Here is a 57,671-nt window from a genome sequence, read left to right as displayed (position 1 = left end):
ACATCTGGCTACCGAAGTCGAGCACGTTCGCCTCGCGCATCGCAGCGCCCAACGCGGCCACCAGCGGCATCAACGCCCGCCGCTCATCGATGACGGATTGGATGGACCGGAGCTTCTGAGGCGGCTCAGGGCGTTGCCTGCCGGTCGGGGGCAGGGTGTCGATGAGCTCGTAGAGCGAGTCGCCCGCGGTGGCGAGCTGGTCGAGGTCCACCAGGTGCTCGGCAAGCTCGCTGTAGAGCTTCAGTACCGATTCGGTCACCCCGCCAGGGGTTTTGGTGGTCTCGAGGTCATCGGTCCACCCCGCCACCACCGAGAACGCCAGTTGCCACAGTTCGGTTTCGCTGAGCAAGGTGGCCGAGGGTTCGACAGGCAGGAGCAATCCGTAGTCGGCGATCAGCCGGCCGGCGTAGGCGTGGTAAGTACTCACCTGCGGATCTGCCGACCGAAGCCGGCCACGCAACGTGCCGTCGGGGTCCCAGTGCTGCATCGCCGGCGATCCCGCGAGCATGGACAAGCGTCGGCGGATGCGCGCGGCGAGTTCTTGGGCGGCCTTTCGGGTGAAGGTCAGGCCCAGCACCGCGTCCGGCTCGACCAGACGGTTGGCCACCAGCCACACCACCCGGGAAGCCATGGTCTCGGTTTTGCCTGCACCCGCACCCGCGACCACCAGCACGGGCTCCATCGGCGCCTCGATCACCTCGACCTGCTCATCGGTGGGCGAGGGCAGACCGAGTGCCGCCGACAGGACCCGGGCGGAGATCCTCGTCATCGTTCCGGTGTCAGCCATCGGTCACGGTCCTACCGTCGAGTTGGGCCGGGCAGCTCGCGGTGAGTGGACAGTGCCCGCATCCGTCGTTCACGGTGGCCACGAACTGCGGCCCGATACTGCGGTGGGCGGCAGCCCGCACCACGGCGAGCCACTGCTCCACCTGGTCTTCCGACAGGGGCGGCTGATCACGTTGCGCCGCACCGGTTTTGTTGTTCGAGTTGTTGACGTAGACGAGCGATCCACCACCTGGCTCGACCGGGCCGACAGCCTGCACACCACCGAGCCGCAAGGCGAGCTGATAGGTGGCCAGCTGCGCGTGCTCCTGGGCGGCCTGCACCGACAGTGTGGTCTTTCCGGTCTTCACATCCACCACCACCGGGCGTCCGGCGCTGTCCTGTTCGAGCCGGTCGATGCGCCCGCGTAACCGCACCTCGGGCATGTCGACGGTGTCTCCGTCGGCGTCCTGGACCGTGGCGGGTTCGATACGCGCATCCACGTCCACCTCGACACCCACCTCGGTGAGCGTCTCACGGGAAACCTTGAGCCAGCGTTGGAAGTTGGTGAGCATCTCCTCGGTGCGTTCGAGTTCGCGGCGCGAGAACCATGGTGCCCCGACATCCACCTGGTCCCAGACCCGCCGCAGTGCAGCGGTGACATCGTCGGGTGGGATCTCTCCGGCGACGGCCTGCACAAGTGTGTGGACAAGCGTTCCGGCGACGGCCGGCCGCGAATCGCCGTCGCGGCCGCCGTACCGCTCCAGCATCCAGCGCAGCGAGCAGGTGCCCAGCGCCTCCACACTGGACGGCGAAAGGGTCAGCGGCCCAGCCGACTCCGACCACAGAGGGATCTCCGAGCTGGGAGCAGCAAGGCCGTACCACTGGTCGGGATGCGCACCCGGAACACCGGCGTCGGCGAGCTCGGCGAGCATGTCTGCGGCGGCTTTCGCCCGCTCCGTAGGCGTATCGGTGTCTGCGCACACCTCGGCGCGCAACTCGGCGACCAGCGACGACAGCGACAGCACCCGTCGCAGACCGGGCTCCACCGGGAGCTCCAGTTCGATCTCATCGTCGTCCACGGCGCCCTTCTCGACGATCGCGGCCAATTCGCCGATGAACCGTGAGGGCGCGGCATCTCCGCTCCCGTCGTCGACAGCACTGACCATCAGTCGATCGCGAGCCCGCGTGCATGCCACCAGCAGCAGTCGACGCTCCTCTGCAAGAGCCATCGCGGTGCGGGAGATGGTGTCCAGCGCATCGGCATCCACGCCATCGAGAAGATCGACCAACTGTCCGGTACCGAGAATGCTCCCCCGGCTGCGCAGGCTCGGCCACAAACCGTCCTGAACACCCGCGACCGCCACCACATCCCATTCGCGACCGGTGGCCGCATGGGCGGACAACACCGTGACGGCGTCCGATGACGCCTGCGCCATGCGGGATTCGGTGGGGATCTGCAACGCCCCGAGGTAATCCAGGAACCCACCGAGTGTCGCGGCAGGCAGGCTGTCGGTGAAGCTCGCCGCCGCGTCGAACAGCGCCACCATCGCATCGAGGTCCCGATCGGCCTGCGCACCGCCGGGTCCGTGGTCGCGGCGCATCACCTGATTCGACCATCGCGGGCCGAGTCCGGTGGCCTGCCACGCCTCCCAGAGGATCTCCTCGATACCGCGGCGGTTCTCGTACGCCACGCGAGCTGCGCCGATGACCGCGAGAACCCTTGCCAGCGGCTGCTTCTCGGCGTCGGTCAGCCCGTCGAGGTAGTGGGCGACATCGATGGGGTCATGCTCGACTCGCACCCGGTGGCCGGTGACCAGTTCGGCGATGACAGACGCGGAGTCGCGGTCTCCGCCGGATTCGGTCTCGATACGACGCAGTCCACGCCGCAGCCGCCGCAGCGCAGCCGGGTCGGCTCCTCCGATGGGTCCTGCGAGCAGTTCGAGCGCTTCGTCCGGCTCCAGCGATTCCGACACCGCACGCAGGGCCAGCAGCATCGCTGCCACCGAGCGTTGACGCGCGAGTGGGATCTCGCTGGCCGGTGTCATCACCGGCACACCGGCCGAGCGCAGCGCGCGCCGCAGTGGCGCCATCGCGCGGGGCACCGATCGGACGATTACCGCCATCTCCGACCACGGGACATCGTCGTAGAGGTGCGCCCGGCGCATCATGTCGGCGATGGCCGTGGCCTCTTTGGCGGCCGATCCGTAGATTTTGACCACGGGCACCGGCCCACCCCGGTCGGCGACCTCGGCTCGGCGCCGACGGGGACCCGGGAGCCGCGCGGCGATCGCCGCACCCAGGTCGCTGATGGGCTTGCTCGACCGGAAGTTGTTGTCGAGCAGGATGTCTCGATCCGGGTCGTCGAGTTCGTCGAGAAACCGCGAACTGGCCCCGCGGAAGCCGTAGATCGCCTGGTCACCGTCGCCGGCAACCACCGTCTGGTGTGTTCCCGCCCCGATCAGCTCGACGAGGGTGGCGGCCTGCGGATCGAGGTGCTGGGCGTCGTCCACCAGCAGATACCGCACCCGTGCTCGCTCGCGCCGCAGCAGATCGGGGTCGGTCGCGAATGCTGTGAGAGCAGAGCCCACCAGCTCTGCGGCGTCGACTGCGGGCGCGGTCGCCTGCGGTGCCTCCAGCCCGACCGCCCCCCGCAGCAGACCGCTCTGCTCGTACTGACGGTAGGCCTTGCCGACCGCCTCCCACTCCGGACGCTTGTGCCTGCGGCCCAGCGCCATCAGGTCCTCGGGCCCCACACCGCGTTCGGCGGCCCGCATCATCATGTCCCGCAATGCCTGTGCAAACCCGTTGGTGCCCAGAGCCGGCCGCAATCTCGGCGGCCAATAGGCGGCACCGTCCTCGATGTCGCCGGCCAGCAGTTCCCGCAACACCGCATCCTGCTCCGCGCCGGTGATCAGGCGTGGCGGCGGATTGTCGTGTGCGGCCGCCTGCAGGCGAAGCACCGCAAACGCATAGGAGTGCACGGTGCGGACGATCGGCTCGCGGGTGGCTCGCGGAGCGCGGCCCGCTCCCCCGGCGCGCTGAGCCAGCAGTCGCGCGGTGATCTGCTCGCGCAACTCGGTGGCTGCCCGTCGCCCGGCGGCCAGGACCAGCAGCGACTCCGGATCGATCGCCGGGTCGGCGAGACGGGCCACCGCGATGTCGACGATCAGTGACGTCTTTCCCGTGCCCGGGCCTCCGTGAACCCGCAGTGGGTGGAAACCCGGTGACGCGGCGCCGCCTGGACGGTCGATCAACGACTGCACCCGCTCTGGCCAGGTACGCGGTTGCGCCGGAGGGATGGGCGCCGACACCAGTCGCGTCGTCATGGCTGGCACACGGTCTCCTTCCTCTGGTTCCTCCACGATGGTGTCACGGGTGACCGACATCTCGACCGCGCCACCATCGCCCAGCCGCGCCCGGGTCGGTACTGCGTGCCCGACCACGGTCGGGCACGATTGGTCCCATGGCTGGTTTGAACGTGGAACTGTACGGCCCCGCAGACGGCGACCCCGTCCTCGCACTTCATGGCGTCACCGGCCACGGCAAGCGGTGGGCGGACCTCGCCGCAGCGCTGCCCGACGCCAGGATCATCGCCCCGGACCTGCTCGGACACGGATTCTCGACCTGGGAGCCGCCGTGGTCCATCGACGCACACTCCGCTGCCCTGGCCGACGTGGTCGAGGCCCACGCGTCGTCCCCTGTGGTCCTGGTGGGCCATTCCTTCGGCGGAGCACTTGCCCTGCATCTGTCACGACTTGTCCCCGATCACATCCGGTCGCTGGTGCTGCTCGACCCGGCCATCGGCCTCGAGCCCGCCCGGCTCATGGACATCGCCACCAGCTACATCGCTCATCACGACTACCCGGACGAGGCAGCCGCCCGTGCGGAGAAGCTGGGCGAGTCGTGGGCCGAACTACCTCCGGAACTGCTCGATCGAGAGGTCGCCGACCACCTGACCACAGCGGGTGACCGGATGCGCTGGCGCGTCCACCCGGGAACCGTGGTCACCACATGGAGCGAATTGGCCCGTCCCTTTGTGCTACCCCCACCGCACATGCCGGTCGATCTTGTTCAGGCCTTGCGCGTGCAACCGCCGTACGTCACCGCCGATCTACTCGAAGCGCTTGCCGCACAACAGGGAGAGCTCTTCTCGCTGTACGAGGAGGACTGCGACCACATGGTTCCCTTCGCCCGCCCCGAACTGACCGCGCGCCTGGTCGCGGAGGCCCTGGCGCGTCCACGATCCGAGAGCTGATGGCGAAGATCACCGACGACCAGGTCGAACGCGTACGTGCGATCGTGGCGTCGGTACCGGCCGGCAAGGTGACCACCTACGGTGACGTGGCAGCGGCTGCGGGCCTGTCGAGCCCCCGCATCGTCGGATGGATCATGCGAACCGACTCGGCTGATCTACCGTGGCACCGGGTGATCAGCGCCGCCGGGACACCGGCTCCGCACCTGCGTGACCGCCAGCTCGAAAACCTTCGCGCCGAGGGTGTTCCGGTGTTCGACGGCCGAGTCGACATGAAGGTCGCCCGAGCCGACCTCGCCTGACCGCCCCACCCACCACAAAATTCGCGCCACCTACCGAGGTTCGCGCCGGTTGTAGCCGGCGCAGATGTCGGGAGGTGGCGCGAATTTTGTGGTGAGTGGGGCCGGGGTGGGTGGCTCAGCGTCCGGCGGCGACCACGGGGCGCACCGACCTCATCCGGCGCACGACCAGGTCGACGACACGGGGGTCGGCACCCAGGGGCTGAGCCACACCATCAGCGCCGGCGTCGTGGAGCCGATCGTGGAACAGCCCATGCGCCAACAGATATGAGGCAATGAACACGCGGCGCCCGGTGCGAGCCCTGGTGTCGGCGACGACGTCCGCGATGCGCGGCTGGGCAGTGGCCACATACCCGACCGGAACCGGCTCACCGATCATCGTGCCCAGCAGGTTGGCGGCACGCCGGACCTGGCCCAGCGCGAACAGATCGGACGATCCCGCCGCGGCGAGCACAACGGAATCACCTCGACGCCAGCCACTTTCGGACAGACGCAACGCCAAGACCCGCGCCAGTTCGGGATCGGGACCCAGCGACCGCGATACCGAGACACCCTGATGCCCGCTGGCCTCGATGTGCTCGGGAAGATCTTTGCGGACGTGATAGCCCGACGCCAGGAACGCCGGGACGACCACAGCGGGCCCGTCGATCCCGCGCAGCACCTCTGACGGCGATGGCCCGAGTACGTCGACGAACGCTACGCGCGTACTACCGATCTGGGCCGAAACCTTGTCCGCGAGGTCCGCGATCATCGATACGCCGTGTTCAGAGCGGGTCCCATGTGCGACCAGGATGGGTTGCGCGTCGATTCCCTTGATTCTCATGCGTTTTCCCCTTCCTCGTACTCGACGTCGACAGAGAGGCGGTAGCCACGTTTGACAACGGTCTGGATCATCCTGGGGTCACCGAGGCCCGCTCGCAGGCGTGCCATGGCGGTCTCCACCGCGTGGGTGTCGCCGCCGCCGCCGGGGAGTTCGGTGAGCAGCGCATGCCGTGACACCACCCTGCCGGGGCGGCGCGCCAGTGCTTTGAGCAAGGTCAGACCTGCCGGCGACAGCGGCCGGAGCTCGCCGTCGACCATCACCGAACGACTGCGGATCGACATGTCGTGACCGGCGACACGCAGAGTCGGCACCCGACGGGGCAACTCTTCGGCGATGTGCCTGGCGAGAGCACCGAGGCGAAAGCGATTCGGCCGCGAGGTGGGCACCCGCAACGCCGCGAGCGGGCCGGCGGTGACCGACCCCACACACATGACGTGAACGTCGGTTCGCAGAGCGTCCAGAAGCGCATCGAGCCGCCCCGTGTCCTGGGCTCGACCGAGCATCGATGCAACGGCCGGAGCGCTGGTGAACGACACCGCGTCCATCTCACCACCCACGATGGCCGAGATCATCTGGTCCATCGCGGTGGTGTCCTGCGGCGGTAGCCACCGGTAGACCGGGATCGGCAGTACCTCTGCGCCCGCCTCGCGCAACACCTCGCAGAAGTCGGGCAGTGGCTCCCACTCGGTGGTGGCGCCGTGCAGCTGTACGCCCACCCGGGTGCCTTCGACGCCTTCGTCGAGCAGGTGCTCGAGAACTTCACTCGATGATTCGTTGGGTGGCGACCATTCCTCGCGCAGCCCGGCGGCGCGGATCGCGCCTTTTGCTTTCGGCCCGCGCGCCAGCAGCCGGGTGGGTTCGAGGGCGGCGATCAAGCGCTCCGCAACACCCCAGTCCTCGGCCGCCTCCATCCACCCGCGGAACCCGATACCGGTTGTGGCGACGACGATCTCCGGCGCGTTGGCGATGATCTGGTCGGTGACCGACCGCAACTCTGCGTCGTCGGCCAGCGGGATGATCTCGATCGCCGGGGCGTGCTCCACCTGCGCGCCGCGTCGTTCCAGCAACGCGGCGAACTCGTTGGCACGCCTGGCCGCCGTGATGCCGATCGTGAATCCGGTCAATGGACCGGATTCGCAGTCGGCGATTCGATCACCCGCTTTCACTAGACCTCCATGTCTCACGCGATCGGTGTTTGCACTCGATGGGGCCTGACCTGGACGAGACCGGCCTTGATTCGTACGTCGTACACCGGCAGGACAACGGATTCGTCGCTGAGGCAACGTCCGTCGACCAGCGAGAAGACCTGCTTGAGCAACGGTGAGGCCACGGTGGGCTCACCGGCGCGGTCCCCGACCAGGCCGCGAGACATCACCGCCGCACGTCCGAAGGGGTCGATGTTCCCCACGGCATGGAGGGTGTCGTCGGTGAGGCGGAACAAGGCCACCTGTTCGTCCCCGGGCAGGAGCACGGCCACTCCCCTCCCTGGTACGAGCTGGTCGAACGGGCACGCCGCAGTCCATGTGGCTGCGACTTCATCAACCCGAGTGTCATCAACGAGACTCATGGTCAGCTTCCTCCGTTCGCCGGCGGGCGTACGCCGGGCTGCGGTGTTCCCAAGAGTACCGGTACCTTGCGCCCGCTACCTTCCGAGAACTCGATGGTGGGGTCCGGTTGGGCAGGTGCGTTGACGAACGAGACGAACCGGGAGAGCTTCTCCTCGTCTTCGAGGACTCCGGACCATTCGTCCTTGTACCCGGCGACATGCGACTCCATCGCCGTTTCGAGTTCGGCTGCGATTCCCAGGCTGTCATCACACACGACGGCCTTGAGGTGATCGAGACCACCGTCGAGCGAATCGATCCACGGCGCCGTGCGCTGCAGCCGGTCTGCGGTGCGGATGTAGAACATCAGGAACCGGTCGATATAGGCGACAAGCGTCCTGTCATCGATGCCGGAAGCCAAAAGCTGTGCGTGCGCGGGGCTTTGACCACCATTTCCGCCCACATACAGGTTCCACCCGTGTTCGGTGGCGATGACACCCACGTCTTTACCGCGGGCCTCGGCACACTCTCGGGCACAACCGGACACCCCGAACTTGATCTTGTGGGGCGAACGCAGACCGCGGTAACGCTTTTCGAGGTCGACGGCCATGCCCACCGAATCCTGGACCCCGTAGCGGCACCAGCTCGTACCGACACAACTCTTCACCGTGCGCAGGCTCTTGCCGTAGGCCTGCCCGGACTCCATGCCCGCGTCGACGAGCTTGCGCCAGATCAGCGGCAACTGCTCCACCCTGGCCCCGAACATGTCGATCCGCTGGCCGCCGGTCACCTTGATGTAGAGCCCGAACTCCTTGGCCACCTCGCCGATCACGATCAGCTGCTCCGCGGTGACCTCACCGCCGGGCATCCGTGGCACCACCGAATACGTGCCGTTCTTCTGCATGTTGGCCAAGAAGTGGTCGTTGGTGTCCTGCAGGGCGGCCTGCTCTCCCGACAGGATGTGGTCACTCGAGGTGGAGGCGAGGATCGAGGCCACTGTCGGCTTGCAGATCTCGCATCCCCCGCCCTTGCCGTACCGTGCCACGAGGTCGGTGAAGGTCCGAATACCGGTCGCCCGGACGATCTCGAAGAGTTCAGTGCGCGACTGGTGGAAGTGATCGCACAACGACTTCGACACCGCCACACCGGAATCGGCCAGCAAGCGGTTGATCGACGGGATACAGCCACCGCACGTGGTGCCCGCCTTGGTGCATGTCTTCACCGCGGTGACGTCCTGGGCACCATGAGCGATCGCGCTGCAGATGTCGCCCTTGCTGACCCCGTTGCACGAGCAGATCTCGGCGGAATCCGGGAGGGCCGACAGACCCACACCTTCGCCGGCAGCCGGTGCGATCAGCGCTGCGGGATCGCCGGGCAACGGGCCACCGACCATCGGTTTGAGTAGCGCGTACTGACCAGCATCGCCGACGAGCACCCCACCGAGAAGGGTCTTGGCATCGTCGGAGACAACAACTTTGGCGTACGTACCGGCAACGGGATCGTTGAAGACCACCTCGAGCGCACCTTCGGAGGCACCCATCGCGTCGCCGAAACTCGCGACATCCACGCCGAGCGCCTTGAGCTTGGTGGACAGGTCCGCGCCCGGGAACTCGGATTTGCCACCCAGGAGCCGGTCCGCCACGACCTCGGCGGTGCTGTACCCCGGGGCAACCAGCCCGTAGCAAACACCGTTGACCGCGGCGACCTCGCCGATGGCGTAGATGTCGGGATCGACCGTGCGGCATCCGTCGTCCACCAGGACGCCGCCGCGCTCACCGACGTCGAGCCCCGCATCGCGTGCGAGCTGGTCGCGGGGCCGGATGCCGGCCGAGAACACGAGCAGGGCAGCGTTGTCGATGCTGCTGCCGTCGGAAAGGGTGACGTGGAGAGTGTTGTCGCCGGCCGGTTCGATGGCCGTGGTCCCGACACCGGTGTGCACACTCACCCCGAGTTCGGTGACGAGGCCCGCGAGCAGCGCGCCGCCACCCTCGTCCACCTGCAGCGGCATGAGCCGCGGCGCGAACTCCACCACATGTGGTTTCAGTCCGAGCAGCTTGAGTGCGTTGGCCGCCTCGAGCCCGAGCAGGCCGCCCCCGACAACCACTGCGTTGGCCCCTGCCGGCGCCGCCTCTGCGGTGGCACGGATCTTGTCGAGGTCGTCGAGTGTGCGGTAGACGAAACAGTTCGGCGAATCGGCTCCCTGTACCGGCGGCACAAACGGATACGAACCGGTCGCGATCACCAGCGCGTCGAACACGATGCTCGAGTCGTCGTCGAGGACGGCCGTACGCGCAACCCGGTTGATCGAGGTGACCGACCGGCCCACCAGCAAGGTCACCAGCGGGTCGCCCGGGTAGGTATTGCCCTCGAGCGCCAGCGCGTCGGGATCCCAACTGTTGACATAAGACGAGAGTCCTACGCGGTCGTAGGCAGGGCTGGGTTCGTCACAGACGACGACCACACGCCATTGGTCGGTGACGTCACGTTCGCGGAGTTCCTGCACGAACCGATGGCCGACCATCCCATGGCCTACCACCACAACTGTTTTGCTGGGCACTGGTACCCCTCCTAGTACTTCTTCTGTTGGTCTCTCAGGCATCGGCTGTTGCCAGCCATTCACAAAGTCCCTCGACAACGGATTCACAACTGCCGCAACCTGTTGTGGCCCTGGTGGCATCGGCCATCGCCATGGGGCTGCGCGCACCTTTGCGCCACGCATCGGTCAGGTTCTTCTTGGACACCGAGTTGCACCGGCAGATGATCGCGTCGCCCGGCATCTGGGCCGGACTCGCCGATTCGGTTGCGCCACCGATGAGGTGACCGAGCAGCAGGCGCATTCGATCGCTGGGCACCGGCGCGCCGGAGTCGAACAACTGCGTGATGGTGCCCACCACCTCGGGATTGCCGAGCAGTACCGCGCCGACCAGACGATCCTTGCGCACAACCACTTTCGCGTAACGCCCGCGATGAGGATCGGACAGGGTCAGCACCTCGGCCTCGAGGTCGCCCGGGTCGGTGTCCACCTCCCCCATCGACGCGAGATCCACGTCGTGTGCCTTCAGACGCAGGATCTGCTGCGTCCCCTCATAGGCGGCCTGCCGATCACCGAGCAGGTTCTGTGCCACCGTCTCGGCCATCTCCCAGCCCGGTTGCACCAAGCCGTAGACGATGTCGCGGTGCTGGGCGCATTCGCCGATCGCGTAGATCGACGGATCGTTTGTGCGCAGATGATCATCGACCTTGATACCGCGTTCGACCGCGAGGTCCGCAGCGGTGGCGAGCTCGACGTTGGGAGCGATGCCGGCGGTCACGATCACGAGATCGGCGCCCAGGGTGGAGCCGTCGGTGAGCACCACTTCCCGGCCTGTTCCCGGCTCATCCCGGACGGCGGTGACCCGGCTGCCGAGCACCACGTCCATCCCGATCTCACGCAGCACACGGGTCAGCACTGCGCCGCCGGCAGCGTCCATCTGCTTCTCCATCGGGAAGCTCCGTGGATGGACAACCGTCACCTGGGCCCCGCGCAGCAGCGCGCCGCGCGCGGCCTCGAGTCCGAGAAGGCCGCCACCGACAACAACCACTCGTGTTCCCTCGCGGAGCGACGACACGATCGATTCGCAGTCGGCCAGGTTACGGAACGCGATCACACCTTCGATCGGGCGACCCGATTCCGCGAGCGCACCGTCGATCGGCGGGATGAAAGCACGGCTGCCGGTCGCGAAGACCAGACTGTCGTAGCCGTGCACCGTGCCGTCGTCGCAGTGCACGGTCTTGGTGTCGCGGTCCACACGCTCGACCCGAACACCCGTGTGCGTCTGCAGGTTCCGTTCGGAATACCAGTTGTCGGCGCGAAGCCTGGTGTCGGCGGGTGTGATCCGGCCGGCCACCACGTTCGACATCAGGATGCGGTTGTACGCCGATCCGGGCTCGTCGCCGATGACCACGCTGGTGACGTGCTCGCCCGCGGGATCCCGCCGGTGCAGTTCTTCCTGCAATCGGGCGCCGGCCATTCCGTTTCCGATGATCACCACACGCCTGGTCATGGCACCTCTCCAACGATTGGTCGAGCTCCGCTGCGCTGCGTCTCCACGACTAACCGAGCCGGCAACTCCAACGGCTCCAACCGCACCGCACACGCCTTGAACTCGGGCATGCGGCTGGTGGGGTCCAACTCGGGATTGGTGAGCAGGTTGGCTCGCTGGTCACCCGCGTAGTGAAAGGGCAGGAACACCGTGTCCGGTCGCAGTGACTCGACGCAGCGTGCCGCGGCGGTCATCGTCCCCCGCCGCGAGGTCACACGCACCTGCTGACCGTCAGCGACCCCGAGTCGTTCTGCGGTGTCGGTGTTCACCTCGACGAACATCGGACCGGCCGCGTCGGCGAGATCTTTGACGTACCGGGTCTGCGCACCGGACTGGTAGTGCGTCAGCACCCGGCCCGTGGTGCACACCAGCGGGTATTGCGCGTTCACCGGTTCCGTCGGTCCGCGGTAGTCGACCGCGATGAACTTCGCGCGGCCGTCGTCGGTGGCGAACCGGTCGAGGAAGATCCTGGGGGTGCCGGGATGGCCGATCTCCGGACACGGCCAGTGGAGCGCCTCGTCATCGTCGAGTCGTTCGTAGGTGATCCCGGTGTAGTCGGCCGCGCCACCCGCCGATGCGGCGCGCAGTTCGTCGAACACCTCGCGAGGGTCGGTCTTGAAGCGGTGTGCCGGCTGACCGAGGCGGACCGCGAGTTCGGAAAGGACCTCGAGCTCGCTGCGGGGGCCGTCGGGAACGGGAACCGCCTGGCGACGGCGCAGGACCCGGCCCTCCAGGGAGGTCATTGTGCCCTCTTCTTCTGCCCACTGCAGAACCGGCAGTACCACGTCGGCCAATTGCGCTGTCTCCGACAGCAGGAAGTCGTTGACCACCAGCATCTCCAGCGATTCGAGTCGCTCGACCACGTGCCCAGCCCGCGGCGCCGAGACGGCCAGGTTCGCGCCGTGCACCATCAGCATCTTGGGTCCGCCGGGCTGTCCGAGTGATTCGAGCAATTCGTAGGCACTCTTGCCCGGGCCGGGCAGATCGTCCGGGTCGATGCCCCACACCTCGGCCACATGCGCACGGGCGGCGGGATCGGTGATCTTGCGGTAACCCGGCAGTTGATCGGCCTTCTGGCCGTGTTCGCGGCCACCCTGCCCGTTCCCCTGACCCGTGATGCAGCCGTATCCGCTGCCCTCACGACCGCACAGGCCCAGGACCAGGGACAGACCGATGACGGCACTGACCGTGTCTGTACCGCTCGAATGTTGTTCGGCGCCACGCGCTGTCAGCACATACGCACCTTTGCCCGCCGCGCGGGCGCCGGCGAGCATCGCAACCGTGCGACGCAACGCACTCACCGGAACCCCGGTGACACGCTCGGTACGTTCGGGCCACCACTGCGCAGCCGCGCGCCAGAAGTCGTCGAAGCCGTTGGTCCGGTCGGCGACGTAGTCGAGATCGGCATAGCCCTCGGTGACGGCAATGTGTGCGAGCCCCAGTGCCAGAGGCAGATCCGTGCCCGGCGACAGTTGCAGATGTACACCGCCGTCGGCGACCGCCCGTTCCACCGTGGCGGTCCGGCGTGGGTCTGCGACCACCAGCCCGCCGGCTCGCGCGGCCGTCATCAGATGACCGACCATCGGCGGCATGGTCTCGGCGATGTTACCGCCGAGGATGACGATGCACTCTGCCGAACCGAGGTCGGCGAGAGGGAAAGGCAAACCCCGGTCCAGTCCGAACGACTTGATGCCCGCAGCCGCGGCCGAACTCATGCAGAAGCGGCCGTTGTAGTCGATGTTCGACGTACCCAGTGCCACCCGGGCGAACTTGCCCAGCTGGTAAGCCTTTTCGTTGGTCAGTCCACCGCCACCGAAGATTCCGACCGCGTCAGCGCCGTACTCGCTGCGGGCCCGGGCAAATCCGGACGCGACGACGTCCAGCGCGTCCTCCCACGTGGTGGGCGTCAGGACTCCGTTGCGCCGCACCAACGGAGCGGTCAGGCGGTTGGGGTTGCGCAGCACATCGGCAGCGGTCCAACCCTTCTGGCACAGACCGCCCCGATTGGTGGGGAACTGCCGAGGCGTGACCACGGCATCGGCGGCTCCGTTGCCGCTGATGTTCATCGCACACTGCAGACCGCAATACGGGCAGTGTGTGGCGGTCCCGACCGACCCCGCGGCGAACTCGCCGGCGGAGCGGTTGCCCGGCTCGCCGAGGGGCAGATCGATGGACACGGTTTGCGCAGTCATGATCAGGCGGTGACCGGTGTGGTGGTGGACGAGTCCTCGAGCGCGCGGGTCTTGTCGGTCGATTCGATCGACCGGCGGACGTAGAACCAGTAGGTGATGCCGGCGGCCACCACATAGAAGGCCAGGAAGATCCAGAATGCCTGCGTGGCAGACTGATTCGACTTGTAGCTGTCTCGCAGCACCAGGTTGATGGCCACACCGCCGAGTCCACCGAACGCTCCGGCGATACCGATCAGGGCTCCGGACATCGACCGCGACCAGTTGGCCTTGCCGAGCGGATTGAGCGCAGGGTTGACCTTTGCCTTGTGTTCCCAGATCGCGGGGATGATCTTGTACACCGAACCGTTGGCGATACCCGAGATGACGAAGAGCAACACGAAGCCGATGACAAAAGCTGTGAGGGTGCCACCGGTGATCTTCTTGTCGTTGGCATCGGACAGGGCACTGGCAGCCACGAGGATGGACGACGCGGCCACCATCGAGATGAAGCAGTACATCGTGATTTTGCCGCCACCGATCTTGTCGGCTAGCTTGCCACCGTAAGGCCGGCTGATCGACCCGAGAAGTGGTCCGATCCAGGCGATCTGGGCTGCGGCGAGGGCCGGCTTGGTGGCGCCGTTGGCGGTGAACGAGATGTTGAGCACCTGGCTGAAGGCGAATCCGAATCCGATGAACGAACCGAATGTGCCGACGTAGAGCAGCGAGATGATCCACGTGTCCTTGTACTTCAGCGTCTCGAGCATCGCCTTGCCGCTCGAGGTCTGGTGGTCGAGGTTGTCCATGTAGAGCGCTGCACCCACACCGGCAACCGCGAGCAGCACCAGGTAGATGGCGCAGAGGATCTCGGGCTTGTCCGAGGCCACCCAGATCACGAACAGGCCGACCAGCTGGATCGCGGGGACACCGATGTTGCCGCCACCGGCGTTGAGGCCGAGGGCCCAGCCCTTGAGCCGCTGCGGGTAGAAGGCGTTGATGTTGGTCATCGAGGAGGCGAAGTTGCCGCCACCGAAGCCGGTGAGTGCGGCGACGAAGAGGAACCATCCGAACCCGAAGTCACCGGGGTTCAACACCAGCATCAACGTCAGGCCCGTGGGGATCATCAGGACAACCGCGGAGAAGATCGCCCAGTTACGGCCGCCGAATATGGCGGTTGCCTGGGTGTAGGGAATCCGCAGGCACGAACCGACGAATGTCGCGGTGGCGCCGATGACGAACTTCTGGTCGAGGCTGATGCCGTATTCCGGTCCGAGGAGCAGCGCGAGTGCCGAGAACATGGACCAGATCGAGAATCCGACGTGTTCGCAGATCACGGACCAGATCAGATTGCGCTTGGCGATGGCAGCGTTGCCGTTGTCCCAAGCCTCTACATCCTCTGGATCCCAGTCGGTGATGTAGTGCTTTCGTTTGGTGCCAGTAACGGTCACTAGGCCCTCCTCAGGGGTCCGGCGCGAATTGGCGGGTGCCTGAGGAGAACCGTAGGAAACGGGTGTTGCCGCAATTTTGCATTCAATGACCGAACAATCACAGTGTTCTCACTCCGGTACGTCACCGAACGTGAGAAGGCGGGAACACAAAAACCCGCCAGCTGCCGGGCCGAACTGAGTATTCCCAGCTCAGAGGGTGCTGTCAGACGAGGAAGCGGACCATGTCGGCTACGCGCTGCAGGCCGGGAAGGGCTCCAGCGGTGGATCGCGGATGTAACGCGTGCACGGCAAGACGGAACATCACGGCCCGCAACATCATCTGCGGCCACTCGGGCAGGTCTTCCCAGCGGTCCACAAGACCATCGTCTGCGCCGCCCCAGGCGAGTGCATCGACCACCACGACGGCGGCCGCCCACGCTGCGGGTCGCCAATACGGCGTGATATCCGTGATCCCGGGGGCCGCTGCGCCGGCGAACAGAACCGTGCCGAACAGGTCACCGTGGACCAGCTGGGACGGCGACGACACCTTGGTGCGCAGCTTTGCAAGCGTGTGCAGGATCTCCAGACTGGTGACCCCGTCGGGTGACGTGGGGTCGCCCATGCCCGCGGCCTTTGCCGAACGCAACGGCACATCGTCCCAGGCCGCGCGATCGGCGGCGGTGAACACATCGACGTCGTTGTAGGGCGGCGCGGGAGGCTGCATCAGGAATCTCGGGCGTTCGAGTTCGGCCGTCGCCTCGTGCAGCCGGTCGGCCAGCGAGACGACTTCGTCGTAGCGCGGTTCCGGAGTTCCGGCGATGTACGTGTCCGCTCGCCAGCCCGACACCACGTACCGGCCGTCGGACGATCGCACAGGGCGCGCGATGCGGACGCCTTCGACGTACAGGGTTTCTCTGACCTTGGCCGACCAGGCAGCCCGGGCGTGGTCGGGTACCAGCGACAACACCGTCTCACCGATCCGCCAGCCACCTTCCCAGCCCTCACCGAGAGCCACCACGGGATGTTGCGTCAGCCCGAAGGTCTGCAGCACATGCTCCGGAGGCTCGACGGAGGTCAAGTCAGAGGTCACCCGTCAAACGTTACCGGCGTGACCGCGAGATTCAGAGCAGGCGGCGCAGGTGTCGCCGCACCAGCGCCCGTACCTGCCGCAGGTGGCAGATACGTCAGTAGACCGGCAACGCCGGATCGACCTGCTTGGCCCACGCGGTGATCCCGCCCTGCAGATGGGTGGCGTCGGAGAAACCGGCCTTCTTGACCGCGGCCAGCGCCTCTGCGGACCGGATTCCGGTCTTGCAATAGAGCACCGCCGGCCGGTCCTGTGGCAGCTGGGCCAACCCCTCGCCCGACTCGATGTCACCCTTGGGGATCAGGGTGGCGCCGTCGATCCGGACGATGTCCCACTCCACCGGCTCACGCACGTCGATCAGGGCGATCTTCTCGCCGGAGTCCAGCCGCTGCTTGAGTTCGACGGCGGTCAGGGTCGAGTCGGCCGCAGCCGAGACACCGTCATCAGACACGACACCGCAGAATGCGTCGTAGTCGATCAGTTCGGTGATCTTCGGCGCCTCCGGATCCTTTCGGAGCTTGATGGTGCGGTACCGCATGTCCAGCGCGTCGTACACCATCAGCCTGCCGAGCAGCGTCTCGCCGATACCGGTGATGAGCTTGATCGCCTCGGTTCCCATGATCGACCCGATCGATGCGCACAGGATTCCGAGCACGCCGCCCTCGGCGCACGAAGGCACCATCCCGGGCGGCGGGGCCTCGGGGTAGAGATCGCGGTAGTTGAGACCGAGGCCGTCCGGCGCATCTTCCCAGAACACCGAGGCCTGGCCCTCGAACCGGTAGATCGACCCCCACACATAGGGTTTGCCGGCGAGGACAGCCGCATCGTTGACCAGGTAGCGCGTCGCGAAGTTGTCGGTACCGTCCACGATCAGGTCATAGGCGCTGAACAGTTCGATCGCGTTGTCGTTGTCCAGTCGCACCTTGTGGGTGTTCACCGTGACGAGCGGATTGATCTCGAGGATGGAGTCGCGCGCGGAATCGGCTTTCGGCCGGCCGACATCGGACTGCCCGTGGATCACCTGACGCTGGAGATTCGATTCGTCCACCTCGTCGAACTCGACGATGCCGATCGTTCCGACCCCGGCGGCCGCGAGGTAGAGCAACGCCGGGGAACCGAGTCCGCCCGCGCCGATCACCAGCACCTTCGCGTTCTTCAGACGTTTCTGCCCGTCGACACCGAGGTCGGGGATGATCAGGTGCCTGCTGTATCTGGCGACCTCGTCGCGGGTCAGCTCGGCAGCGGGTTCGACCAGTGGCGGCAACGTTGACATCTCGGGCTCCTCACGAAGTGCGCGTGACGGTGATGGTCGTCGGTCCGGCCACCCCACGTAGGTGCAACGAGCATTTGCCCGGGAAGATTCCGGCAGCCCCGGCCTGTGCGGTGGCCGAGCTCAGCGTTCCGGGAAAGGCCAGGGGTTGGGGTTGCAGACGTAGTCGCGGTTGGCCTTCATGTCCGGATCGAGCGCCATGATCTCGCTGTTAGCGGTGCCGAATGTCTGTTGCATCATGATCGGCGCCAGAGAGCCGTTCATCTTGCAGGGCTCATGCGCCTCGAACCCGATCGCATGCCCGATCTCGTGATTGATCAGATATTGCCGATAGCCGAGATCGTCACCCTGATACGACGTCGCGCCGCGGACCCATCGCGCCTCGTTGAGCGTGACCCGGGATTCCGGCGGGTAGTAGCACGAGGTCTCGAGCTTGATCTCGTATCCGCACAGCTGCCGCGTGGTGTCGGGGGACGTGAGCGTCACCCGGAAATCGGGCTCGCCGTTGTCGATCCGACGGAATGACACGGTGCCGTCGCCGATCCAGCTCTTCGGGTTGGCGAGTGTCGTGTCGATCAACTTGGCGAACGTGGGGTCGCCGCCGAAGTCGCCCGACGCCAGGCCGTTCTCGACCTCGACGGTGTACGTGTACTCCTGCCCCCCGGTGCCCACGCGAGTCGTGGTCCCGGGCACCACGTGATAACCGGCCGCGCCCTTCTCCGTGAAAGGACCGCCGGCGGGCAGGACACCGGCAGGCAGTTGCTCCAATGGCACAGACTTCGGGGGTGCCCCGATGGCGGTGGTCTGATCCCGCACGTTGGTGTTGCGAACGGCATCGGGATCGGAGTCGACAACGCGGTCGGAGCCGCCGTCCTGGTGGGATTGGACGGTGAGCACGATCATCACGATCGTCAGCACGACGAGGACGGGGATGGCGTACGCCCGCCAACCGTAGGTGGTGACGAATCGACCAACCGCCGACTGCTTCTTACGGTCTTTCGCGCGGTCCGCACGCGGCCTGCCCGGTTCGTCGATGGGATCCCAACGGGCACGTAACGGCTGGTCAGGGGCGGGCCGACCGGAGACGGGACGATGTACGTCGGTTTCCTGGTTCGCGAGGTAGGCGTCGGCCTCTGCCGCACGCCTCGCGGCGCGGCGCGCCCGATCGACGGTCCTGCTGGTCTGATCGGGGTCGGTACTTCGCCGCTTCCGGTCGGAGCCGGCGGTCCGACGGGTCCGTTCAGGATCGGCGGTGTCGCGCGGTGTACGCCGCGTTTCCGTCGGTCCCGAGCCGCCAGCACCAGTCACCGTTAAACCTTCTCACAGGCATCCACGATTCATCTGTAGGCAACCACCGGTGGCGCACATCGCGGGCGGATATACCCTGGCGACCATGACTGAATCGGCTGCCGCAGGCACCGGAACGAACTCGACCACCGCCGGTGGCGGACGTCGAAGCGTCCGGATGCCGCGCAGCGCGCGGCGACTACAACTGCTGGACGCCGCCAGCGAGATCTTCGTCGAACGCGGCTACCACTCGGCGGGGATGGACGAGATCGCAGTACACGCCGGGGTCAGCAAACCTGTTCTCTATCAACACTTTCCGAGCAAGCTCGACCTGTACCTCGCGGTACTCGATTCCCACGCCGAGTCGATGGTGAACCGTGTCACCGGGGCCCTGCTCAGTTCCACCGACAACCGTCATCGGGTGCGTGCCGCAGTGCAGGCGTTCTTCGATTTCATCGACGAGGACAGCCAGGGATACCGGCTCATCTTCCGCTCGGACGCTCTCGATCCTGCCGCGATCAGGCGTGTCGAAGGCGCAACCGAAGCGTGCGTCGACGCCGTCTACGGACTGGTGATGCACGACTCGGGGCTCGATCCGCACCGGTCGAGGATGCTGGCGGCCGGACTTGTGGGGACCAGCCAGGTCAACGCCCGGCACTGGCTGGACGCCAAGCGTCCGGTGACCAAGGAAGAGGCCGTGGACATCACGGTGACCATGCTCTGGGGCGGGCTGTCCCGAGTGCCGCTTCAGCAGTCCTCCGGCATCCTAGAGAACTAGCCCGGCCCGTCTGCCGAGCGTCAGATGGCGCCGAAACCGACCTTGCGTGCATCGGAGATGCCGACCTCGACGTAGGCGATCTTGGTGACCGGGATCAGGAAACGTGCGCCCTTGTCGTCCTGCAGACGCAGCAACTGATCGCCGCCGGCCAGCGCGGACTCCACCGCGGCATGGGCGTCATCACTGCTCTGATCGGTGTGCACCACGATCTCGCGTGCACTGTCGGTGATCCCGATCTTCACATCAACGGCCACAGAATCCTCCACAGGTCTTCACGATTGGATCTCACAGGTCGAGCTCGGTGAACAGGTCCCGACTCTCGTTCCAAGGCTAGTCGCACTCACGAGTGCCGACGACGCCAGCCCGGAGGCGGCGGCTCAGCCCAGGCCCATATCGGCCATCCGGCGAGCGTGCCGCTCTTGGATGGAATCGAAGAACGTCACGATCCGGTTCAGATCGGACTGGACCGAGAACAGCAGCTCGGTCAATTCCTCCTGGCCGGCGAGCACGTACTGCGTCTGGGTGATCGCCTCGCCGAGAAGCCGACGTCCCCAGAGGGTGAGGGGCGACTTCAGGTCGGGGTCTGCGGCGACCGCGTCACGGACGGCGGTGGCGGCGAAGTCCGAGTGCCCCGTCTCCGACATCACCTTGCGGACCACGGCCTCGGCCTCAGGCGGCAGGGTGCCGGCGATCTCGAGATAGAAATCCGCGGCCAGGCCATCGCCGACGTAGGCCTTGACCAGCGACTCCTGCCAACTGCTCGGCACGGTCGACGCGTGGTAGCGCTCGAGTACGGCCTCGTACTTCTCGATCGCGTCGTACACGTCCACCCCGCGCGCACGCAGTTCGTCCTGCAGGATCTCGAAGTGGGCCATCTCCGCGGCGGCCATGCTGGCCATCGCCACGCGTCCCCGGATTCCCGGGGCCATCACGGCCTCGGAGGTCAGGCGGTAGAACGCGGCCAGTTCACCGCACGCCAGGACCCCGAAGAGTTCGGTGATTCCAGGGTGATCGAAGGGGACCGAGGTGGCGACATCCGACACCGGCGGTTCGGTTTGTGAACCAGACGACATGGTCTCCAGTGTAGTCAGCAGCTCACCGTCCGCGACGACTGAGCACGCGCGCAGGCCGGATGGACATCCGGCGGGTCGCCGACTCGATGTTGGCAATATGCCGAGGACACGTACACTGCGAGGAGTAAGCCAAGCGCCTTAGCTGGCTCACACGGACATTGTGCGCGCACCGACGGCAGCCCGATTGAACAAAATCGGCCCGATTCGCCCGATACCGGTCATGCGAGTCCTCGGCAGATCGAGGATCCAGAGCTGACCTGTTGGTTGATTCTTGCAGTGCGCGCGGGAAAGCACTTTGCGGAAGGCAATCAACTGAACACCGACAATCACACCTCAGATACGAACACCGAGACTGCAGTCTCCCTGGACGACGTCGTCGAGGCCGAAGAGCACGTCATCGTCGCCGAGGACCACGTCTCCCCCACCTTCGCCGAGCTCGGCGTCCGGCAGGAGATCGTCGACGCCCTCGCCGCCGACGGCATCACGAACACCTTCGCGATCCAGGAGCTCACGCTTCCCCTGGCCATGGCGGGCGACGATCTCATCGGCCAGGCACGGACCGGCATGGGCAAGACCCTCGGCTTCGGCGTCCCCCTGTTGCAGCGGGTGTCACAGGCCACTGCGGACGCCGGCGAACCCGGCATCCGCAAGCTCGATGGCACTCCCCGCGCACTGATCATCGTGCCCACGCGCGAGCTGTGCATCCAGGTGACCGACGACCTCGAGGTGGCGGCCAAGGGCCTGCACGTCGACACCGCGGACGGACAGAACCGGCCCATCCGCCTGCTTTCGATCTTCGGCGGCCGGCCGTTCGAGCATCAGATCAGCGAGCTGAAGATCGGCATCGACGTGGTGGTGGGTACTCCCGGGCGTCTGCTCGACCTCGCCCGCCAGGGCCACTTGATCTTGGGCAAGGTGCAGGTTCTGGTTCTCGACGAGGCCGACGAGATGCTCGACCTGGGATTCCTCCCCGACATCGAACGAATCATGAGCTCGCTGCCGGATGCCCGTCAGACCATGCTCTTCTCGGCCACGATGCCCGGGCCGATCGTGACCCTGGCCCGCACATTCTTGACCAAGCCGACGCACATCCGCGCCGAGCACGCCAACGATTCGGCGATCCACGAGCGCACCACACAGTACGTGTACCGCGCGCACGCCCTCGACAAGGCCGAGCTCGTCGCCCGCATCCTTCAAGCCGAGGGTCGCGGCGCCACAATGGTTTTCACCCGGACCAAGCGCACAGCCCAGAAGGTCGCCGATGACCTCGCCGAGCGCGGGTTCGCCGTCGGTGCCGTACACGGAGACCTCGGACAGGTCGCGCGCGAGAAGGCCCTGACTGCCTTCCGCGAGGGTCGCATCAACGTACTCGTGGCCACCGATGTCGCCGCCCGAGGAATCGACATCGACGACGTCACCCACGTCATCAACTACCAGTGCCCCGACGACGAGAAGACCTACGTGCACCGCATCGGCCGCACGGGGCGCGCCGGACGGACCGGTATCGCCGTGACGCTGGTCGACTGGGACGAGCTGCACCGCTGGGAGATGATCAGCAAGGCGCTCGACCTGGCCAAGGACGAGCCCGCCGAAACCTATTCCAGCTCACCGCATCTGCGTTCCGACCTCAACATCCCGGAGACGGCCAACGGCCGGATCGGATCGGGCGGCGCGGCACGCGAAGACCGCAAAGAACGTGAACCCCGCTCGGGTGGACGTTCCTCGGGGTCGGGTCGCCGCGAATCCGGAAGCCGAGAAACCGCAGGCCGCGACTCCGGCCAGCGCGAGGGGGGCCAGCGCCCGTCTCGTCAGCGTCGTCGCACCCGCGGCGGCACACCGGGCGAAGGCGCCGGCGTGGCCGGCGAGGCGACCACCACCACCGAGTCCGCGAGCACCGGTTCGGCCGCCTCGACCGCACCGTCGGAGACGTCCGGACCGGGCACCGAGGGCGGCGACCGTCCGCGGCGTCGTCGACGTCGCCGTGGCGGGCAGACCTCGGGCGGCGCCGAAGGTAGCGGCGAGACCGTGAGCAGCACCTCGGAGTAACTGACGGTGCCAAAGCCTGAGCGGCGAACACGGGTCGATCTCGCGGTGGCCGCGGTCATCGTTGTGGTGATCGTCGTTGCAGGCGTTGCCATCTGGTCCACCAGCGCCGTGCGCGGGACCAGCTCGGACCCCGCTCAGAACTCCGCACCTCTTCCGACCTCGGCATCGTCGGTGCCGTCGGGTCTCACCGAGGCCTGGCGCGCTGCCAGCAACGCGACCACAGTGCCCGTTGTGATCGGCCCGGTGGTGGTCACCGGCGACGGTGGGACCGTCATCGGACACGACCCGTCGACGGGACGTGAACTCTGGTCCTATCGCCGTGACCTCCCGCTGTGCGGGGTTGCCGGCTGGCCCGGCTCGGGACGCGACTACGTCATCGCGGTCTATCGCAATGCCCGCGGTTGCAGCGAGGTGACAGCTCTCTACTCCGCCACCGGACAGCGCGCGGCGTCCCGTAGTAGCGACGCCGACAGCACTCTCGACTTCAGCGTCGAGAAGGACTATTTCCTGGCACAGGGCGACACCCGGTTGGAGACGTGGCGCAGCGATCTGGTGCGCACCATCGAATACGGTCGCGTGGACGCACCCGTGAACCCAGGCGCACAACCGCGGTCCGGCTGCGAGTTGCTCTCCAGCGCAATCGGTTCCGGCCGTGTGGCAGTCGTCGAGCGGTGCGGGATCGAACCCGGGTACCGATTGACGGTTCTCGGTGCGACGCTGGACAAAGACGAGAAGCTGGACGAGCAGGGGTCGACGTTGATCACCGCTGATCTCGGTTCACCACCCCGCGTGGTGGCGGTCGGTGCGAACGGCGTGGCCGTGTACGTCTCGTCGCCGAGCCCCATGCTCGAGACCTACGCACTCGACGGCACCCTGCGGGGCCGCACCACCCTGCTGGGGCGTGCGGTGGGTGTCGAGAGCAAGCCGGTCAGTAGCGGCGGGCTCATCACCTTCTGGACCGGCGAGGCCACGCTGGTCCTGGACGCGAGCACGTTGCAAGCCCGGTTCCAGGTACCTGCGACACTGGGGCCCGGCGTGGTGATGGCAGGTTCTCTGCTGCTGCCCAGTGCGTCGGGCATCAGCGAACACAACATCGTCGACGGCAGGCCGATTCGGTCGATCCCGGTGCAGCGCAGCGGCTACGGCGGCGGCATCATCACACTCGGCCTGATCGGCGACAACGTCGTCCAGCAATGGGGACCGACGATCTCGGTACTGAAACCCTCCGCGGCCTAGGCCGAGTGGAGATCACTCCGCGTCGATCGTCACCAGGTCGGCTCCCACCTGCCAGTGCTTCCACAGGTTCTCCGCGAGTTCCCGGTAGGCCTCCGACCCCTTGTTCTTGCGACCCCCGAGCACACTGACCCCGGTCGCCGACGCCTCGGCAAAGCGCACCGTGCGCGGGATCGCGGGAGCCAGCACGGGGAGGTCGTACCGATCGGAGACGTCGGCGAGCACATCGCGACTGTGGGTGGTGCGAGCGTCGTACAGGGTCGGCAACGCGCCGAGCAGCGCAAGATCAGGGTTCGTGATTTGCTGGATCTCGGTGACCGTGCGCAGCAGCTGACCGACACCCCGATGCGCAAGCGTCTCGCACTGTAGGGGCACGATCACCTCGTCCGCCGCGGTGAGTCCGTTCAAGGTGAGCACGCCGAGGGACGGCGGGCAGTCGATGATGATCACGTCATAGTCGTCGGCCACCTTTGCCAGCACCCGCTTGAGCGCGTACTCGCGCCCCGGCCGCATCAGCAACAGGGCCTCGGCGCCGGCGAGGTCGATGGTCGCCGGCAGCAACGTCATCTTGTCTTCGGTGTCGAGCAGTACGTCGGCGATCTCAGCTTCGCCGAGCAGCACGTCGTGCACCGAAATGGGCAACTTGTCAGGGTCGTGACCCAACGAAAACGTAAGGCTGCCTTGAGGATCGAGGTCCACGACCAAGACCGACACATCCATCCCCGCCAGCGCCGCCCCCAGCGAGATCACGGTTGTCGTCTTGGCGACGCCACCCTTTTGATTCGCCACGGCAAGTACCTTGCTCATTGCTTGACTCCCTCCGGCCACGCATTTGGAAGAGCTGATCGAGCTTCGTCCTGCTCTGTCTCCGACAGCGCCCACAATTACATGTTCTGTCCGCCGGTCAGGAACAGAAGATGGCTTGCGGTGCCGTCGCAGCCTGTGTTCCCTTGACCCTATGCGCCCACCGAGCAATTTGTCCGCAGAGAACGCTGCGGTTTCGGCAATCCATCGCCTCATCCTCATCCGCCACGGTGAGACGGAGTGGTCGAAGGCGGGAAAGCACACCGGGTCGAGCGATATCGCTCTGACAGAGCTCGGTGAACAGCAGGCCCAGAGCCTGCGGGCGCCACTCGATGAGCTGCTCTTGACCGATCCGCTGGTGCTGTCGTCGCCGAGGCTGCGCGCCCGCCACACCGCCGAATTGGCAGGATTGACCATCACCCGTACGGGCGAGGAGTTCGCCGAGTGGGACTACGGCCGATACGAAGGACTCACCACACCGGAGATCCGCGAGACCGACCCGGGTTGGACGGTATGGAATCGCGGCGGACCTGATGGTGAGTCACCGCAGCAGATGAGTGACCGTATGGACGGTGTGATCGCCGATCTCGTGCAGTACCTACGCGATCGATCGGTGGTGGTCATCGGCCACGGACACTTCTCGCGGTCGTTGCTCGCACGGTGGATCGGCGCACCGGTCCGATTCGGCGCTCATTTTGCGATGCTGCCCGCATCGCTGGCGGTTCTCGGCTTCGACGGCGAGACCCATCAGATCCAGTCGCTCGGGATCACCGGCTATCGCAGCGCCGATTACGTGGATGCCGGCCGCCCGGCCCATGTGCGAACCGTCACGTGACCGGCCCGGGCGTGTCCTGACCAACCGCCACCCCGATATCGATCTCGGGGAGGGACCGAGCGCGGCGCCGCTACCGGCGACGCTTCTTCTTGCGTGACTGCGCGCGTTTTGGCGCCGACTCTTTGTCTGCCACAGCATCTTCCGCGCCGTCGTCCGGACCGTCGATCGCGTATGCGGCAGCGAACCACGTCATCGACGACGGACTGAAGAGGAATACCAGTGCCGCCACCAGAGCGATCAGGATCGGCGTACCGAGAACCGGCAGGTCGCTGTCGGTGATCAGCGCAAAGGCGAACGGCAGCAGTAGGACCTGTGCGATGACGGCGATCGCCCTCCCCCATCGCCGGCCCATCAGCAGCGCGAGCCCGCCTGCGAAGATGCCGCCGCCGAGGATTGCGAACCACGCTGCGGTGCCGTACCCACTGATCGCCTCCTCTTCGTGGCCCATCAGGCCGCGGACAACGGCGACAATCGCATAGACGATGAAGGCGGCGCCCTCGAGCGCCACGATGGCGCCTGCCCGGCGAACGTTGATCGGAGGAGTTGAGTCCGGCACCGGACCAGCCTAGTGGTCCGCGATCGGCCGGACGGTGGAGGATCGCGTCGGCGGTTGATCCACACATCCCGCTAGGCTCACTTCTCGTGCGCGCGATGCTGATCGTCAACCCCTTCGCCACCTCGACCACCGAGGCGGGGCGGGATGCGCTGGTGGGCACCCTGACTGCGTCACTGCGCCGGCCCGGGGACCACCGGACCCCATTTGTCGAGATCACCGTCGAACACACCACCCACCGAGGACATGCCGGCGAACTGGCGTCGAAGGCTCGGCTCGAGGGTTACGACGTCGTTGTGGTCCACGGCGGCGACGGCAGCGTGAACGAGGTGGTCAACGGCGTCATCGACCCACCCGGATCAGCTCAGTCGAGCGGCCTGCCCTCACCTGCCGTGGCGGTGGTGCCGGGAGGCAGCGCAAACGTTTTCGCCAGGGCGTTGGGTATCGACCCCGATCCGCTCAAGGCCACCGGGCAACTCGTGGACCTGCTCGCCGGCGGGGCACGGCGCCGGGTCAGTCTCGGCCACACCGATGACCGCTGGTTTCTGTTCAACGCGGGCCTGGGACTCGACGCCCAGGTGGTGAAGTCGATCGACGAACAGCGCGTGGCCGGTCACCGGGCCTCCGCCACGAGATATCTGTGGACCGCAGTACGTACTTTCATCGGGGCCGCGGGCCAGCAGCCGACCCTGACCGTCACCCTTCCCGATGCCGAACCTGTAGACGGCGTCCACTATCTGTTCGTCTCCAACTCCCGGCCCTGGACCTATCTGGGCGCGCGGCCCATCGAGACCAATCCGGACACCAGCTTCGATGGGCAACTGGGCGTGTTCGCGTCGAGATCGATGAGTCCGCTACGCAACCTGCCGCTCGCCCGCCAGCTGCTCTCGCGCACGGCGCAGCCGAGCGCACGCCACCTGCTCAGAGCTGACGACGTCCCGTCCGTGGTGGTCAGCAGTACTGCACCGATAGACATGCAGATGGACGGCGAATACCTGGGGACGCGTACCGCCCTGACGTTCGGCTGCAGGCCCGGCGCGTTGGAAGTGGTCGCTCCGCCCGAGTGATGTGCCTCTCGTCCGCGTGTTAGCTGATCGTTGGACATCTGTAAAGAGTCCGAGGTCACACCATGTTTGCCTGATAAATCACAGGCAAAACCGTCTGCACAGTAGTACAACGGGAGGTGGACCAATGAAGGCACCCCCTACACAGTGATATTGCACACGTGTTAACGCAACACCATTGACTTCATCTGGATTCGTGAAAGTATTCACAAGCAACAGTGCGGAAACAATAACTACGCACGCATGAACTGACGGTTACGAGCGGCGCGAAGAAGCGCCTGAAGGAGCAGAGGGATGGACTGGCGTCACAACGCAATTTGTCGCGACGAGGACCCGGAGCTGTTCTTCCCGGTGGGAAACAGTGGCCCGGCCATCGCGCAGATTGCTGATGCGAAGCTCGTCTGCAACCGCTGCCCGGTTACAGCTGATTGCCTCACTTGGGCATTGGAGTCCGGACAGGACGCAGGCGTTTGGGGCGGAATGAGCGAAGACGAGCGGCGTGCGCTCAAGCGGCGCAACGCACGCAGTCGTACACGCAGTTCCGTATAGCCCGACCTGGGTGATCACAGCCCATTGATCACCCGACAACAGACAACCCAACCCGGTGGCACACCAGCCACCGGGTTTGTGTTGTTTCAGGCTCAAAGGTAAAGAGCGTCAGCGCTTTTCAGCGCAACGGAACGGTGAGCACGGCATCGGTACCACCATCGGTTCCGCTGCGCAGCTCCAACGTGCCGGACAGCTCGATCTGCACCAGCGTGTGCACGATCTGCAGCCCCAGCCGGTCGGACTTCTGCGGATCGAAGTCCGGCGGCAACCCGATCCCGTTGTCGTGCACCGTGATCACGAGTTCGCGGGTGGTGCGGGAGGTCTCGATCAAGACCAGGCCCGATTGTTCGGGCTCGAATCCGTGCTCGACCGCATTCTGGATCAGCTCGGTGAGCACCATCACCATCGGCATCGCGAGGTCACTCTTCACCACACCGATCTTTCCGACCCGGCGCACGACAACGTCACTGCCGCCGGACGCCACATCCGCCATCACCGGGACGAGCTGGTCGATGGCGACGTCGAGATCAACCTCCTCATCCACGCTGCCCGAGAGCAATTCGTGAACCAGCGCGATCGAGGCGACCCGGCGCACGGCCTCGCCGAGCGCTTGCCGGGCCTCTTCGTTGGGGGTACGGCGGGCCTGCAGACGCAGCAGTGCCGACACACTTTGGAGGTTGTTCTTCACTCGGTGGTGGATCTCGCGGATGGTCGCGTCTTTACTGATCAAGGCCAGGTCCCGGCGTTTGACCTCGGTGACGTCGCGCACGAGGATCACGGCGCCGACCAGTTCGCCCCGGGGCCGGAGTGGGACGGCGCGCATTAGCACCGTGGCACGGTGCGCGTCTGCCTCGATCCGCATGCCGGCGTGCCCTTCGGCGGCGGCGCGCAACATCGCGGCGGCTTCTTCGGATTCGAACGGATCGGTCAGCAGTGACACGGTCACATCGGCGAGGTTGTTGCCGCCGAGCTCGGACGTCCACCCCATCCGGTGATACGCGGACAGTGCGTTGGGACTGGCGTACTGCACGGCGCAGTGTTCGTCGACGCGAATGAAACCGTCGCCGGCACGAGGGGTGGACAGCCCCCGCGGGTTGCCTTCATTTTGCGGGAACGTGCCTTCAGACACCATCTGGCACAAGTCATTTGCGCAGTCCTGGTAGGAGAGTTCCAGCGGTGACGGCAGCCTCGGCTGCGTCAGATTGATGGCCCGGGCGAGCACTCCGACAACTGATCCCTCGAACCTGACGGGCACCGCTTCACGCCGGATCGCCACCGATCCCACCCACGTCGGATCTTCTTCACGCAAGATACGGCCACTGACCAGTGCACCGAACACCTGAGGATTCTCGTCGACGGTGATCGATGTACCGACCACGTCGGACGGAAAGACGGTGGGCGCCGTGTTGGGACGGCACTGGGCGACACAGACCATATGGGTGGTGTTGCCGGACGTACCGTCGTCTGAGGTGTCGTGGGCCCGCTGAGAATGCACCCACATCTGAAGGTCGGCGAACGACAGGTCGGCCAGCAACTGCCACTCGGCGACCACACGCTGGAGATGGCCACCTGCGGCGCCGGAGAGCTCGGTGTGTTCGGCGAGCAGCTCGGACAGCGTCGACATCAGGACGGACCCCGCTTGTTCGGAGTGTGAGCGGCGCGCGCGTCAGCGTTGGTCGACATCACGACCGCGAGCTCGGCGGTCAGTTGTCGATGACCGCGATGAGGTGCCCGGCCTGAATCACGTCGCCGACATTGACCTTGACCTCGGTCACCGTGCCCGCCTCTTCGGCGAGTACCGGGATCTCCATCTTCATCGACTCCAGGAGGACGATGGTGTCACCGGCTTCCACCACCTGACCAGGGGTGACGACCACTTCGAGAACGCTCGCCACAATCTCTGCCACGACCTCTTCTGCCATGCCGTCCTCCCAAGTTGATGTTCTGCGGTATCAACCTATCGCACGAAGACCGTCCGCGATTCTCGGCGGCGACCCCCTTCGTGTCACAATGGAGCGCTGTCGAAAGGAGACTGTCATGGGAAAACGTGGACGTAAGAAGCGGGCCCGCAAGAAGAACGCGGCCAACCACGGTAAGCGCCCCAACGCCTGAGCGTTGGGCGCTTCATCGAAGAGTGCCCGAAACAACAATCGATCCACTTATCCGAGGACGATCCGCTTGCACAGCGGACTGTCTTCAGATAAGTGGATCGTTTGCTTGGGGGCTCGTGTGTGGCGGAACTACCCGCGGGTCTCGCGGACGATGACTGTCTTGCGGATCTCCAGGGTCAGGCGTTCGCGCAGGCCTTCTGGCGCCTGATCCCCACCGCATTTGCGGCTCACCAGACTCTTGAGCTGCTTCTCGATCCCGTAGTGCTCGAGGCATGGCGCGCACGAATCGATGTGCGTCTGCAGCCGCGCCCGCGCGTTCTGGTCGCACTCGTTGTCGAGCAGCAGCCAGACATCGGCGATCACCGCCGAACAGTCGAGCCGGTCGTTTTCGTCGATGGCCTCGTCGGCACGCGCGTCGTGTCCCACTCCATCGCCTGCATTCCCGGTACTCATCCGGCAACCTCCTGTTCGTGACCCTTGCGGCCACCGGCCGATCGGCCGCCAGTTCCTCTGTTGAATCCTCGCTCGCGAGCGACGTCGCCGAGCAGGTCGCGCAATTGCTTACGGCCCCGGTGCAATCGCGACATCACGGTCCCGATCGGGGTGTCCATGATCTCGGCGATCTCCTTGTAGGGCAGGCCTTCGACGTCCGCGTAGTACACGGCCATCCGGAAGTCCTCGGGCAACTCCTGCAGAGCTGCCTTGATGTCGTCGTCCGGGAGGGCGTCGAGCGCCTCGATCTCGGCCGACCGCAGACCGGCCGACGTGTGCTCGGCGGTGGCCGCCAGCTGCCAGTCGGTGATCTCGTCGGTCGGATACTGCGCGGGCTGTCGCTGCTTCTTGCGATAGCCGTTGATGTACGTGTTGGTGAGAATCCGGTACAGCCAGGCCTTCAGGTTGGTCCCCGCGCGGAACGACTTGAACGCGGTGAACGCCTTCACATACGTCTCCTGCACCAGATCTTCGGCATCGGCCGGATTACGGGTCATCCGCAGCGCGGCCCCGTACATCTGATCGAGCAACGGCAGAGCGTCGCGCTCGAATCGCGCGTACTGCTCTTCCGGGGTCTCTGGGTGCTCTTCCGGTGTTTCGGCTTCGGTCACGACAATCCCTTCGAGACCTGCGGGAAAATCAGGTCTGTCGAGCAAGCCTACCGACCCGGTATCTGCTGAGTTGCTGTGCACACCACACCTCCTTCGCAGTAAAGAACACCATCACCGCGCACCTTGTTCCGGAAGACGTCAGGTTTCGCCCACCCTGGGCTTTATCACTGGATCTCGGGGCACTCTCGTCACGGCAACGGGGTGGCCGGACCGAACACCCATCTCGGGCAGGACAATGGATCCCCATGGCAGCGACTTCGGCATTGCTGGCCCTGCAGACCGCAGGCATCGACCACCGCGTTCACACATATTCGGCGAGTTCGGACGGGGCCTGGGGTCCTGAGGCCGTCTCGTTCATGACCGACGCGGTGGGCGCCGAACCCGACCAGATATTCAAGACGCTGGTGTTCGATGTGGCCGGCACGCTGGCCGTGGCGGTCATCCCCGTTCCCACGCGGCTCTCGCTCAAGGCCGCCGCTGCCGCCTTGGGGCTGGGCGGCAAAGCAGCGATGGCCGAGCCGAAGGACGTCATGCGGGTCACCGGCTACGTCCTGGGCGGGGTGTCACCGATCGGTCAGCGCAGGCCGCTGCCCACCGTCGTCGACGAGACTGCCGAGCTGTGGCCCGTGGTGTTCTGCAGTGGGGGCAAACGCGGCCTCGAGATCGAGCTGTCCCCCGCCGACCTGATCGCCGTCACCGACGCCGTCGTCGCAGACATCACTTCCTGAAGGCGCCGGGATTGCCGAAGCGCTAGGAACCGTGCTGCGCGGACCCTCAGAGCGGCTGGATCAGATCCGCGCGATTGTTGCGGACGTTGTTCACGTCGGTGGACACCCGGTACGGCACCAGATGCGGCTCGGGCAGGGCTGCCAGCAGGTCTCGGGCCACATCGACCTTGCCGCTCGAGCAATCCAGCCAGTCGTCGCGCATGTCCGGGGTCACAATGACCGGCGTGCGGTCGTGGATGTGGCCCAGCGCATCCGCCGCGGGACGGGTGATCACCGTGGTGGTCCACAACCAGCGGTCCGGATCATCCTTGGCCTTGCCCGGGTCGGGCCACAGTTCGTAAAGGCCCGCGAAACCGAGGATGGGGGTGTCGGGGTCGTGCATGAAGAACGGCAGCTTCTTGCCGTCCTCCCCCTTGGTCCACTCGAAGAAGCCGGCCGCCGGCAAGATGCAGCGGCGTTTCGCGGCGGCCCGTTTGAACGAGGGCTTCTCGGTCAGCGTCTCCGATCGCGCGTTGATCATCCGATTGCCGATGGACGGGTCCTTGGCCCAACTCGGCACCAGTCCCCAGCGAAGTGCCCGCAACTGCCTTTGTACGGCCGGGTCGCCTTCGCTGGCATGGATCGACTCCGATTGTCGGAGGGACTGATCGGACTCGGACCGTTCGGCCCGTTCGAGAACGGTCGGGACCGTCGTCGTCGGAGCCACGTTGTAGGACGGAGTGTCAAGTTTGGCCGCGTCCTCGGCGGCCAGAGCAGCGTCGAATGCGGCAACCAGATCTGATGTACTCGCCGTCGTGGCGTATCGCCCACACATGCGGTCCATTATCCCCCCGCGCGAGCGCCGACCGCGGCACTGACGCATGTTCCGGCACACAAGAACACCAGCGCCCCCTCGACAGGTCGAGAGGGCGCCGGTTCGGTCGGTATCAGGCGTTGGCTGCGTCCTGGACGATGGCGATCTGCTTGTTGAGGAGGTCCACCACTGCCGCCTCGTCGGCGCTGCCCCAACTGCCGGCGTCCTCTCCGATGAGCGTCACGTCGACGCTCACGGTGACGCCGTCGACGTAGGCCCCGGTTGACCGGATGGTCAGCGGCAAGGTGTCGGCACCCACGGTTGCGGTGCCGGTGCTCACGACGGTCTTCGCCGGGACGGTGGTGCCCTGGGGGTCTTCGAGCGAGTTCTCCATCTCGGCGACCAACTGCGAACCGTCCGGGAGGTCGTCGCGCATGGTCATCGCAGGACAGGACGCGATGTCGTTCTCCAGTTCCTCGAAGGAACCGTCCTGGCCGAGGATCACCTGGGTTTCGATGGTGCTGCCGTCTTCGAGGTCGTACTTGACCTTCGCCCGGTCGAATTGCTTGCTGGCGTCGGTCTCATCGGCGATGTTCGCGCAGCCCGTCGGCGTGACCTCGGGATCGGACTCGTTATCGGCTTCGATCGCGGCTTTGTCCATGACCACATACGTGCCGCCGCCAGGGAACTCCGACTCGGGGAGCATCAGGTCTTCGGCACGGGCGTCGAGTTCGGCGGCCGTGGGCTCCGAACTCGAAGACGTTTGCGCGCTCGCGGACGGATCCGCACTGTCCGACGAGTCGTCGGAGCACGCCGAGAGGGTCAAAACGGCTGCGGCACATAGTGCGACGAGCGCGGCGGGGCGAGTTGGGCGAAGGTTCATGGAAAGAACATAGCGGGCAAACGGCCACAAATTCCCGTCTTGTCAGCTATTCGGCAGACCACCCTCGCCCGACGGCGCCCCGAGGCCGCCTCAGACCATCGGACCTGCTGCGAAGGCATGAAAGACTGTCTGGGTGAATGCATGGAACGCCCCCCACGCTCCCGCGCCCGTCGACGCCGTTGTCAGCCTCCCCGGCAGCAAGTCAATCACCAACCGGGCACTGGTGCTGGCGGCGCAGGCCGACGGTCCATCGACACTGACCGGCACACTCCGCAGCCGTGACAGCGACCTGATGCTCGATGCGCTGGCCGAGCTCGGCGTCGGGGTCGATATCGATCCCGACGATCCCGCCACCGTCACCATCACCCCCGCGCCCATGCACAGCGGAAAGGTCGATTGTGGGCTGGCCGGCACGGTCATGCGTTTTGTTCCGCCGCTGGCTGCCCAGGCGGACGGCGTCGTGGAGTTCGACGGTGACGAACAGGCCCGCAGCCGGCCGCTGCACACCATCCTCGGGGCACTCCGCGACATCGGTGTCCAGGTCGCGGGCGACTCCCTCCCGTTCACCATCACCGGGACCGGTTCGGTCCGCGGGGGCGAGGTGACCATCGACGCGTCGGCCTCATCGCAGTTCGTCTCGGGCCTGCTGCTCAGTGCGGCCCGCTTCGACAACGGACTCACGATCCTCCACGTCGGTGACCCCGTCCCGTCGACCCCCCACATCACGATGACGATCGACATGCTGACCACAGCCGGTGTCGCGGCGGACGTCTCGACCGCGAACCGTTGGCAGGTGGCGCCAGGCGTGGTCCGCGCCGTCGATTGGCAGATCGAGCCCGACCTGTCGAACGCCGCGGCCTTCCTTGCCGCCGCTGCAGCCACCGGCGGCACGATCTCGGTTCCCCGGTGGCCGGTGACGACCACCCAGCCAGGGGCGGTGATCGTCCAGATCCTCGAGGCGATGGGGTGCCGCAGCCAGAACGAGGAGGGCGTTCTCTCGATCACCGGACCCACTGCGCTGCAAGGAATCTCGTGGGACATGAGCGCCGTCGGCGAACTGACCCCGACCGTCGCCGCACTGTGCGCACTCGCGGAAGGACCCTCGACACTCTCCGGAATCGCCCATCTGAGGGGCCACGAGACCGACCGCCTCGCGGCGTTGACCGCCGAGATCAACCGGCTGGGTGGGCGGTGCAGCGAAACCCCGGACGGTCTTGTCATCGAGCCCAGAACCCTGCACGGCGGGACCTGGCGTGCGTACGCCGATCATCGGATGGCCACTGCAGGCGCTCTTGTCGGTCTGGTCACCGAGGGCGTCTCGGTCGACGACATCGGCACCACCGCCAAGACACTCCCCGACTTCCCGGCGATGTGGGCGAGGATGATCAACGCTTGAGTAAGCGGCAGTACGACGAGACCGATGTCCGGGTACGCCCGGGCCGGGGCACTCGGCCACGCACCAAAACCCGTCCGACACACGAGGATGCCGAGACGGCCATGGTGGTCTCCGTCGATCGCGGACGGTGGGGATGCGTACTCGCCGACGACCCCGACACCAGAGTTGTCTGCATGCGCGCCCGCGAACTCGGCCGTACCCCCATCGTGGTCGGTGACGACGTCTCGGTGGTGGGCGACCTCTCCGGTAAAGCGGACACCCTGGCGCGCATCGTCCGGGTGGCGCCGCGACGAACTGTGTTGCGGCGCACGGCTGATGACACAGACCCGTACGAGCGCATCGTGGTGGCCAACGCCGAGCAACTGCTGATCGTCACCGCCCTCGCCGACCCACCGCCACGCACCGGATTCGTCGAACGAGCCTTGGCCGCAGCCTATGTCGGCGGCCTCACTCCGATACTGTGCCTGACCAAAGGGGACCTGGCCGACCCCGAATCCTTCCGGGCGGCGTTCGCCGACCTCGACCTGCCGGTTCTGATCGCCGGGCGGGACGATCCCATCGAACCCGCGCAGGAACTGTTGCAGGGCAAGCTGACCGCCTTGATCGGGCACAGCGGCGTCGGCAAATCCACGCTCGTGAACAGACTCGTTCCCGACGCCTACCGTGCAACCGCGGTGGTGTCAGGCGTGGGCAAGGGCCGGCACACCTCGACACAGTCGGTGGTGCTGCCGTTGCCCGGCGGCGGATGGGTGGTCGACACGCCCGGCATCCGCTCGTTCGGGCTCGCCCACATCGGCCCGGAGGACGTCATCAAGGCCTTCGACGACCTGGCCGTCGCCATCGAGGCCTGCCCCCGTGGTTGCACACACCTCGGTCCGCCCGCGGACCCCGAATGCGCTCTGGACGCGCTCGAGGGCCAGCACCATCGTCGCGCCATGGCCGTGCGCGAACTACTGGCCGCGCTGAGCGTGGCCAACCACTGGGACTAGGCGCGCAACTGCTGTGCGCGGACCTTGCGCCGTGAACGCGCCTCGGCAAGAGCGGTTTTGAGGCCCTCCCGCTTGTCGGCGGCGAGCCGTCGGCCACTCACCGCAGCGGCGCCACGCAGACCCGCGAACTTCTTCTCCGAGGCGGTTTCCGGCGCATCGTCGGCGGTGTCGACGAGCAGACCGTCGGGCAGCGCGAGCTTGCAGATGGTCCGGAATGTCAACCAGTACTGGTTCGGCAACGACCCCGTGGTGTACGGCAGGTCGTATTTCTCGCACAGCTCGCGGATCCGGACACCGATCTCGGCGTAGCGATTCGACGGCAGATCAGGAAAGAGGTGGTGTTCGATCTGGTAGCAGAGGTTGCCGCTCATGAACGCCATCGCCGGGCCGGCATTGAAGTTGGCGGTGCCGAGCATCTGCCGCAGATACCACTGGCCGTGCGTCTCGTCGATCAGCGTTTCCTCGTTGAACTTCTCGGCGCCATCAGGGAAGTGACCACAGAAGATGACGAGGTACGCCCAGAAGTTACGAACCAGGTTGGCCGTCAGATTGGCGGAGAGGGTACGACGAGCAGCCTTGCCCGAGAGCAGCGGGAAGATCACATAGTCCTTGGCCAGCTGCTTGGCGACCTTCTTCGAGAAGTCCTTGATCTGCGGGACCGCAATCTCTTTCGGCTTGTTTCCCGCCAGGTACTCCCGGATCTCCAAGTCGTGCAGACCGATTCCCCACTCGAAGGTGGCAGCGAGGAACAAGTTGATGAACGGTTGGGGCAGGTGCTTCCACTGCCACGGTTCGTCGCGCGTCACCCGCAGCACCCGGTAGCCCACGTCGTGATCCATGCCGACCACATTCGTGTACTTGTGATGGATGTAGTTGTGCGAGTGCTTCCAGTGGGTCGAAGCGCACACCATGTCCCACTCCCACGACGTGGAGTGCACCTCCGGGTCGTTCATCCAATCCCATTGGCCGTGCATGACATTGTGGCCGAGTTCCATGTTTTCGATGATCTTGGCGACCGAGAGCATGGCCGTTCCGCCGAGCCACAGCAGCCGGTTGCGGCTTCCCAGCAGTGTCAGCCGACCGCCGACCTCCAGGAATCGCTGTGCGGCGATGGTGCGCCGCAGATACTTGGCATCGCGCTCGCCGCGGTCGGATTCGATCTCGCGTCGCAGTGCATCGAGCTCGTTGCCGAGGGCCTCGACGTCGGCTTCGGTCAGATGCGCATACGCGTTGATGTCATTGATTGCCATCGCGCCTTGTAACTCCTTGTCGGCGTTGTCCACCGGATGAAGCCGGCGTGGACTGGTGGTGTTCCACCATTGTCCACGCCGGGGTTGTCGGGGGCGACCCGGTACGTTCAGGCAGCCCTGACGCCGTCGGTCTGAGTGCGTTTACGGATGGAGATCACCGGTGAACGGCGACCGCGAAGACTGTTGATCGCACTGCGCAATCCACGGCGGCGGCCTGTGGCCGGGTCGATCTCGGCGACGAGTCGCTGCTCGGGATGCGACTTGAAGCGTCGTTCGGACGCCGTTTCAGGTGCGTCGTCGGTGGTCGCCTTGAGGTACTTGTTCGGTAGCGACAGTTTGGCGATGGTGCGCCAGGACTTCGCATACTGCACCAGGAACGGGCCCGTGGTGTACGGCAGGTCGTACTTCTCGCACAGTTCGCGAACCCGCACGGAGATCTCCGCGAGCCGGTTGCTCGGCAGATCGGGGAACAGGTGGTGCTCGATCTGGTAGCAGAGATTGCCGCTCATGAAGGCAAGGGGCTTGCCCGCATGGAAGTTGGCGCTGCCCAGCATCTGCCGCAAGTACCACTGCGCCTGGGTCTCGTTCTCCATGTCCTGCTTGGTGAACTTCTCGGCTCCATCAGGGAAGTGACCGCAGAAGATCACTGCGTTGGTCCAGATGTTGCGGATGGTGTTGCCTGCGAGCGTGGCGGTCATCGCCCGTCCCCAGCTCGTCCACGAGCGATTGGTCGCGCCGGCCAGCGCCGGGTAGACGACGTAGTCCTTGCCGATCTGCCGGCCCACCTTGATGCCGACGTCCTTGAGGTCCTTCTTGAACTCGTCGGGGTTGGGGTGTTTGCCCGCGGCGACCCGGCCGAGTTCGAGGTGCTGGACGGCGACGCCGTACTGGAAGAACAGCATGAGGAGCGTGTTGTAGGCCAGGTTGCCCAGGTTGAACGGCTTCCACCGCTGATCCCGGGTCACACGGATCAATCCGTAGCCCACGTCGTCGTCCATCCCCAGCACGTTTGTGTACTTGTGGTGGATGAAGTTGTGCGTGTGCTTCCAGTGGGCGGATGGACCTGTGTTGTCCCATTCCCAGCTGGTCGAATGCACTTCCGGGTCGTTCATCCAGTCCCATTGACCGTGCATCACGTTGTGGCCGAGTTCCATGTTCTCGACGATCTTGGAGACGCCCAGGGCGCCGGCACCGAGTGCCCACAGCTTGCGGTCGCGGGCGCCGAACAGCAGCGCGCGGCCCGTCAGCTCCATGCCGCGCTGGAAACGAATGGTGTTGCGAAGGTACTTGGCATCCTTCTCGCCGCGGACGGATTCGATGTCGCGGCGGATCGCGTCGAGTTCCGCGCCGAGCGCTTCGACATCGGCGTCGGTCAGGTGGGCGTACTCGGGGATGTCAGCAATTGCCATCTGAATCAAACCTCTCTTCTCGAGGATTGGGGGGAGGCCGAACCGGATCGAGAGAGCAACCTACGGGAACGTAACTTACGCAATCGTAGGTTCCGATTCCGAGGCTGTCCAGTGCGGTGAGACTCAGGTCACGCAGGGGCGAATACCCAGAACGCGGCGATCGCGGGCTATAGTTGACGGGTACTCCGCGCCATATGCGCGGAACCGTCGTGGAACTGCTTCCTCGCACCGTCGCACCCGAAGAGATTCGATGCGCATCATGTGCGAGTTGATCAACCCCACCGAGCTTTCACACGGCGATCGTTACTGCCCACCGAATGGTGGCCGAGGTATTCGGCCCTGATCAGCGGCAGTCGCGCCAACCAGCGGTGAATCGAGCTCGGAGCACCGCGTAACACGGAAAACGTGATTTTTTGATGACTTCTGTATCCAGTCCTGCCTCAACCACTTTCGCCGACCTCGGCGTTCCCCCGCGCCTGGTCAAGGTGCTCACCGCCGGCGGCATCACCGCCCCGTTCCCCATCCAGGCCGACACGCTGCCCGACAGTCTCGCCGGTCGCGACGTACTCGGTCGCGGAAAGACCGGTAGTGGCAAGACCCTCGCTTTCGCCATTCCGCTGGTGGCCCGGCTCGCCGAGGGCACCTCGGCCGGTGCCGGCCGACCGCGTGGTCTGATCCTCGCCCCCACCCGCGAGCTCGCTACGCAGATCACCGCAGTGGTGCAGCCCATGGCCGCAGCTCTCGGACTGACCGTGACCACCATTTTCGGTGGCGTGCCCCAGGGCCGTCAGGCCTCCGCTCTGCGCGCCGGTGTCGACATCGTCGTGGCCTGCCCGGGCCGCCTCGAAGACCTCATGCGCCAGCGTCTAGTGCGTCTGGACCGCGTCGAGATCTCTATCCTCGACGAGGCCGATCACATGGCCGACCTGGGCTTCCTCCCCGGCGTCACCCGCATCTTGACCGCGACGCCCGAAGGCGGACAGCGTCTGCTGTTCTCGGCCACGCTCGACAACGGTGTCGACAAACTGGTCAAGCGTTTCCTGAACCAGCCGGTCATGCACTCGGTCGACGAGGCCACCTCGCACGTCTCCGCGATGACCCACCACATCTTCGAGGTCTCCGGACAGGACTCCAAGAAGGGCGTCGTCTTCGCACTCGCCTCAGGACGTGGTCGCCGGATCCTGTTCATGCGCACCAAGCATCAGGCCCGCAAGCTCGCCAAGCAGCTGACCGACGCCGGCATCCCCAGCGTCGACCTTCACGGCAACCTGTCGCAGGGCGCCCGCGACCGCAACCTTCTCGCCTTCTCCAGCGGAAAGGCCCGTGTGCTCGTCGCCACCGACGTCGCGGCACGTGGCGTGCACGTGGACGACGTCGAATTGGTTGTGCACGTGGATCCGCCCACCGAACACAAGGCATACCTTCACCGTTCGGGCCGCACCGCTCGCGCGGGCAGTGCCGGCGACGTGGTGACCCTGACCCTTCCCGAACAGCGTCGCGACATGTCGCAACTGCTGCGCAAGGCCGCGATCAAGGCCACCCCGATCCGGGTGACCGCCGACTCCGAGCAGCTCAAGACACTGGTCGGCGAACCGGCCGACCTAGTTGCCCCGCCTGCCGTGAGCAACGTCCCGAACCGGACCGCCAAGGCGCCGGGCAGCCGCTCGGCCGGTTCGCGTCGTCCTCGCCCCACCGCCAACGGCTCCGCGCCGTATGAGGGTCGTGGCCGGGGACAGAGCGCACGATCCGAAGGTGGCCGCGCCGAGAACGGCCGTACCCGCGGCCACACCGGCCAGGGCGGCAGCCGTCGCAGCAGCACCTCCAGCCGGACCGGCTCCGCACGCTAGAGCCCCGCTACACGTCCCGACCCCCGATGATGTGCCCTTCTGGCGAACAAACCTCCAGGTGAGTTCCGCCAGAACAGCACATCATCGGGGGTCGGTGTGCGTTCTACGGGTCAGACCTCGAGGGTGCAATCCCCTGCCGCGACACTGACGCAGGTCTGAACTCGTTCGCCCTCTACGTGTTCGGCGCCGCTGCGCAGATCTCGCACGCAGCCTTTCTCGAGCATCACCACACAGCTCTGGCAGATACCCATCCGGCAGCCGAACGGCATCTGCACACCGACATCCTCGCCGGCCGTCATCAGTGTGGTGGCACCGTCCACGGTCGCCGTCTTGCCGGTACGAGAAAAGGTCACCGTGCCGCCCTCGGCACCGACCTCGCCACGCTCCAACGCGAACCGCTCGATGTGCAGGTGGTCCCGCAGCCCCGCCTGGGTCCACTTGTGGGTCAGCGAATCCAGTAGTGCGGCCGGGCCACAGGCCCAGGTCTGGCGAGACGCCCAATCCGGACACAGAGCGTCGAGACGCTCGATGTCCACCTTGCCCTCGCTGCGGGTGAACTGGATGTGGGCGTCGAGCAGCCCGCCCGCCTGCATCGCTTCGAGTTCCGCGCCGAACATCAGGTCATCCGCCGTGGGCACCGAATGGATCAGTCGCACATCGGTGTGCTGGTGGCGCGACTCCATCGTGCGCAGCATCGACATGATCGGGGTGATGCCGCTACCGGCAGTTACGAACAGCAGCTTCTCGGGCAGGTCGGCGGGAAGGACGAACTCACCCTGAGGCGGCGCGAGCCGGACCACGGTGCCCGGTGCCAGGCCCCGAACCAGGTGCCCGGAGAGGAAACCCTCGGCCATCGCCTTGACGGTGATGGTGACCACCCGGCTACGGGCACCTCCCGAGGTCTGCGGCACCGACGTCAGAGAATACGAACGCCAGGTCCAGCGCCCCTCGACGAGCACCCCGATCCCCATGTACTGGCCCGGAAGGTAATTGAACGAAAAACCCCACCCCGGTTTGATGACGATGGTGGCCGAGTCCGGCGTCTCCGGCCGGACCTCCACGATCTTGCCGCGCAGCTCACGCGCCGACCACAGCGGATTCGCGAGGTGCAGATAGTCGTCCGGCAACAACGGGGTGGTGATCCTTGCCGCCACCGCCCGCACGGTGTTAGCCGCCCGGTTGCTGCTGGCGATGCCCCGCACCGGTGCCTCGAAACGTTCTCGCCAACCCATCTGAAGTGCCTCCATTCAACTGCCGCCGTCAATTCTCGGGCGCAAACTTACGCAACCGTAGGTTACGCGTCGAACGGGCGCACAGGGAGGTCGGCGCCGGCGCGCCTAGAGCAGCTCCAGCAGGAACGGAAGCTCCTGCGTTGCATACCAACCCAGGTCGAAATCCTCGACGTCGCCGATCGCCAGCTCGGAGTCCTCGTCGCCGAGGTCGGCCGAGTCCACCAGCCCGACAGCTCGGACCACCTTGTCCTCGGCATCACCACCGTCGATGAGAACCGACGCGATCGCCGAGCGGTCCACCACCGGGGGGACCTTGACCACCGCGACGTCGAGGTCGGGCCGCAGCTTCACCTCGTCGACGTCCGCCGCGATCACCACACGCCGGGAAGGTAGCTGGGCCTGTCCGTCCTCGTCGGACCGATCGTCGTCCTCCGCCGCCAGCAACCGCAGCGACGCCCTGGCCGCTTCACGGATGGCCGCTTCGGCGAGTTCCTCGTCGTCACCGTCGTGGTACGCCTCTCGGAGCGCCGGGGTCAGCGCGAAGGCCGTACCGCCGACCGGCCAGAACTCACCGGACTGGTTGAGCTCGAACAGCATCGACAGTGTGGCGGGCAGATAGATTCTCATGTGACCTTTCTCGAGGGACCGGCACGGGCTCAGCGCGCGCCGGAAAGCAATTCGTCGAACGAGTCGGTGAGGTACTCCGCCATCGCGCCCAGGTCCCACATCACACCGCGATCGGCATTGAGGCCGAAGTAGATCCGGCCGTTGTACGAGGTCAGGCCGACGGCCAGCGCGCGGTTGCGCACCAGGACGGGAACCGGATAGATCGCGAGGATCTCGTTGCCACCAAGATACTGCGCCGCCCTCGGACCCCGGGCGATCGTGATGGGCAGATTGAACGACCGACGCGACAGCGAGGCTGTCGCGCGCGCGCTCATCGCATGGAAGGTCGCCGGCCCGATCTCGGGTATCCAGGGTTCCACGCCCACCGATCCCCGCCGGCCCGACTGCGAGTGCCGTTCGGCCAGCTGCGCGACCTGCGAGAGGCGCACAGCCGGATTGGCTTCTCCCACAGGGAGATCGGTGACAAACCCGTGTAGACCGCCTGCCATCCATTCGGCCGACGTGGCCATGCCACGGGCCTCGATGTCGGCGTCGGACTCCGCCGCGTCGTTGTCGACCGGGTACGCCGAGAGAGGGACCATCGCGCGGATCGTCTCGACCTGGTCGACCGCTTGCTCGCGGGAGAGCAGCCACCGCCGGATGGCCCCCGCGATGGCAGCGAGGATCACGTCGTTGGGTTGGCAGCTGTACCGCTCGGCGATGTCGACGCAGTCCTCGACCGCGAACGAGGCGACCGTGAAACGACGGGTGGGCGCCGTCGCGCCGTTGAGTGGACTCGCGGGCGCGGTGCTGGCCGCCATCTTCATCACCGTCTCCACCCTGCGGGCCGTCGCCGTGACGGCCTGGCCCAACCAGGTCACCTGGTTGGTGGCGGCTCGCACCTGGTCGACCATCTCCCAGGGCCGGGTGATGACGTCGGTGATCGCCCCGACCACCAGCTCGCTGTTGCTCGGCTCCCGGTCGGGAAGCCAGAGGTCTTCGGGCATCTGGGCGGGTTCGCGGGTGTCGTCGACGATGACCTGATTGATCTCGAGCGCTTCGTGCCCGTCGACCAGCGCCCGGTGGGTCTTGGTGAGGATGGCCACCCGGTCGTCTGCGAGGCCCTCCACGAGGTACATCTCCCAGAGCGGCCTACTGCGCTCGAGCGGTCGCGACATCAGGCGCGCCACGAGATCGTGCAGCTGGTCGTCGGCACCGGGGCTCGGCAGTGCCGATCGCCGCACGTGATAGGTGATGTCGAAGTCGCGGTCGTCGACCCATACCGGCCGCGCCAACCCCAGCGTCACCTCGCGGATCTTCTGCCGATATCGGGGTACCAGTTGCAGACGGCACTCGACCGTCGTCAGCAGACTCGCGTAGTCCAGTCCCCCAGGTCGACGTTCCAGGATCAGAAGCGATCCGACCTGCGTGGTGGTGCCGCGCTCATCGAGGTAGTAGTACATCGAGTCCTGGGGCGACAGCCGATTCACAGTTCGATGCTAGCCGTCGGTGGCCGAACGGGCCCACCTGTCCGCCACGCCGGCGTTGCGGCGTCGCGGCAGGCGAGCGCATGGTTGCCGATCATCCGACGGTCACAGCGGTCAGGAGACAGCGCTGCGTTCGGCGGCGTGCTCCCCCCGGTTCGGCTGCGCGCATCACCACCCAGCGGCGCTCCACACGAGCGCCCATCGCGAACACTCTGTCGCCCCGTCCGTAGACGACGGTGATCTCGGCGACGTCCGGCCGGATGCTCTGTGTATGCAGGCGCAGCAACGCCGCAGGCGGGCCACCCCGGTCGGTTCCAGAGGACAGCAGCGTGCGGAACTGGTCGGCGATATGCGGAATTGCCACTGCCGACAACTGCGTCACGGGACGGCGACGATTCATCACCTCAAGCACGAGTTTGATTGCCCCAATGGCGAATTGCCGGATCTCGAGGTCCACACCGTCGGGCACCACGGGTACCGGAGATCGACGGAGCGGAGCCGGCCGGCCGAGTGTGATCACCCGCGGCTGACTCGGATCCACCGGTTCCGGTTCGTATCGAGGTGCAGCGGTCACCCGCAGAAGTGCGCGATCCACGACCTCCGCGGCGGACGAATGGGACTCCCCCATCGGCCGGGAACATGCGAACGGACCCTCGTGTGCGGGTGAGCTCGAATCTGAGGTCGGGGCGAGCTCCGTGGCCGTCCCGAGCGTTGTTGTTGTCATGGTCCCCCCGGACCCATCGGCACATGACCGGCACTGGTGGCCGGCCCGGTAAACCGGGGAACCCGGATACCAGCAGTACGACGTGCCCTGCGGTATCCGGGTTCCTTTGTCCGGAGAGGTGACGCTGACGGCGACCTCAGATCGCCGTTTGTGTCACCGCTTCTTGCGCGATTTGGCCGGCTTGGGCCCACCTGTCTTGGTGCCTGCGCGTGCGGCAGCGCGCCGCTCCTTGCGCGTGCCGGACGCCTGGCCGTTCGACGAACCGGTCTGGCGGACTGCGGTGCCACCGGTCTCCGACGGACCGCTGTACGTCAGTGCGGCATCGTCCGAGTCGTCGATCCCCTTGGCGCGCAGGGCTGCCGGAGCAGGCTTACGCGCCGGGGCCGGCTGTCCGGTCGGCAAGGGGGCCGGCGCGGTGGGGGCAGCAGGCGCGGCGGGAGCAGCTGGTGCAACCGCGGCAGCCGGTTGCGCAGGTGTCGCCTCGACAGCCACGTTGAACAGGAAGCCGATCGACTCCTCTTTGAGGCCTTCGAGCATGCCGGTGAACATGTCGTAACCCTCGCGCTGGTACTCGACCACGGGATCACGCTGCGCCATCGAGCGCAGGTGGATACCTTCGCGCAGGTAGTCCATCTCGTAGAGGTGGTCACGCCACTTGCGGTCGAGGACACTGAGCAGGATGGTCCGCTCAAGCTGACGCATCGCGTTCTCGCCGGCGATCGACTCGATCTCCTTCTCACGCTTCTCGTACGCAGCATGCGCGTCGGCGATCAGCATGTCGCGAAGTTCCTGCGCGCTGATCTCCTTGCGCTCGCCGAACTCATTCTCCTCGACCAGTTCCTTGTAGTCGATCTCGATCGGGTACAGCGTCTTGATGGCGGTCCAGAGCTGCTCGAAGTCCCAGTCCTCGACGTACCCCTCGGCCGTGGCGGCATCGACGTAGGCACCGACGACGTCGTCGATCATGCGCTGGACCTGCTCGCGGTGGTCTTCGCCCTCGAGGATGGTGCGACGCTCGGCGTAGATCACCTTGCGCTGCTGGTTCATCACCTCGTCGTACTTGAGGACGTTCTTACGCACCTCGAAGTTCTGCTGCTCGACCTGGGTCTGTGCGCTGCGGATGGCCTTGGTGACCATCTTGGCCTCGATGGGCACGTCGTCCGGCAGGTTGACCCGGTTCATGATCGCCTCGAGGGCTGCGCCGTTGAATCGGCGCATCAGCTCGTCACCGAGCGACAGGTAGAAACGGGATTCGCCGGGATCTCCCTGGCGGCCCGAACGACCACGGAGCTGGTCGTCGATACGGCGGGACTCGTGTCGCTCGGTACCCAGTACGTAGAGCCCGCCGGCCTGCCGGACCTTCTCCGCGTCGTCGGCGACCTCGCTCTTGACGAGCTCGATCATCTCGTCCCACGCGGCCTCGTACTCCTCGGGAGTGTCCACCGGATCCAGCCCCGCCTTGCGCAGGCGGATGTCGGCCAGAATGTCGGGGTTGCCGCCGAGCACGACGTCGGTGCCGCGGCCGGCCATGTTGGTGGCCACGGTGACCGCACCGCTGCGACCGGCCTCGGCGATGATCTGGGCTTCCTGCTCATGGAACTTGGCGTTGAGCACGTTGTGCGGGACGCCACGCTTCTTGAGCTGCCGGGCGAGGTACTCGGACCGCTCGACGCTGGTGGTACCGATCAGGACCGGCTGACCCTTCTGGTGACGCTCGAGGATGTCGTCGACCACCGCATCGAACTTGGCCTCCTCGGTCTTGTAGATCAGGTCCGTCTGATCCACGCGCACCATCGGCTTGTTCGTCGGGATGGGCAGCACACCGAGTTTGTAGATCTGGTCGAGCTCGGCGGCCTCGGTCTGCGCCGTACCCGTCATGCCCGACAACTTGTCGTACATGCGGAAGTAGTTCTGCAGCGTGATCGTGGCCAGGGTCTGGTTCTCGGCCTTGATCTCCACCCGCTCTTTGGCCTCGATCGCCTGGTGCAGACCTTCGTTGAAACGCCGGCCCTCGAGCACACGGCCGGTGAACTCGTCGACGATCAGGACCTCACCGTTGCGGACGATGTAGTCCTTGTCACGCTCGAAGAGCTCTTTGACCTTGAGCGCATTGTTCAAGTAGCTCACCAGCGGCGAGTTGGCCGCCTCGTACAGGTTGTCGATGCCTAACTGGTCCTCGACGAACTCGACACCCTCCTCGTGCACACCGATGGTGCGCTTACGGATGTCGACCTCGTAGTGCACGTCCTTCTTGAGCAGCGGCGCAATGCGGGCGAACTCGGCGTACCACTTGCTCGACGAGTCGGCGGGACCGGAGATGATCAGCGGCGTCCTGGCCTCGTCGATGAGGATCGAGTCGACCTCGTCGACGATGGCAAACGGATGCCCGCGCTGCACCAGGTCGTTCAGCGAGTGCGCCATGTTGTCGCGGAGATAGTCGAAACCGAACTCGTTGTTCGTTCCGTAGGTGATGTCGGCGTTGTAGGCCTCGCGGCGCTGATCAGACGTCATCCCGGTCAGGATGACGGCCGTCTCGAGCCCGAGGAAGCGGTGCACACGGCCCATCCACTCGGAGTCACGTTTGGCGAGGTAGTCGTTGACGGTCACCACGTGCACGCCGTCGCCGGCCAACGCATTGAGATAGGCGGGCAGCACACAGGTGAGGGTCTTGCCCTCACCGGTCTTCATCTCGGCGATGTTGCCGAAATGCAGGGCGGCGCCGCCCATGATCTGAACGTGGAAGTGTTTCTGCGAGAGCACCCGCCAGGCGGCCTCCCGGGCGACCGCGAACGCCTCCGGCAAGAGATCGTCGAGCGCCTCGCCACCGGCGTAGCGCTCCTTGAACTCGTCGGTCTTGGCCCGCAGCTGCTCGTCGGTCAGCGCCTCGGTCTCGTTGTCGAGCGTCTCCACATGCGAAGCGATGGCATCCAGGCGTTTGACCATCCGGCCTTCGCCGACGCGCAGCAGCTTGTTGAGCACTGGTTTTATCCTCGATCCAATTGACTACACACGAAATCCGACCTGCAGATTCGGAGCAGGTCGGATTCCATGGTAGCCACGGTCAGCGCCATCGCGGTCACGCGAGGCAGATCAGGTGCCTCTCGACGGTCAGGACAGACGGATCAATCCGTAATCGAACGCATGGCGCCGGTACACAACCGTGGGTTTGTCGGTTTCCTTGTCATGGAACAAAAAGAAGTCGTGACCGACCAGTTCCATCTCGTAGAGCGCGTCATCCACGGTCATCGGAACCGCGTCGTGTTCCTTGATCCGGACGATCTGACCGGGGCCCGCGGCCTCGGGACTGTGGTCGGCCCATCGGTCGTCTTCCACCTCGCCGGCCGGTGCGGCCGTATTGCCGTTCAGGAGCGGATCAGCGGCGGCGGTCGCTTCGGCAACGGAGATCGGGGTGCGCAGACCGTGGTGGACCTTGCGCCGGTCCTTGGTGCGACGCAGACGGGATTGCAGCTTGGTGAGTGCCGCGTCCAGGGCGGCGTAGAAGTTGTCGGCGCAGGCCTCGCCTCGAACCACGGGGCCCTTGCCGCGTGCGGTGATCTCGAGTCGTTGACAGATCTTCGACTGACGGCGGTTGCGTTCGTGGTGCAGTTCCACATCGAAGCGGAAGATCGTGGGATCGAAACGTTCCACCCGGGAGAGTTTGTCCATCACATGGACGCGGAAGTGGTCGGGGATCTCGACGTTGCGGCCACTGACCTGGACTTCGGCATCAGGTCGCGACGGCGCGTCAGAGGATTCGGTTCGTATGTATATGCCGGGATCAAACGGGTCGTGCGCGGCGGATTCGGGGGCACCTGCGGCTTCGGGGTCGACACTCGCTTGCTTGTCGACGCTGGATTCGGAAACGGCATTCCTGCCGACACTTGTCGTCACTTGCGATACCTCCTGGATCGGTGAACAGGACTTCCGGTACCGCGGCCGCAAGCGACCTGGTACCGGTCTGAATGTTCGGCATCACCTCCCCCCGTCGCCACCGTCGGTGGCCTTGGGTCTGGCAATCAGATCGCACCCCTGACGTTAGTCCGCCCGGCAGGTGTTCGCCACAGTTTCGTCAACAGGTGTTCACCTCCGACGGCGCGCCGCCCGACTTCAAGACCCCTACCACTGCGCCACGAAACATGTTCGGCGACAACGGATGAACGCACGAAAAACCCCGTCACACTGCTGCGATCACGAGCACCAGGTGTACACCGATTCCTGCTCGATCAAGAACCCTGATCGATTCGGCCGCCGTCGCTCCGGTGGTCACCACGTCATCTACCAAGACGACAGCGGTGTCGCCGGCCCTCGCGGTCGCGACCTCCCGGCGGTCACGCCCGCCGATGCCTATCGCGCCGGCCAGGTTCGCGCTGCGGGCAGACGCCGACAGTCCGGCCGAATCCCGGGCCCACGGCGACGTCGTCAGGACCGGGAGGACCACCACCGCCGACCCCAGGTGCGCCGCGGCGGACCGACAGACCGCGGTCACGGGATCGCCACCGCGCCGACGTGCCGAGAGCTTCCTCGTCGGAGCCGGGATGAGGACCAGGCTCGTGGCCATCGGCAACTCTGACCAACCATCGAGGATCCGGAGTGCGTCGGCGAGCGCCCGTCCCAGCGGCGCGGCGAGATCGACGCGGCCGTGTTCCTTGAGTTCGAGGATCGCCCGGCGGCGCGGCCCGGTGTAGGGACCAACGGCATAGACCGGCACCGGGAGTGGCACGCGGGTCTGCACAGCCGTGGGTGCGTCGGCGAGAAGGAGTGCGCACTGCGCACACCAGTTCAGGCCGGGTCGTCCACAGCCGCCACACAGTCGCGGCACCACCAGGTCGGCGAGGGCATCGACCACACGTCTGACCATGCCGCCATCATCGCGGCGACAGCCACTCTCACAACGGCCGCGCCACTGTGTCCGCTGTGGTTGTCCACAGCCCGATGGTTGTCCACCGCAGGGCTCAGTGAGGCAGGACGGGGATTGCGCCCGACCCCATCGTCGGGGTGACCTCACTCCAGTACTGGTCGGGTTCATCGTTGGTGCTCCCGAGCCTGAGCACTCCGCGACTGTCCGCGGCATAGATGGTCGATTGGCCGGCCACCACCGCGGTCACCGGCGGACTGAGGTTGCCGCTCGGCAGCGCCCCGGGTGGCGTGCCGTCGATCCGCAACTGCACCACAGGTCCGTCGGAAGCATTCCTCGCGATCACGAGCATCTCGCTGCTCAACCAGTCGAGCGACACCGCACCCGAGATGTTGAGCGCCGCGGCGCCCTGCGCGTTCGTGAGCACCGGCCTGCCGTCGGCCCGGTCCTCGATGACGGCGAGCACCACTTGACCGTTCACGATCATCGCGGCCCTGGCACCGTCCTGCGACACCTGCAGTTCGGTGATCGGCCCCTGGGCCACCGCCCTGATGGCCGACGAGTCGACCTCCGTCTCGGTGATCTGTCCACCACCGGCACCCTGGGTCACCTGCGTGACCCGGGTTTCGTCGACAACTGCCCACATCGTCTGGTCGTCGCCGGCGAACGACGGCCGGGTGATCATCTCGCCCTCGAGCACCGGGGTGACGGCGGCGCCGTAGTCCCCGACCGCGAGCGCCAGGCGCGGCGCCGGACCCGGCGCAGTATTCTGCGACACCACCGCCACCCGCCTGCCGTTGGCCGAGATGTCGGCTGACAACAGACTGCGCGTCGAACCGAGCGCCCCGGGCACCGGTGTGACCGCATTGTCGGCCACCAGCGACAACGATCCGCCGCGGATGATGTGCAGTCCCATCGGTGAGTCCGGTGCCGGGCTGGGATCGAGCGACTCCACATCGCTGGTCTGCCATCCGCCCGAGTGTCGTTCGTCGAGCGGTGCGCCGTCGGCGTCGATCACGTACGGCCCGGTGATGTCGGACTCGCTGAGCGTCCAGATGATCTGCGCCGCAAGCCGATTACGTTCGGCGTCGCCCACACCGTTGAGCCCGGCGAGATCAAGTCGGATCCCGCCCGTCGGCAGCGACTCGATCGAGCCATGCAGCGACGACCGGGCAGGGAATTCGTTGGTGACGGCGCCTCGTAGGTCGTCGACCGGTCCGGCGATCAAGAGACCGATGAGCTGGTCGGCGAGCTGATCGCCGCCGGAGTACATCCACCGGGGATCGGCCACCAGGTGCTGGTCGTCGGTGCTCGGGTAGTAGAGCACGTGCGGCCGGTACGACGACTCGAACTGTTCGCGGTCCATCACCACCCCGACCGGGAGCGGACCGTCGATGCGCCACTGCCCGTCCACCTTGCGAAGCGACAACCGGGTCTCGATCCGTCCCGAGCTCGGGATCAGTTGGCCGCTCGGCTGTAGTTCACCCGTGTTCTCGCCGTTCACCCGCACCGTGATGGTGTCGTCGGTGCGGTTGTCACTGAGCACGTTGATCTCGTCGAGCAGCAGTGCCCCGCCCTGGTCGTCCCAGGAGTTCGACGCCTCCTGCGTGAGGAACTGACGTGCCGCGAGATGGCCCGATCCCGGCTGCACCGACGCCTTGAGGAAGTCGCGGACCAAGGCCTCGGGGTCCATGTCCGGGCGCGGGGTGGGGACGTTGCGGGTGGGCTGATGCCGTTCGAGCGACCCCAGCGGCTGCGGACTGGAGTTGTTCGGGATCGACACACACGACGACAGCAGGGCCGCCGCAGCGATGATCACCGCCAGTACGATCCCGGTCCGCAGGGTCCTCGATCGCTCATACATGGGTCTGCCCCGAATCCCGGCTGCGTCGCATCGACGGCGGCTTGAGCGGCAGCGGACTGCCGAGCACCTTGTGTCCACGGACCAGCGGAAGCGTGAGCCTGAAACAGGCGCCCTGCCCCGGCTCTCCCCAGGCCTCGAGCCGGCCCTGGTGCAGTCGCGCATCTTCGACGCTGATGGCCAACCCGAGGCCGGTGCCACCCGACCTCCGGAACCGCGAGGGGTCAGACCGCCAGAATCGGTTGAACACCAACTTCTCTTCACCGGGTCGCAGACCGATCCCCTGGTCTCGCACCGTCACGGCGACTGCATCACCGTCGCTGCGCATCGTCAGCGTCACCGGTCGCTGTTCGCCGTGGTCGATGGCGTTGGCCAACAGATTTCGCAGAATACGTTCCACTCGTCGTGGGTCGATCTCCGCGATCACGGGTTCGTCGGGGAGATCGAGGATCAGTTCGGTGTCCGTCTCGTCGGCAAGATGCTGCACCGTCCTCACCGCGGCATCGATCGGAATCGACATGTTCAGCCTGTCGGCGGCGAGTTCCGCCACACCGGCGTCGTGGCGGGAGATCTCGAGCAACTCACTGAGCAGGGTCTCGAATCGATCGAGCTCTTTGTCCAGCAGTTCCACCGACCGCTTGAGGACCGGCTCGAGCTGTTCGCGACTCTCGTAGAGCACGTCGGCGGCCATCCGCACGGTGGTCAAAGGGGTGCGCAGTTCGTGGGAGACATCCGAGGTGAACTGACGCTGCAGACCGCCGAACTCTTCGAGGTGGGTGATCTGCTTCGACAGGCTCTCGGCCATGTCGTTGAACGACATTGCCAACCTGGCCATGTCGTCCTCGCCGCGCACCGGCATGCGTTCTTTGAGGCGTCCGTCCGCAAACCTCACCGCGATCCTCGACGCCGATCGGACCGGGATCACCACCTGCCGCGACACCAGGATCGCGATGGCCGCGAGGAGCCCGAGCAGAACGATTCCACCGGTGAAGATCGTGCCCCGCACCAGCGAGACGGTGTTCTCCTCATTGGTGAGGGGGAAGACCAGATACAGCTCGAGGCCGGGGATGTCGGAGTTCGTGGGGCTGCCGATGATCAGCGCGGGACTCTGGTGCCCACTAGACCCCGTCACCGACGAGTATCGGTAGGCGATCTGGCCGCCCTGCACCATCTGGCGCAGGTTCTCCGGGATCTCCCCCACCGGCCCAACGCCTGTCGGTTCGGTGGGCCCGGAGCCTGGTGCGAGCAACACCGTGTCGAAGGTACCCACCACACCCGATGAATCGCCCGAGTCGACATCGCGGTCGGTGAGGATCGATCGGGTCTGACGCAGCCGGTTGACCAGTGAGGTGTTCGGATCGGCGCCGGAGAGGTCGCGTTCCACGGCGACCCGGGTGCGGTCGAGTTCTTCGGTGGCGGCCTGCAACTTGAGGTCGAGCAGCCGATCGGTGATCTGACTGGTCAGGACAAAGGCCAGGATGAGGAGGACCACAAAAGACAGAGCGAGCGTGGACACGACAACACGCAGCTGCAGCGAACGCCGCCACAGCTGTCCGACGATCCTTCCGACCGCGCCCACCCGACGCATCCAGGGCCCGAATGAACCATTGATGCGGCGCCGAGGGCGTCCGATCACGGTGGTCCGGCCTTGTAGCCGACCCCCCTCACCGTGAGAACCACTTCTGGGTTTTCCGGATCGTGTTCGACCTTGGCCCGCAGGCGCTGAACGTGCACGTTGACCAGCCTAGTGTCGGCCGGGTGCCGGTAGCCCCACACCTGTTCGAGCAGCACGTCCCGGGTGAACACCTGACGGGGTTTGCGAGCGAGCGCCACCAGAAGATCGAACTCCAGCGGGGTCAGCGAGATGGGCACGCCCTCACGCGTCACCTTGTGCGCGGGAACGTCGATCTCGACCGGGCCGATCGACAGCAATTCGGCCGGTTCGTCTTCCGTACGACGTAGGCGGGCACGCACCCGCGCGACCAGTTCCTTGGGTTTGAACGGCTTGATCATGTAGTCGTCGGCGCCGGATTCGAGCCCGAGGACCACGTCGACGGTGTCCGACTTGGCGGTCAGCATCACGATCGGGACTCCCGAGTCCGCCCGGAGCACCCGGCACACGTCGATCCCGTTCATCCCAGGCAACATCAGGTCCAGCAGCACCAGATCCGGCCGGATCTCGCGGACCGCCGTCAGCGCCTGAGTGCCGTCGCCGACCACGAAGGGCTCAAAACCCTCTCCGCGCAGCACGATGGTGAGCATCTCCGCCAATGCCGCATCATCATCGACAACCAGAATCCTGGGTTTCATCGTCTCATCGTGTCACCGAATGGCCCTTATTTGTGGTTGACGCGCCGACCGGCCCATCCCACCGGGCTGCGGCGTTTGGCCGCCGAACGCGGCTACCCTGCAGGAGTGGGCGTATTGATAGCGGTGGAAGGTCTCGACGGCGCCGGCAAACACACGTTGGTCACCGGACTCGTCAACCGTTGGGCCACACAGGGTTATCGGGTGCAGACGTTGACGTTCCCGAGGTACAGCGAGTCCGTCACCGCCGACATCGCCGCCGAGGCACTGCACGGAGAGCACGGCGATCTGCGTTCGAGCGTGCACGCGATGGCGATCCTGTTCGCCCTCGATCGCCGCGACGCCGCGGAGTATCTGCGAAAGTTGTTGGCTGCCAACGACGCCGTGATCCTCGACCGCTACGTGGCGTCGAACGCCGCCTACAGCGCAGCCCGTTTGGGGCAGGATGCCGATGGCGAAGTGGTGCAGTGGGTGACGACTCTGGAGTTCAGCAGGTTCGGACTGCCGGTACCCGATCATCATCTGCTGCTCGACGTTCCGACCGATGTCGCCATCGGCAGGGCCAAGTCGCGCGCCGAGCTGGATGCCTCACGCCTGCGCGACCACTACGAGCGCGACCACGAGCTCCAGGAACGCACCGGACTCGTTTACCGCGCGCTCGCCGAGATGGGCTGGATGTCGCCGTGGTCGCGCCTCGGCACCGAGGCAGATCCCGAACTCGCGGACCGATTGATCGCCATCTAGCGACGACCTCCCCGGGGTGCGCGATAGCCAAGTGCCGACCAGCGATCACAACTCGGTCAAGACACTGCAACGACAGCCGTTATGTCCGCTGCCGCATACCGTCGCATCACTAGCCTCTCGACCAGAGACCTAGGTCGTCCCCGAGGAGCACCCGCGCGGGACGATCCAGGTGGAGGGAGGTCAGCGCATGAGCCTGACGCTGCCCCACCCGACTCAGTACGTACCCGTCCGCACCGCAGCCCTGCTCGCCCTGGTTGTCCTGGTCCTCAACATCGTGCTGGTGTGGTCCGCTCTTGCTCTGCGACCGGCCGCGGCCGGCGACGAGAGCCAGATCCGCGAACTGGTCCACCAGCAGATCGACGCACTCAATCGCCGCGACCCGGCCGCGCTCTCGCTCACGTACTGCGATCAGCAGGGCGTCGTGGCCCACCAGATCGTCCAGGCCCTCGGGCCGCCTGAGCGAGGAGCGCTCATCCGTGTCACCCGCATAGCCGACATCCAGTTCATCGGATCGGGCGACAACCAGATGGCAACCGCACACGTGACGCTGGCGGTCGCCGGGCCGACGAACGGGGCCATCTCCGCCCGGCCTGCCGAACTCACACACTTCAGTCGCGAACAAACCGGCTGGAAGATGTGCCAACCAAGCGATAGTGAATCACCCATCCATTATCTTTGATTCCACGGAAACCGCCTCTCACCACCATCACATGTCGGCAACGACCCGGCGTGTGGTCGACTCCCCTGTTGGTGGGTGCCGGTATCCCCAGTAATGTTCGAACACAGCAAACCGCCGCTGCGCAAACGCTATTCACCCCACACCGAGCTGACACCCCAGCCGCTCCCGAACTCGCCCGGAGGCCCCGATGACGCAACCACCGCAAGGCCCCTACGGCTCGGGCGACAACCAGGGCGACCCTCGTTGGGGTTCCGGCCCGGGTGAACCGACCTGGGGCGGGCAACCGGGGCAGCAGCCGAATTGGGGCCAGCCCGGCGAACCCACCTGGGGCGGTCAGGCCGGACAACAGCCCGGCTGGGGACAACCCTCGTCGCCCGGCGGCGGACAACCGCAGTACGAACCGACAAGCGAGTACCGCCCGGGTGAGTACAACTCCGGCCAGTACGGCGGCTACCAGCAGCCGTACGGCGCCACCCCGCCGCCACCGGGAGGCGGCCCCGGCGGCCCGGGATACGGCCCTCCCCCCGGGCCGAAGCCGTCGAAGACGCCCTGGATCATCGGGATCGGGATCGCGGCGGCCGTGGTCATCGCCCTGGGGGTTGTGCTGTTCCTGGTTCTCGGCGGCGACGACGACGACCCGAAAGCCTCGCCGACGAGTTCGACGGAGACCTCGGAGACCACCGGATCGTCGGACACCACCGACAGTTCGCAGACGTCGACCGCCGACGCCGAGGAGCAGATCGAGACGGCCGTGCGCGAGTACACGACGGCGTTCACCGCGCGCGACTGGGACGCGGCGATCGCGGTCACCTGTGGCGCCGAGGAGGCGACGATCGAGGACATCCAGGCCAAGGACACCGCCACCGTGGGAATGAAGCTGAACTCGGTCACCGGTATCGATGTCACCGGCGACAGCGCGCAGGCAACCGTGTCACTGACCTTCGTCGACCCGGACAACCAATCCGACCTCGACACCAATCGCTATACCTTCGACATGGAGAACCGCTCCGGGGACTGGCTGATCTGCTCGACCCGAGAAATCTGAGCGGTCCTCGGGAAGGACTCCTTGACCCACCCACCACCGGGCTCGTCGCCCTGGCGTGACCCAGGTCCGTCGGAGCCCTACGGACGGCCCGGCACATACGGTCAGCAGCATCCCGGTCAAGGCGGCTCACAACAGCCCGGCCCACCGAGCGGCCGGCATGGTGCCGGCAACGGACCAGGACAGAACGGTCCATGGCAGGCACCGGGGCCGAGGCAGTGGGGGCCCACACCTTCCGGTCAATGGAACCCGTCTCCCCCGCCGGCCCAGCCTTTCGGGCGGCCGGCCCCATGGGGATCGCCTCCACCCCCGCCTCCACGAGGTTCACACAGCGGACTGATCGTCGCCGGAGTCATCGGCGTGGTGGTCGTGCTGGCCGTGGCGTTGGCCGCCGTCCTCTCGTTCAACGGCGGCAACAACAGCGACCCGTTTGCAGCACCGTCCTCATCCACCCAGGGCCCGGTCACCACAACCGGCCGACTGGACGGTACGGCCGAGGAAAATGCCGTCCAGGCCGCTGCGGAAAAGCGTGTTCAGCTCATCAACGACCAGGACGCGATCGGGCTGCACGACATGGCCTGCGCCGCGGACTCACGAACCGAGTCCGTGGCGGGGTATCAGCAACTCTTCGACCGCAACGGGTCGATCACCGCCCGCATCGACATCCAGGACGTCACGGTCAGCGGCATCGTCGGCAAGATCGACGGCGTGATGACGATCGAGTCCGAGACAGGCGAGGTGCATTGGGCATTCCGCAACGAAGAGGATCAGTGGCGCTTCTGCCCCAGCCTGTCCGAGCGTTCCACCGCCGACGAACCAGAAGGCGGCGGGATCATCACCGGCTGATCGCCATCACAGGCCCCGACAACAAAAATGGTGGGCCCCGAGGCGATCACTGAGTGATGCCCCTGGACCCACCATTTCGGTGGTCGTTACCAGTTCAGATGTAAATCAGTACCGGTAGTGCTCGGGCTTGTACGGCCCTTCGACATCGACATTGATGTACTCGGCCTGCTCTTTGGTGAGCTTGGTGAGCTTGCCGCCGAGCGCTTCGACGTGAATCTTCGCGACCTTCTCATCGAGGGCCTTCGGCAGCCGGTAGACCTCGTTGTCGTACTCGTCGTTCTTGGTCCACAGTTCGATCTGGGCGATGACCTGGTTCGAGAAGCTGTTGCTCATCACGAACGACGGATGCCCGGTGGCATTACCCAGGTTGAGCAGACGGCCCTCGGACAGGACGATGATTGCCTTGCCGTCGGGGAAGATCCACTGGTCGACCTGCGGCTTGATGTTGATCCGGGTCATATCCTTCGACGCTTCCAGGCCGGCCATGTCGATCTCGTTGTCGAAGTGACCGATGTTGCCGAGGATGGCGTGGTGCTTCATCTGCCTCATGTGCTCAAAGGTGATGATGCCGAGGTTGCCGGTGGAGGTGATGATGATGTCGGCGGAGCCGATCGCGTCCTCGACCGTGACGACGTCGTATCCGTCCATCAACGCCTGCAGGGCATTGATCGGGTCTATCTCGGTGACCTGCACGCGAGCCCCCTGGCCTGCGAGGGACTCGGCGCAGCCCTTGCCCACGTCGCCGTAGCCGCAGATCAGCACCTTCTTGCCACCGATCAGGACATCGGTGCCGCGGTTGATGCCGTCGATCAACGAGTGGCGGGTGCCGTACTTGTTGTC

52 protein-coding genes (2 of these 52 running past the window's edge) are annotated in these 57,671 nt (G+C 66.0%); 17 read left to right on the top strand and 35 right to left on the bottom strand.

Annotated features, from left to right (window positions below):
- On the bottom strand, nucleotides 1–787 hold the 5' portion of the coding sequence (locus ACVWY6_RS03965; RefSeq protein WP_457536269.1) for an ATP-dependent helicase. Its footprint begins 2,585 nt before the window's first position; 787 of the gene's 3,372 nt are visible here — the first part of the coding sequence; its start codon is at nucleotides 785–787; its stop codon lies beyond the left edge, outside the window.
- Nucleotides 780–4,091 carry an ATP-dependent helicase gene (locus tag ACVWY6_RS03960; RefSeq protein ID WP_457536881.1) on the bottom strand — a complete coding sequence of 1,104 codons (3,312 nt, stop codon included), beginning with the start codon at nucleotides 4,089–4,091 and terminating at the stop codon, nucleotides 780–782. Before ACVWY6_RS03960 ends, ACVWY6_RS03965 begins: the two co-directional genes overlap by 8 nt.
- 137 nt (nucleotides 4,092–4,228) lie before the next feature.
- Between ACVWY6_RS03960 and ACVWY6_RS03955 the strand changes: the two genes are divergently transcribed.
- Entirely contained in the window at nucleotides 4,229–5,020 is a 792-nt protein-coding gene (locus ACVWY6_RS03955; RefSeq protein ID WP_457536267.1) for an alpha/beta fold hydrolase, read from the top strand.
- The gene (locus ACVWY6_RS03950) at nucleotides 5,020–5,319 is read left to right on the top strand and encodes an MGMT family protein (RefSeq protein ID WP_030164480.1); all 300 of its coding nucleotides are present in this window, start codon (nucleotides 5,020–5,022) and stop codon (nucleotides 5,317–5,319) included. The genes ACVWY6_RS03955 and ACVWY6_RS03950 overlap by 1 nt, the downstream gene beginning before the upstream one ends.
- Nucleotides 5,320–5,434: 115 nt before the next feature.
- Here the strand turns inward: ACVWY6_RS03950 and ACVWY6_RS03945 are convergent, their stop codons facing one another.
- From ACVWY6_RS03945 to ACVWY6_RS03900, 10 genes are all read right to left on the bottom strand, one after another.
- Nucleotides 5,435–6,139, bottom strand: a complete 705-nt coding sequence (locus tag ACVWY6_RS03945) for a sirohydrochlorin chelatase (RefSeq protein ID WP_457536266.1) — start codon at nucleotides 6,137–6,139, stop codon at nucleotides 5,435–5,437.
- On the bottom strand, nucleotides 6,136–7,305 hold the full coding sequence (locus ACVWY6_RS03940) for a uroporphyrinogen-III synthase (RefSeq protein ID WP_457536264.1): 1,170 nt from the start codon (nucleotides 7,303–7,305) through the stop codon (nucleotides 6,136–6,138). The genes ACVWY6_RS03945 and ACVWY6_RS03940 overlap by 4 nt, the downstream gene beginning before the upstream one ends.
- A 14-nt stretch (nucleotides 7,306–7,319) precedes the next feature.
- Nucleotides 7,320–7,706 carry a nitrite reductase small subunit NirD gene (gene nirD / locus ACVWY6_RS03935; protein ID WP_023958872.1) on the bottom strand — a complete coding sequence of 129 codons (387 nt, stop codon included), beginning with the start codon at nucleotides 7,704–7,706 and terminating at the stop codon, nucleotides 7,320–7,322.
- 2 nt (nucleotides 7,707–7,708) lie between these two features.
- Entirely contained in the window at nucleotides 7,709–10,204 is a 2,496-nt protein-coding gene (gene nirB / locus ACVWY6_RS03930) for a nitrite reductase large subunit NirB (protein ID WP_457536879.1), read from the bottom strand.
- Between the two features lie 70 nt (nucleotides 10,205–10,274).
- Nucleotides 10,275–11,726 carry an FAD-dependent oxidoreductase gene (locus tag ACVWY6_RS03925; protein ID WP_457536262.1) on the bottom strand — a complete coding sequence of 484 codons (1,452 nt, stop codon included), beginning with the start codon at nucleotides 11,724–11,726 and terminating at the stop codon, nucleotides 10,275–10,277.
- On the bottom strand, nucleotides 11,723–13,957 hold the full coding sequence (locus ACVWY6_RS03920; protein ID WP_457536260.1) for a molybdopterin oxidoreductase family protein: 2,235 nt from the start codon (nucleotides 13,955–13,957) through the stop codon (nucleotides 11,723–11,725). The genes ACVWY6_RS03925 and ACVWY6_RS03920 overlap by 4 nt, the downstream gene beginning before the upstream one ends.
- A gap of 2 nt (nucleotides 13,958–13,959) precedes the next feature.
- Entirely contained in the window at nucleotides 13,960–15,381 is a 1,422-nt protein-coding gene (locus tag ACVWY6_RS03915) for a nitrate/nitrite transporter (RefSeq protein WP_062798779.1), read from the bottom strand.
- 202 nt (nucleotides 15,382–15,583) lie between these two features.
- Nucleotides 15,584–16,438 carry a TIGR02569 family protein gene (locus tag ACVWY6_RS03910; protein ID WP_030164497.1) on the bottom strand — a complete coding sequence of 285 codons (855 nt, stop codon included), beginning with the start codon at nucleotides 16,436–16,438 and terminating at the stop codon, nucleotides 15,584–15,586.
- A gap of 106 nt (nucleotides 16,439–16,544) precedes the next feature.
- Nucleotides 16,545–17,720, bottom strand: a complete 1,176-nt coding sequence (gene moeZ, locus ACVWY6_RS03905; protein ID WP_030164500.1) for an adenylyltransferase/sulfurtransferase MoeZ — start codon at nucleotides 17,718–17,720, stop codon at nucleotides 16,545–16,547.
- A 120-nt stretch (nucleotides 17,721–17,840) separates the two neighbouring features.
- Complete coding sequence (locus ACVWY6_RS03900; RefSeq protein WP_457536258.1) at nucleotides 17,841–19,025, bottom strand: DUF3152 domain-containing protein; 1,185 nt, start codon at nucleotides 19,023–19,025, stop codon at nucleotides 17,841–17,843.
- Between the two features lie 85 nt (nucleotides 19,026–19,110).
- Here ACVWY6_RS03900 and ACVWY6_RS03895 point away from each other — a divergent pair, with 85 nt between their 5' ends.
- Nucleotides 19,111–19,782, top strand: coding sequence for a TetR/AcrR family transcriptional regulator (locus ACVWY6_RS03895; protein WP_030164506.1), 672 nt, complete (start codon nucleotides 19,111–19,113; stop codon nucleotides 19,780–19,782).
- Between the two features lie 20 nt (nucleotides 19,783–19,802).
- Here the strand turns inward: ACVWY6_RS03895 and ACVWY6_RS03890 are convergent, their stop codons facing one another.
- Both ACVWY6_RS03890 and ACVWY6_RS03885 read right to left on the bottom strand, forming a co-directional pair.
- On the bottom strand, nucleotides 19,803–20,036 hold the full coding sequence (locus tag ACVWY6_RS03890; protein WP_030164509.1) for a DUF3107 domain-containing protein: 234 nt from the start codon (nucleotides 20,034–20,036) through the stop codon (nucleotides 19,803–19,805).
- Between the two features lie 123 nt (nucleotides 20,037–20,159).
- On the bottom strand, nucleotides 20,160–20,855 hold the full coding sequence (locus ACVWY6_RS03885; RefSeq protein WP_023958852.1) for a ferritin-like fold-containing protein: 696 nt from the start codon (nucleotides 20,853–20,855) through the stop codon (nucleotides 20,160–20,162).
- 363 nt (nucleotides 20,856–21,218) lie between these two features.
- Between ACVWY6_RS03885 and ACVWY6_RS03880 the strand changes: the two genes are divergently transcribed.
- Complete coding sequence (locus ACVWY6_RS03880) at nucleotides 21,219–22,901, top strand: DEAD/DEAH box helicase (protein WP_457536877.1); 1,683 nt, start codon at nucleotides 21,219–21,221, stop codon at nucleotides 22,899–22,901.
- A gap of 6 nt (nucleotides 22,902–22,907) precedes the next feature.
- Complete coding sequence (locus tag ACVWY6_RS03875) at nucleotides 22,908–24,137, top strand: Rv3212 family protein (protein WP_457536255.1); 1,230 nt, start codon at nucleotides 22,908–22,910, stop codon at nucleotides 24,135–24,137.
- Nucleotides 24,138–24,149: 12 nt separating this feature from the next.
- On the opposite strand, the gene ACVWY6_RS03870 is transcribed toward ACVWY6_RS03875, so the two are convergent.
- Nucleotides 24,150–24,941, bottom strand: a complete 792-nt coding sequence (locus ACVWY6_RS03870; protein WP_457536253.1) for a ParA family protein — start codon at nucleotides 24,939–24,941, stop codon at nucleotides 24,150–24,152.
- A 151-nt stretch (nucleotides 24,942–25,092) separates the two neighbouring features.
- Between ACVWY6_RS03870 and ACVWY6_RS03865 the strand changes: the two genes are divergently transcribed.
- Entirely contained in the window at nucleotides 25,093–25,773 is a 681-nt protein-coding gene (locus ACVWY6_RS03865) for an acid phosphatase (protein WP_457536251.1), read from the top strand.
- 70 nt (nucleotides 25,774–25,843) lie between these two features.
- On the opposite strand, the gene ACVWY6_RS03860 is transcribed toward ACVWY6_RS03865, so the two are convergent.
- The gene (locus ACVWY6_RS03860) at nucleotides 25,844–26,329 is read right to left on the bottom strand and encodes a hypothetical protein (RefSeq protein WP_116915008.1); all 486 of its coding nucleotides are present in this window, start codon (nucleotides 26,327–26,329) and stop codon (nucleotides 25,844–25,846) included.
- 95 nt (nucleotides 26,330–26,424) lie between these two features.
- Here ACVWY6_RS03860 and ACVWY6_RS03855 point away from each other — a divergent pair, with 95 nt between their 5' ends.
- Both ACVWY6_RS03855 and ACVWY6_RS03850 read left to right on the top strand, forming a co-directional pair.
- A complete protein-coding gene (locus ACVWY6_RS03855) occupies nucleotides 26,425–27,393 on the top strand; it encodes a diacylglycerol/lipid kinase family protein (protein WP_174548752.1) in 969 nt (322 codons plus the stop codon).
- Nucleotides 27,394–27,684: 291 nt separating this feature from the next.
- Nucleotides 27,685–27,939 (top strand): WhiB family transcriptional regulator, encoded by a 255-nt coding sequence (locus ACVWY6_RS03850; RefSeq protein ID WP_023955875.1) that lies wholly within the window; start codon nucleotides 27,685–27,687, stop codon nucleotides 27,937–27,939.
- Between the two features lie 118 nt (nucleotides 27,940–28,057).
- Here ACVWY6_RS03850 and ACVWY6_RS03845 read toward each other — a convergent pair whose 3' ends face one another.
- Complete coding sequence (locus ACVWY6_RS03845) at nucleotides 28,058–29,563, bottom strand: sensor histidine kinase (protein WP_457536248.1); 1,506 nt, start codon at nucleotides 29,561–29,563, stop codon at nucleotides 28,058–28,060.
- A gap of 79 nt (nucleotides 29,564–29,642) precedes the next feature.
- Complete coding sequence (locus ACVWY6_RS03840; RefSeq protein WP_023955877.1) at nucleotides 29,643–29,861, bottom strand: biotin/lipoyl-binding carrier protein; 219 nt, start codon at nucleotides 29,859–29,861, stop codon at nucleotides 29,643–29,645.
- A 115-nt stretch (nucleotides 29,862–29,976) separates the two neighbouring features.
- Here ACVWY6_RS03840 and ACVWY6_RS03835 point away from each other — a divergent pair, with 115 nt between their 5' ends.
- Nucleotides 29,977–30,051 carry a 50S ribosomal protein bL37 gene (locus ACVWY6_RS03835; RefSeq protein ID WP_369758845.1) on the top strand — a complete coding sequence of 25 codons (75 nt, stop codon included), beginning with the start codon at nucleotides 29,977–29,979 and terminating at the stop codon, nucleotides 30,049–30,051.
- A gap of 128 nt (nucleotides 30,052–30,179) precedes the next feature.
- On the opposite strand, the gene rsrA is transcribed toward ACVWY6_RS03835, so the two are convergent.
- Nucleotides 30,180–30,503, bottom strand: coding sequence for a mycothiol system anti-sigma-R factor (gene rsrA / locus ACVWY6_RS03830; protein WP_023955878.1), 324 nt, complete (start codon nucleotides 30,501–30,503; stop codon nucleotides 30,180–30,182).
- Nucleotides 30,500–31,159, bottom strand: a complete 660-nt coding sequence (locus ACVWY6_RS03825; RefSeq protein ID WP_165842425.1) for a sigma-70 family RNA polymerase sigma factor — start codon at nucleotides 31,157–31,159, stop codon at nucleotides 30,500–30,502. The genes rsrA and ACVWY6_RS03825 overlap by 4 nt, the downstream gene beginning before the upstream one ends.
- A 239-nt stretch (nucleotides 31,160–31,398) precedes the next feature.
- On the opposite strand from ACVWY6_RS03825, the gene ACVWY6_RS03820 reads away from it, so the two are divergent.
- Nucleotides 31,399–31,881, top strand: coding sequence for an aminoacyl-tRNA deacylase (locus tag ACVWY6_RS03820; protein WP_457536246.1), 483 nt, complete (start codon nucleotides 31,399–31,401; stop codon nucleotides 31,879–31,881).
- 46 nt (nucleotides 31,882–31,927) lie between these two features.
- Here ACVWY6_RS03820 and ACVWY6_RS03815 read toward each other — a convergent pair whose 3' ends face one another.
- A complete protein-coding gene (locus ACVWY6_RS03815; protein WP_457536244.1) occupies nucleotides 31,928–32,695 on the bottom strand; it encodes an SOS response-associated peptidase in 768 nt (255 codons plus the stop codon).
- 112 nt (nucleotides 32,696–32,807) lie between these two features.
- Nucleotides 32,808–33,557 carry a hypothetical protein gene (locus ACVWY6_RS03810; RefSeq protein ID WP_400728328.1) on the bottom strand — a complete coding sequence of 250 codons (750 nt, stop codon included), beginning with the start codon at nucleotides 33,555–33,557 and terminating at the stop codon, nucleotides 32,808–32,810.
- A 133-nt stretch (nucleotides 33,558–33,690) separates the two neighbouring features.
- Here ACVWY6_RS03810 and aroA point away from each other — a divergent pair, with 133 nt between their 5' ends.
- Both aroA and rsgA read left to right on the top strand, forming a co-directional pair.
- On the top strand, nucleotides 33,691–34,953 hold the full coding sequence (gene aroA, locus ACVWY6_RS03805) for a 3-phosphoshikimate 1-carboxyvinyltransferase (protein WP_457536243.1): 1,263 nt from the start codon (nucleotides 33,691–33,693) through the stop codon (nucleotides 34,951–34,953).
- Nucleotides 34,950–35,942: a ribosome small subunit-dependent GTPase A gene (rsgA, locus tag ACVWY6_RS03800; RefSeq protein WP_023955884.1), complete on the top strand. Its 993-nt coding sequence runs from the start codon at nucleotides 34,950–34,952 to the stop codon at nucleotides 35,940–35,942. Before aroA ends, rsgA begins: the two co-directional genes overlap by 4 nt.
- On the opposite strand, the gene ACVWY6_RS03795 is transcribed toward rsgA, so the two are convergent.
- Nucleotides 35,939–37,192: a fatty acid desaturase family protein gene (locus ACVWY6_RS03795; RefSeq protein WP_457536240.1), complete on the bottom strand. Its 1,254-nt coding sequence runs from the start codon at nucleotides 37,190–37,192 to the stop codon at nucleotides 35,939–35,941. The two genes, rsgA and ACVWY6_RS03795, sit on opposite strands and share 4 nt — an antisense overlap.
- 107 nt (nucleotides 37,193–37,299) lie before the next feature.
- Complete coding sequence (locus ACVWY6_RS03790; RefSeq protein ID WP_023955886.1) at nucleotides 37,300–38,601, bottom strand: fatty acid desaturase family protein; 1,302 nt, start codon at nucleotides 38,599–38,601, stop codon at nucleotides 37,300–37,302.
- 416 nt (nucleotides 38,602–39,017) lie between these two features.
- Here ACVWY6_RS03790 and ACVWY6_RS03785 point away from each other — a divergent pair, with 416 nt between their 5' ends.
- Nucleotides 39,018–40,448: a DEAD/DEAH box helicase gene (locus ACVWY6_RS03785; RefSeq protein ID WP_023955887.1), complete on the top strand. Its 1,431-nt coding sequence runs from the start codon at nucleotides 39,018–39,020 to the stop codon at nucleotides 40,446–40,448.
- A gap of 110 nt (nucleotides 40,449–40,558) precedes the next feature.
- On the opposite strand, the gene ACVWY6_RS03780 is transcribed toward ACVWY6_RS03785, so the two are convergent.
- The 10 genes from ACVWY6_RS03780 to mtrA form a co-directional block, all read right to left on the bottom strand.
- Nucleotides 40,559–41,680 carry a ferredoxin reductase gene (locus ACVWY6_RS03780; protein WP_457536875.1) on the bottom strand — a complete coding sequence of 374 codons (1,122 nt, stop codon included), beginning with the start codon at nucleotides 41,678–41,680 and terminating at the stop codon, nucleotides 40,559–40,561.
- Between the two features lie 105 nt (nucleotides 41,681–41,785).
- Nucleotides 41,786–42,307, bottom strand: coding sequence for a DUF6912 family protein (locus ACVWY6_RS03775; RefSeq protein ID WP_457536238.1), 522 nt, complete (start codon nucleotides 42,305–42,307; stop codon nucleotides 41,786–41,788).
- A 29-nt stretch (nucleotides 42,308–42,336) separates the two neighbouring features.
- Nucleotides 42,337–43,776 (bottom strand): WS/DGAT/MGAT family O-acyltransferase, encoded by a 1,440-nt coding sequence (locus ACVWY6_RS03770; RefSeq protein ID WP_023955889.1) that lies wholly within the window; start codon nucleotides 43,774–43,776, stop codon nucleotides 42,337–42,339.
- A 91-nt stretch (nucleotides 43,777–43,867) separates the two neighbouring features.
- Nucleotides 43,868–44,497: an Rv3235 family protein gene (locus ACVWY6_RS03765; protein WP_457536236.1), complete on the bottom strand. Its 630-nt coding sequence runs from the start codon at nucleotides 44,495–44,497 to the stop codon at nucleotides 43,868–43,870.
- Nucleotides 44,498–44,650: 153 nt separating this feature from the next.
- Nucleotides 44,651–47,476 (bottom strand): preprotein translocase subunit SecA, encoded by a 2,826-nt coding sequence (gene secA, locus ACVWY6_RS03760; RefSeq protein WP_457536234.1) that lies wholly within the window; start codon nucleotides 47,474–47,476, stop codon nucleotides 44,651–44,653.
- A 129-nt stretch (nucleotides 47,477–47,605) separates the two neighbouring features.
- Nucleotides 47,606–48,388, bottom strand: a complete 783-nt coding sequence (gene hpf / locus ACVWY6_RS03755; RefSeq protein WP_457536232.1) for a ribosome hibernation-promoting factor, HPF/YfiA family — start codon at nucleotides 48,386–48,388, stop codon at nucleotides 47,606–47,608.
- Nucleotides 48,389–48,671: 283 nt separating this feature from the next.
- Nucleotides 48,672–49,355 (bottom strand): ComF family protein, encoded by a 684-nt coding sequence (locus ACVWY6_RS03750; protein WP_457536231.1) that lies wholly within the window; start codon nucleotides 49,353–49,355, stop codon nucleotides 48,672–48,674.
- A 94-nt stretch (nucleotides 49,356–49,449) separates the two neighbouring features.
- Nucleotides 49,450–51,216 (bottom strand): MtrAB system accessory lipoprotein LpqB, encoded by a 1,767-nt coding sequence (gene lpqB, locus ACVWY6_RS03745; protein ID WP_030164586.1) that lies wholly within the window; start codon nucleotides 51,214–51,216, stop codon nucleotides 49,450–49,452.
- A complete protein-coding gene (gene mtrB / locus ACVWY6_RS03740) occupies nucleotides 51,209–52,849 on the bottom strand; it encodes an MtrAB system histidine kinase MtrB (RefSeq protein ID WP_023955896.1) in 1,641 nt (546 codons plus the stop codon). Before mtrB ends, lpqB begins: the two co-directional genes overlap by 8 nt.
- Complete coding sequence (gene mtrA, locus ACVWY6_RS03735; protein WP_023955897.1) at nucleotides 52,846–53,523, bottom strand: MtrAB system response regulator MtrA; 678 nt, start codon at nucleotides 53,521–53,523, stop codon at nucleotides 52,846–52,848. Before mtrA ends, mtrB begins: the two co-directional genes overlap by 4 nt.
- Before the next feature lie 105 nt (nucleotides 53,524–53,628).
- On the opposite strand from mtrA, the gene ACVWY6_RS03730 reads away from it, so the two are divergent.
- The 4 genes from ACVWY6_RS03730 to ACVWY6_RS03715 all read left to right on the top strand — a co-directional run bounded on the left by ACVWY6_RS03730 (nucleotide 53,629) and on the right by ACVWY6_RS03715 (nucleotide 56,831).
- Nucleotides 53,629–54,264, top strand: coding sequence for a dTMP kinase (locus tag ACVWY6_RS03730; protein WP_062798812.1), 636 nt, complete (start codon nucleotides 53,629–53,631; stop codon nucleotides 54,262–54,264).
- A gap of 187 nt (nucleotides 54,265–54,451) precedes the next feature.
- Nucleotides 54,452–54,943 carry an Rv0361 family membrane protein gene (locus ACVWY6_RS03725; RefSeq protein WP_457536229.1) on the top strand — a complete coding sequence of 164 codons (492 nt, stop codon included), beginning with the start codon at nucleotides 54,452–54,454 and terminating at the stop codon, nucleotides 54,941–54,943.
- A gap of 187 nt (nucleotides 54,944–55,130) precedes the next feature.
- Nucleotides 55,131–55,988, top strand: coding sequence for an Rv0361 family membrane protein (locus ACVWY6_RS03720; protein WP_457536228.1), 858 nt, complete (start codon nucleotides 55,131–55,133; stop codon nucleotides 55,986–55,988).
- A gap of 357 nt (nucleotides 55,989–56,345) precedes the next feature.
- A complete protein-coding gene (locus ACVWY6_RS03715) occupies nucleotides 56,346–56,831 on the top strand; it encodes a hypothetical protein (protein WP_400728363.1) in 486 nt (161 codons plus the stop codon).
- Between the two features lie 105 nt (nucleotides 56,832–56,936).
- Here the strand turns inward: ACVWY6_RS03715 and ahcY are convergent, their stop codons facing one another.
- A protein-coding gene (gene ahcY, locus ACVWY6_RS03710; RefSeq protein ID WP_317711795.1) for an adenosylhomocysteinase crosses the window boundary here: on the bottom strand, nucleotides 56,937–57,671 show its final stretch. The gene runs 744 nt beyond the window's last position; 735 of the gene's 1,479 nt are visible here — the last part of the coding sequence; its start codon lies off the right edge, out of view — the gene reads right to left on this strand; its stop codon occupies nucleotides 56,937–56,939.

It is taken from the genome of Williamsia sp. R60, assembly GCF_054063855.1.
This window is presented reverse-complemented; position numbering and strand designations above follow the sequence as displayed.

Bases quoted from the DNA above. Each gene is read 5' to 3' on its own strand.
- lpqB (WP_030164586.1), bottom strand. From the start codon at position 51,216: ATGTATGAGCGATCGAGGACCCTGCGGACCGGGATCGTACTGGCGGTG.
- ACVWY6_RS03810 (WP_400728328.1), bottom strand. From the start codon at position 33,557: ATGAACCTTCGCCCAACTCGCCCCGCCGCGCTCGTCGCACTATGTGCC.
- ACVWY6_RS03785 (WP_023955887.1), top strand. From the start codon at position 39,018: ATGACTTCTGTATCCAGTCCTGCCTCAACCACTTTCGCCGACCTCGGC.
- ACVWY6_RS03925 (WP_457536262.1), bottom strand. From the start codon at position 11,726: ATGACCAGGCGTGTGGTGATCATCGGAAACGGAATGGCCGGCGCCCGA.
- ACVWY6_RS03955 (WP_457536267.1), top strand. From the start codon at position 4,229: ATGGCTGGTTTGAACGTGGAACTGTACGGCCCCGCAGACGGCGACCCC.
- ACVWY6_RS03845 (WP_457536248.1), bottom strand. From the start codon at position 29,563: ATGTCGACGCTGTCCGAGCTGCTCGCCGAACACACCGAGCTCTCCGGC.
- moeZ (WP_030164500.1), bottom strand. From the start codon at position 17,720: ATGTCAACGTTGCCGCCACTGGTCGAACCCGCTGCCGAGCTGACCCGC.
- ACVWY6_RS03865 (WP_457536251.1), top strand. From the start codon at position 25,093: ATGCGCCCACCGAGCAATTTGTCCGCAGAGAACGCTGCGGTTTCGGCA.
- rsrA (WP_023955878.1), bottom strand. From the start codon at position 30,503: ATGAGTACCGGGAATGCAGGCGATGGAGTGGGACACGACGCGCGTGCC.
- ACVWY6_RS03885 (WP_023958852.1), bottom strand. From the start codon at position 20,855: ATGTCGTCTGGTTCACAAACCGAACCGCCGGTGTCGGATGTCGCCACC.
- ACVWY6_RS03725 (WP_457536229.1), top strand. From the start codon at position 54,452: ATGAGCCTGACGCTGCCCCACCCGACTCAGTACGTACCCGTCCGCACC.
- ACVWY6_RS03920 (WP_457536260.1), bottom strand. From the start codon at position 13,957: ATGACTGCGCAAACCGTGTCCATCGATCTGCCCCTCGGCGAGCCGGGC.
- ACVWY6_RS03820 (WP_457536246.1), top strand. From the start codon at position 31,399: ATGGCAGCGACTTCGGCATTGCTGGCCCTGCAGACCGCAGGCATCGAC.
- ACVWY6_RS03795 (WP_457536240.1), bottom strand. From the start codon at position 37,192: ATGGCAATCAATGACATCAACGCGTATGCGCATCTGACCGAAGCCGAC.
- ACVWY6_RS03870 (WP_457536253.1), bottom strand. From the start codon at position 24,941: ATGAGCAAGGTACTTGCCGTGGCGAATCAAAAGGGTGGCGTCGCCAAG.
- ACVWY6_RS03790 (WP_023955886.1), bottom strand. From the start codon at position 38,601: ATGGCAATTGCTGACATCCCCGAGTACGCCCACCTGACCGACGCCGAT.
- ACVWY6_RS03775 (WP_457536238.1), bottom strand. From the start codon at position 42,307: ATGAGAATCTATCTGCCCGCCACACTGTCGATGCTGTTCGAGCTCAAC.
- ACVWY6_RS03720 (WP_457536228.1), top strand. From the start codon at position 55,131: ATGACGCAACCACCGCAAGGCCCCTACGGCTCGGGCGACAACCAGGGC.
- ACVWY6_RS03780 (WP_457536875.1), bottom strand. From the start codon at position 41,680: ATGGGTTGGCGAGAACGTTTCGAGGCACCGGTGCGGGGCATCGCCAGC.
- ACVWY6_RS03960 (WP_457536881.1), bottom strand. From the start codon at position 4,091: ATGACGACGCGACTGGTGTCGGCGCCCATCCCTCCGGCGCAACCGCGT.
- nirD (WP_023958872.1), bottom strand. From the start codon at position 7,706: ATGAGTCTCGTTGATGACACTCGGGTTGATGAAGTCGCAGCCACATGG.
- ACVWY6_RS03765 (WP_457536236.1), bottom strand. From the start codon at position 44,497: ATGACAACAACAACGCTCGGGACGGCCACGGAGCTCGCCCCGACCTCA.
- ACVWY6_RS03840 (WP_023955877.1), bottom strand. From the start codon at position 29,861: ATGGCAGAAGAGGTCGTGGCAGAGATTGTGGCGAGCGTTCTCGAAGTG.
- nirB (WP_457536879.1), bottom strand. From the start codon at position 10,204: ATGGTCGGCCATCGGTTCGTGCAGGAACTCCGCGAACGTGACGTCACC.
- ACVWY6_RS03815 (WP_457536244.1), bottom strand. From the start codon at position 32,695: ATGTGTGGGCGATACGCCACGACGGCGAGTACATCAGATCTGGTTGCC.
- ACVWY6_RS03945 (WP_457536266.1), bottom strand. From the start codon at position 6,139: ATGAGAATCAAGGGAATCGACGCGCAACCCATCCTGGTCGCACATGGG.
- ACVWY6_RS03750 (WP_457536231.1), bottom strand. From the start codon at position 49,355: ATGGTCAGACGTGTGGTCGATGCCCTCGCCGACCTGGTGGTGCCGCGA.
- ACVWY6_RS03950 (WP_030164480.1), top strand. From the start codon at position 5,020: ATGGCGAAGATCACCGACGACCAGGTCGAACGCGTACGTGCGATCGTG.
- ACVWY6_RS03855 (WP_174548752.1), top strand. From the start codon at position 26,425: ATGCTGATCGTCAACCCCTTCGCCACCTCGACCACCGAGGCGGGGCGG.
- ACVWY6_RS03850 (WP_023955875.1), top strand. From the start codon at position 27,685: ATGGACTGGCGTCACAACGCAATTTGTCGCGACGAGGACCCGGAGCTG.
- mtrA (WP_023955897.1), bottom strand. From the start codon at position 53,523: ATGAAACCCAGGATTCTGGTTGTCGATGATGATGCGGCATTGGCGGAG.
- ACVWY6_RS03895 (WP_030164506.1), top strand. From the start codon at position 19,111: ATGACTGAATCGGCTGCCGCAGGCACCGGAACGAACTCGACCACCGCC.